The sequence below is a fragment of the Achromobacter sp. 1012554356 genome (genome assembly GCF_059760815.1).
Window position 1 is genome coordinate 52,881 of record NZ_JCBANC010000018.1, and the last position, 51,095, is coordinate 103,975.

A 51,095-nucleotide genomic window follows, 5' to 3' on the forward strand; every position below is an offset into this window, starting at 1 on the left:
CGTCCAAACCCTTGCCGAAACCCTCTGCGGTCGGAAACACGGTCGCCTCCGGGTTGGAGCCTTTGACATAGGCGTAGATGGCCGCTTCCAGCTCGAAAGCCAAGTCGCAGTTGTTCGCCCTCAGGCCCAGGCCGCGAAGCTGCTGCGCCAAGCCTGTCAAGGCGTCGTTGATGACGGCATTCAGCGCCTTGGCCTCTTCATAGCAGCCTTGCGGTGCCTCGTCGGCGCAGCGCTTGAAGTGTTCGAGCGCGGTACGCTGGTTCGTGTTCATAGTGGTGGCCCTTCCAGGTGATTATGCAGATCAAGGGTGTCGGTGGACCCAAACGGCGCGGTCTTCATGCCGCTGGCTTGGCGTTGCGGCGCGGTGAAAAGGGGCATGTGCTTAATCCCTTTGGACGGCGCATACTATTCGGGCAAACCGCCCTCACCCTCGGGGGGCGTGGACCGCTGCGAAGCGCCTGGGGCGTAGTCCAGACTCGGGGGCGCGCGGCGTGTTGACGGGCCACCCTGCGCAAGGTGGTCCTCCCCTTGCTTAAACGTGAAAGCGATAAAGCCGTTGAAGTCGGCTTTGGCGCGCTCCACGGTGCGCTCCATGTGTTCGTCAAATTGCTCGGCCACGAAATTCGTGTTCGCTGCGAAGTTGCGTTGCGCACTCGCGATGTCGGCGAGCAGCTTCGCCTTCTGCTTCTCGCTGAGCTTGAGAGATTCCACGGACTCTTTGAGCGAATTCAAACCCTGCATGCCGCGCTCGATGGTCGCGGCCATTTCAGCAGCAAATTGCTCTGCCCGGCCCTTCGGCGCGGGCAATTGGGGCATGACTTCACCGTTAAACCGCCGCAGGGTGCATTGCGCGCCATTGCCGACGTTCATGGAAGACACGAATGTCGCCCAGTCTGCCTCGGACATGTCCACCTCGACCATGGCGACATCGGAAGGCATTGCCCAGTCGGTGCAGCCGCGACGCGTCAAGGTGCTGCCCGCAATGCGCAGACGAACGAAGCTCGAATGCCGCAAGTCCGACCCGTAGAGCGTCGCTCCGCCGCTAATACGGCTGGCGAAAATCTGCGCGTACGCCGGATGCGATCGCACTTCGCAGTCTTCTCCTGCAACGGTTTCGTGGCTGACCACTGGCTCTTGAACGAGATTCTTCACGGTCGATCCTTGCATCATGGGCCGGGGGGCGAATGCCCCTGGTGAGAATTGGGCTGTTGAATGTGCTCGGGTCTATGCCGTCTAAGTCACTGTTGTTTTGCTTTTTCAACGAAGCCCTATTTTAACTCACATCTGGTTCTCAAAGCCCGCCAAGGAAGCAACGGTTACTCTTTCTGAAAGCCCGGAAATTTCATCGTTCCATCACCGCAATCCTTCCGATCAGAAGATTGCATCAAACAAGAGCACTAACGGGACCAATGAAGCCAAGCCAATGGGTAGCAGCACAGCCAGTCGAAGGTAAAGCCCCAGCTTCGAGAAATGAGGCTGCCCGGCAGGGCGGGAGCGCACACCGAAGCGCTCGGGCTGGCGGGTAGCGCTTTTGGCAGTGCCATCGTAGCGACTGACGAGCGGTGATGGGGTTAAGCGGTCTTGATGCTCGTCAGGCCGACCCTGTTGCTCTTCGACATTCGACTCATTTTCGAAGTGGGCATAGTCGTCGGTGGTTTCTTCATAGTCGTCCGGCACATCGCAACCAGCCGGACAATAGCCCAGAGTGATGCCGTGGCTGCAACACCCATTCGCAGCGTTCCAGCGCAGTGCTTCCGCCCTTTCAGCGGGGGACGAGTATTGTCCACTGAGCTTCGCGAGGCGCAGTGCTCGCAGGCGATGATGCGTAGGAAGCCTCTCGATTGCGCGGTCAACGCCCTCGCTATATCGCCCGGTGAACACGTCGTGCGACAGGCCGCTCCCTTGAAGTGCCTCTTTGCTGAGCCGCTGACAAAAGGCGCGCCACTGCGCTTGGTCCAATGTGGCCGGGGCGGTGCCCGAAGCCTGCCCCTCATGGGGGGTGGGCGGCGGGGGCGCAACGCGTGCTCCCGTCCGCTCAATTTCAAGATTGCTCATCAGCATTTCCAGCACGGTACACGCGCTCATCGATATCGACGAATTCATGCCAATGAATGATCCGAATTTTGCGGTAGTACGTCCCACCTTCGTCGTACACGAGGCCCAGCGCAACCAGTTTGCTCATTACCGCTGCGGTCGAGCGCTGATGGCTACGAACAAGGTCTTCGATGCGCGCACCTTCGCTGAAAGCTGAAACCAGGGCATCCTCTTCCTCTTGCGCCCACGACTGCCCTGATCGGGGAACCAGAGGCGCAACAGCGTCCTGGCGCTGACGCCGCTCCCGCTGCTCAATCTGCCACAGCTTGCTTTCTATAGCTCCGACTGAGCGGCCCCAATGCTGAGCCAACGTCGCGACGCTCTGTCCGTCCGCGACGCCAGCACGAACTGCCTCCAGTTCTTCGGGCGACCACTTTCTCTTTTGCATTGGTTTCCTGCGTATGCTTTGTGCCAAGTCGGGAAGCGTTATACCGGGCCTTCCACGTTGGCTGCGGCGCTCATACCGAGAAGGGGTGCGCCCTTCTGGATCTGCGCCAGCAGTGCCGTTTTGTCCCCGAAAAAACGCTGCATGCGAAGCGCCAATTCTGCCACGCCGAGCAGGGGCATCTGGCTTCCTTACGCGCGTGTGCGCAGTATGTGCGCGTTGAATGGTATTGTGACCCATGTTGGCGCGATTGCGCTTCGGGCTGGGCGATGCGAGCGCTCGCTACTCGTTCTGGCTGGCGGATTGTTCCCTCTTCCAGGCCCGGAAAGGCAGTTGCAGACAAAAGCGATACCAGAATGCGAAGAGAAGCAAATAAAAAACAATGAAAGCGTCGGCAAAGCGACGAGTTTCATCGTCTTGAGCTAAGCCGTACAAAACGCTCGCGCAGAGGCAGCAAAAGCCAATGACAACAGCTAAAGAGCAGATGGCAGGCTTCAGACCCGGGAAGTCCTTGATGGAGGGGTTATTGTTTTTGATAACAGCACGTTCTCGTAGGCAGATTGCTTCCTCTTCCCGGCGTTCAGCTTCCTCTTCCCGGCGGACAGCATAAATTGCTAGCAGCCTCACAAAGTAGTGCATAAAAAACCAAGTAAACGCCGGCGCCAAGACGAGCAAACTAAAAATGAAGATAGCTTCGGCAAATCCACGCCATTCAGCGTCTTCAGGTGAAAAATTAAGAACGCACGCACTGATGAAGGAAAAACCAGTGACAAATGCTATCAACCAGATGTCACGCTTCAGATTCGGGAAGAGTATGAAGAAGAGATTATCGTTTTTCATAAGAGCAGATCTTTTGGTGGAGAAACGGTTAACGATTTCGACAGAGGTACAGGGGCGCGACAAAACAAACGGCAAGCGATCCGTTATTTACGATTCGGTTGCCGATTCGGGCGGGGAAACTCCCAAAAGGGGCGTTCCCTTTTGGATGTGGGCAATCAACGTCGCTTGGTCGCCGAAAAATCGCTCCAAGCGCAATGCAAGCTGAGCAACTCCGAGGATCACGGAGTAGAAGAAATCCGCAGCTTCTGGCGAGTATGGCATTTCTTGCGATTGAAAACTTCCGTCAAATGGACTTCGAACGGTGTCGTCCATTCCCATTCCGACAAAGCTGTTCAGACGCCAGATCGCCGGATCCTCGGTCGCAGTCGCATCGTAGATGGGCTGGTACTCGACCTTGATGGCCTGCCCCCGGGTGGTGGTCACTTTGCGCTGAACGACTGCCCCGACCCTGGTCATATAGCCACCACGGGCGGATTTCGTCGCATGAATGGAGCGTAGCTCTTTGGGCCATGCCCCGTATCCATCCGCTCCAGCGCTTGCCGTGTTGCACGAGTTCGATTCGCTGGGTGAATCGCGCCATATCTGCTCTCCAACACGTCCATTTGCTGCAAGGCGACCGTCAGGAAGCTCCCAAGCCGCAGCCTCCGTCGTGATCGCGTAACGGATGACCAATTCCGCATGGACTTCGGGAGCACTGAACTCACGCAATGCAGCTTCGATGAGGCTTTTCAACGGCGCGAGTTGACCACCTGCGATTCGGAAATTTTTCGGCAACTGCTGCATCGAGACAGAGTGCCATCGAGGCTCCGCGTTGCGAAGCGCCTTTACGTTCGCTACCAGCCATTCCGGCACCATCGTCGTGAAAACGCCCTCGGCATTCACGTCGTAGGGCACGCGCAGGACTTGGCGATCACCGTTCTCATCGGTGTAGTCGTACTGAGCGGAGTCTACGCGCGGCATAAATGGTCCTAGTTCGCTTGTCGTGTTTTGAATAACTCATTATAACCCATGCTAACGAAACCGGCTATGCGTGAGATTCATGAGGCGTATCTCAAAGAACTTGGGGTGGCGCGCACGGTTCCCTAAAACACCCCACCCCGCGTCGAATGCTCTATGCAGACAACCAGCGCATGTGCGAGTGCTGCTCAAGCGGCACGCCGATAAGGTCCACCAGAGAATCGTTGATGAGATTGATGATCGCGATGTTGTTCGCGTTGCCGCTTACAGCCACGCAAGCCGTTCCCGGGATCAAGGCGCAACCACGGGGGTCCGCCACGCCGTAGTCCAGCGTGTTGAGGAAGCGAATCTTCTTTGTTCGCGCGTCCTGCACAAGCAGCGTTTGCGAAGCCGCGAAGGTTGCAACAGTAAGGCCCAAGCTCCAATCCTGGGCGAAGGACTGGCCCCGCCGCATGAGCTGCGGTATCGCGTCCGTCTTGCCCGTAATGCCCTTCTCCACATCCACGTAGTGAAGCGGAATCGGCTGGTGAAAGAAGGCGTTCGGCCCCGTTTCCTCCGCCAGCAGATCAACCTGATACTTGATCGCTTCCCGCATCACGGCGATGCTGACCGGGCCGTCTACGACTGGCTTGAGCGCGTTCATACCCATTGCGACGACCTGCCCGTTGCCTTGGTGCGCAAGATGCGTAATCGCCCCACCTTCGTCGGGCAGCTCATGGAAGGCCACGAACTGAAGATTGTCTTTCTTCAGGAACGACACGCCGGGGGACACGAGGTCGTACATGTGCCCCACCGTGTAAGGGCCTTTCCGGGGTGCCGAGCCGTAGTGGGCGACGGCAAGGTACTCGCCGCACTCAACGATTTCGTGCGGCCCCAGCCCGCCCGTTGTGTGCTTGGAAAGCACGGTGCCTTTGTCGTCTAGGTACAGCAGGAAGCCGTTCTTGTCGGGCGCTGCGGAGTTTTCGGCGGCGACCAAGATGCCTTTGCCGTACGGCAAGGAATGGCCTTTAAATCGAATTCCGTCGAATCGGAGCGTGGCTCTCAGCGAGAGGTCGGGGTTGAAGATTTCCAGGACTTCGCGAACATCATGGCCAATACCGAATAGCACGCCGTCAGGGTTGTTCAACGGCGCTGCGATATCGTGCAGGTTGGTGGATGACGACGCAGTGATCGCTAGCGTCCGCATGGGGTAGGCAACCGAAAGAAGACTGGAGGCAATCGTACTTCCGGTGTATTCGCGCCAGTGCCGATCATGCTTGTACGACAAGACGATCAAACGACCCTTCGGAAGAGCGTCCTTGTCGGTCGCGCCTTTAAAATGCCCGTCGCGCTGGGCGAATCCGGCCTGGGCGGCTCCGGAAGCTGCACCAATGCCCGCAGCCAAAGCTGCCTTGATAAATCCTCTTCGGCTGTCCGTGGACATGAAAAAACCCTCATCAAAATTTTTCAGAGGGTTAGTTTAATACAACGAATTGATATCTCTATTTGATAGCCCTCAGAATTGCTCTAACGCGGGCGGCGGCGTTGCCGCAGACAATTGGCTCGCGCCCAATCCCGCTGGATGCACGATGCGATCCCAATCCTGCTTGTCCACGGGCCAACCTTGGCTGTTGAACTTGCGGATCAACATGAAGACGTGTGTCGGCGAGTACAGCTCTTCCAATCCTTTTCGGTCCGAAGTTTTGTAGATTTCGTAGGATTCAACAAGGCTGCGCCGGGGTACGACGTAATCCTTTCCTTTGACCTCGCGGAGCCAGCGCTCATAGCGAGCGCCACCGATCTTACCGAGGACGGCTGGCCCTATCCGATAGAGAGCATTGTCAAGCTTGAACGAGTGAGGCACACCTCTGTAGAACGCGATGGCTCTCTCTGCTTGCTCATCGTCAAGAAAAAGATCCTCATCGACCTCCGGAAACCCTCGAAGGAATCCAGCGGGGGTCAGGTAGAGCGGATCGGAGAACTTCCGCGAACGAAACTCAAAGCCTTTTTGACAAGGACTATTGGCCAGCAAGGAGCCAAACTCTACGGACACCCGATCCGGAACATAGGTCCGCAGGTCGGTGTCGTCCCCCGCGAGGTACAACAACACGGCGCGATCAAGATGCTCCATGGTGGCGGGTGAAACGAGTTCGTCAAAGATCTCGGCAACCTTATCTCGCCACATTTTAGGAATGAGGTGTGGTTGGGAAGTAGAGTGCCAAGTGGACACATGCTTCACTACTTGCCGGGGATAGCCCTTTGCAGCTCCATTGACACTCAAAAGCAATTGAATTGCACGCTGCTTATGGCGTTCGGCTTGACGATTCAACAGTTCATCCATGGTCATTCTGTCCGTACCGGTCCTGCGTTTAGTGTTGTAGAAACCTCTTCAAAAGAAGAAGGTTCGGCGTCTCTCTCCTGCGCTACCTGCTTGCGTGCAGCGTATCCATTCGCACGGGCCAACGCTGCCCACGTCTCTGCATCTTCAATCCGAATGAAGCGCGTGGACAGGCGGTGGCCGCTGCCATAGTAGACGTTGACAGACGCTGCGAACGCGGCGGCGCTGGCTCGCGCAAGCCGCGTAACATCGACGCGGTAAATCCCTGCGTGCTCATGCGCATATTTGAACGTGACATCAAGGCTCGGGTGGATGGCCACCTCCGCCCCGCGAATGTCCAGCAGGTACACGTCGTCGTGAAGGTATTGCATACTGTCTATCAAGTTAGCCCCAGTCGCGCGGTGGCGCACACCCTTGCGTCCCTTACCTCCGTCAATGAACAGCGCCGTCGTGGTCGAATCCCACTGCGCGAAACTCGAAATGATGGCCCTTGCCGTCATGCGTGACGTACTTGACATCGATGCCGTGTTGTTCGCCTTGCCAGACAGAGAGCGACCCGTGCATCCAGCGCCCGAGGACACGTTTCCAGTCATCGGGGATTGCGGCTTGAACCTGACCCTCTACCACCGGCCCGCCGCCATACGATTTAATGGCAGCAGCGACCACCGTCGTGAATTCCGCGCTCTGCGACAAAAGCATCTGAGCGGTTTCCTCGGCAGTAAGACCGGGAAAAGGCCACTTTTCGAAGCGCGCCACGTCCAGTTTGGGCGCGGGCAAGAACTCGATGGTGCCAAGGATGCCTGCGGGGGAGAAGAGTTCGGTTTGTGTCATTGCGCGACCCGCTTGGTGGCTTGAGCCGCCCCAAGTGGAGACGGGCGATTCAACGGATGTGGGTTAATTGATAGACGTATTATAACCCATATGTAGCGGTGTCCGTAAATTGGGATTCGGGTTTCAGAACGTCGATCCGCGCGCCGCAAGTGGCCCGCCCCACACTATGCCACGTTGGTTTCAAGCTCTTCCCGCCGATCCGAACGCCACGCCCACATTCTGAAACCAAGTCCAAAGACGCCAATTGCGCCCGTAGCGATCACAGTGAAAAGAGACACGTTCACAGGTGTTTCGGCGTCGGGTTCAGCCCATTGCGCTACGAACATCGCTCCTAGCACCAACCCGACGGTTAGAAAGACAATGAGCACGTCGCCTACAAAGCGGCGTGTCGCCCTTGTGATCCTGACTGGTGGACTTTTCACAGGAATCTCCTAGATTGCCAAAATGATTGCGGCTTGAACTTGGGCGTAGCTTGCCCTAGTTCGACGCACAGCGTCGTCGAAACAGATCAAGCGCCGCAGAATAGCGCCCGTCTGAAAGCATGTCTATAACCTGCGCGGGTGGCATGCGCGCATGGTTCTTTTGGCCCGTGTACACCACAGCCGACTGATCGGCCGCAAAAACTCCGTGGGGGATGGCGGCGTCCTGGCCAAGCCACATGCGCAGCCGATAATCGACCACCATGCCATCGCTGAGCACGATCCAGCAGTGCGGGCTGACCACGGCGTTATCGATGCTGCTTTGAACGCTGCCAATCATCCTCTGATGAGGCTGTCCGAGAGATTCAAGCAAAGCTGACAGCACAAAGGTCATGCCGTCGCATTCGAGCGCGCAGGAGTCAAACCGGGCCAGGATTGCTTGTAGCTCTTCATTTCCGATGAGGTTGTTTGTCGGCATCCTCGGACCTAACCTTTATCTGTTGGAAGGCACTGAAATTCCCACTTTCGGGCGCTATATGCCTTGGTTATGTCTAGGCCATTCTTCGAGACGGTGGTGAACTGCTTCTCCCGTTCGAGTTCGCGCTCGTTGAGTAGCACGACCATATTTTGCCCGGTTCGATTGCACGCATCGAGCGAGCGGTAGTCGCCATCCGAAAACATCGCTGGCCCGTGCAACCCGAGGGCTGACATGACAAGCAGCCAAGTCGTGGTAGCCATTCTCTATGGTCCCTTTACAAAGTATCCTATGGAGGCAAGGCAGACGCAGCATGCGGTTTTGTGCCGATTTCCCTTGTGAGGGTTCAATCACGCACTGGTGAGCCGCCGACCGCACCAGCCGCTCAGACGGTGCCGCCCCACACGACCTTGAATTGCGCACGCTGCGCAACTTCCCGCCCCAGATTCGCAGCAATCGCGAGCCGTGCCAACTCGTCGGCCCGTTGGCGATTTTCATGGACCGCGTAAGCGCTGGAAATGTCCCGTCCAGGCTCTTTGAGCACAATTGCTTTGCCGATCAATTCCAGCTCGAAATGCCAGCCCTGTGGCGAGCCACAATCCAGAATGCGAAACGTGTCAGGCGGGAGAGGCCCAAAGCGCGCTTCCTGGTATTCGTCCCAGCTAACCCGCGATGTGTCGTTCGCGTTTGCGGCTGCGGTGTCGGGCGGTGTGTAGTTGTTCTGGGCATCTGCCATGTGGATCACCTGAGAAAGCGCCGGTTTCGGCGGGAATTCTGCTCGCACTCTTAAGCGGCTTTGCGCCGCCGCGTGCTGCACGCCACTCGCCATGGCCTAGCGACGAAGTGTATTACGAGACGAGATTCGCGCACGGCTCGGGGATGCGATAGCTCTCCATCATCAAACGAAGCATGGCCACTGCGGTTTCATACGGCACCTCGCTCAAGGACAGATCGACCGTCTCGCCCTTGGCTCCAAGCGTCGCAATGGTTCGTCGCCCGCGCACCAGCGTGTACACGCGGGGGTCATTAGGATCCTGGCGCGTTGGGTCCGCCCCCAACAACACCATAAGTTGACGCACGCGCTTGCGCTCCTGGGCCTTGGCCGCGACCACGCGCCTGACTTCCGGCTCTAGCTTCGCCAAGTACTCCGGATAGCCGGGAAGAAGCCGACGCGAAATATCTGCTGCTATGGCCTCCGGCGCTCGTTCGAGCGACACCCTGATGGGTGGACAAAGCGGCTCGCAGATAACCGCGCTGCTAGCGGCCTGTTGCCAGCGGGAATCGACTCCCGTGTCCGTGTGAAGGGAAACGCTCAGCTTCCCCATCTGGTTTGCAGTGCCGTACGAAAAGAGCAAACCAGCCCATGCGTGAATAGCCAAGCTGACGACGACCTGCCCACGGGTGGAATTCGCGATGTGATATCTCGTCGGGTCTGCGCCGCGAGGCGGGCGAACGACTTCGCCGCCCAGCGCGGAAGCAACTGCTTCGATAACAGCCACGGGGTCGATGGTGCTCGTCATTTCAATTCTGCCTTGGTGATTTCTTTCGGCCAGTAATACGCGGTGCGGTAATAGAAGGGGCTTAGATCAAGCTCAACGCCGACGCGACATGTCCCACCCTCGATGCGGCTGTAGTGCTCTACATCGCGAACGACGCCATACCCGTGAGGCGTGTTCACGCGCTGGCCGGGTTGCAACGTCACTGCTGCGACGCGCCTGCGTTCACGTTGATCCGCACCGCGATGTGCGTAATTTCGTTCGCACGAGGCACCTGAGGGATCTTCTTGATCTCCGCCGCCGCCCCGCTCGAATAGTCCATACGCGAACCGACGATGCTTTGCGGATCATCGACGCGGATGTGCGTCCAGTAGGATCCGTCCGAACAGCGGCTGACCTCAACGTCGCCACCAGGGAAACTGATCACACCAACTGTCGGCTCGGGATTCGAGCGATCCCCGCGAAAGACGATTTCCACACCGTCTGTTGAATGGACAACCTTTGCACGCGCCATGATCCTCACTTATTGCTTAACCAATAGGCGTATTGTAACCCATGTCATAGCGCGCCCCTCTTTTGGGGGGGCGGCGTTACAGTTTTTCAGCTTAGAACCCGACCGCCATCGATCCGTGCGCGCGCGTCATGCGACGCAGCTAGGCGGCGGCGCTGTCGGCGTCAGCCTGCGCGGAGTGCGATAGAACTGTGTTGATGAGCGCGAGGATATGCGGTCGTTGCGCTGCGGTTTCAAATCCCGACTCCGGGTCGAAAACAACGTGGTCCTTTTCGACATAGCGCAGGCGGTTGTAGATCTGCGCTCGCCGAGCGTCGTACGCTTCATTGTTCGCGTTGCGCTCTGTTTCCGCGAGGGTTTCAGACTTCAGGGTAGCCAGAAATCCAATGAACGCGATCACAACGAGAACGCCGATTATGCCTCCCAAGACAAGTCGATCCGTTGCTCCTTCCTTGTGGGCCGTCGCCATGTAGACGAACAGCACCATGAATCCGACGACGAACGCCACGATCATGATGGGACTATTCGCGTAGAAGCTCTCCTGCCCAGATGACTTAGGCGCGGAAAATTGCGCCGCGCGACGGGTCTGGCTGTTGCTCTCGCCGCTCATGGACCCGGAGAACACCCCGATCCCTCCGGTCCCGACACCAACGCCCCCGCCGCTTCCACTCCACGACCCGTGGCTGGATTCTTTGGCGACGATAGCGGCCAGCGCTACGCCTTCGTTTTTGTCTCGGGGGGGGCGGCTGCGATAAATGCTCATAGAGTTATTATGACCCATATAATTGGCCAGCCGCATGATTCGTGCTGGCTGACTGGTAGTAAGTGCGTTCTTGGCGTTTGTTTAGACCGCAGTCTCGGATGTTCGCGTGGACTCCAGCGTGGTCCAACTAGCCACCACGGCCATGTCGGGTGCCGGGTAGCCCGTTTCTTTCGCAAGCGCCGCCAGATCCGCAGCGGAAAATGCCGAGGCCTCAACGGGCGATAAATGGAAGGAAACACCAGTACGGTCGCGCACAGCCTGTTCAATAATCGGCCTGAGGCGATTGGCCACATCCTGCGTCGTCGGATTCTTCATTTCAGTTCTCGCGAGGAAGTTGTCTACACATCTTTTCGAATAGCGCATAACGAAGCTATAGCGCGAAGGTCCAGCCAGCCAAAATAGCGCCCGCAGCAAGCCAGAGGGCAGCATAAATGCCATATCGTGGCGGCTTCACCTCTTCCAGCAGCTTGGCAACCACCGGATCTGAGGGGGGATTGTCGCGGTAATGCCAGATCGCCCAGGCGCGATACGCGCAGACTAGGCCAGCCATGATGCTCCCGGCTGCCAAAAACAGCGTTGCGTATGGTAGCCACCACAGATTCGAAAGCACGGGCTGAATTTCGGGCATAGCACTTATTGCATTGAAAGGGTCGGACTACGATTTCGAGGCCAAGCTTGGACACTACGTTGATCGCTTGCCTGCTAGTTCGATCTCTTTGCGCTGGCCTCAACGGCTTGCATGGCAGGCCCCAACGAAGTGCTCACGCCTTCCGTGTAGCTGGGCCAGGGCACGAACGGGTCCGAAACAAACGCGCCCCCAATCGCGACGCTGTTCGGACAGCGATAGGTCGCCGATTCCGCACGAATATTGCTGACAAGCACGAAGCGGTTGCAATCGACATCGGTCGGATACCCCAATTGCTTGAGCAACAGCGCATTCACAATGCCAGACTGGTCGTTGTCGCGAAAGAACCAAAGATGATCTATGGCGATAAAGGACAGAAGCAGTCCCGCCATCACGGCGAGTACGCCACTGCGCACTTGAATCCCTCGCAAAACGCGAATGCCGTAGAAGCCCGCGCCCCACACGCCACCGACTAGCAGAAGGGAAACAGGGACAGTCATGGATATGTCGGCAGAAACCCCCCCCGCCTCCATTCGAAACCCGTTATAAAGCGCGTACATCAGCGGAGCGGCAGCCAAAACTGTCGGGACAAAAGCTGCGTTGATGGTGAGCATGTCACGCGGCTTCAATGACTGCCAGTTGCCCGGCTCTTGGAGGACGAGGATCAGGCACCGCCATGCGGCAACCATCAATAGGATGGCAGAGACGAGATACAACATAAGTAGACCGATTGTCGGTTGAGAGAAACGCGAAAAGCGTGTGCCGCAGCATGCGAACAGGGCCACCCATTGGCGGACGGCCCTGAAGTTTACATTTCGCGGTGCAGGGCCTTGGTCCGCGACCTTGCTTCCTGCATGAGCCGTTCATCCACGCGCTCGTCAAGAAAGGCGTTCATCGTGATTGCGTCTTCCATGGAAGCGGCAGTGACGTGCGCACCCATGAAGTCTTCGCCGAGGCGGAGCGCATTCACGACTGCATCCCGCTTTTCAGGATCCTCCGGAAGCCGCAGGACCACGGTCAGAATCGCGACCTCGCGGTCCGGCGCTCTGCCCTTGGAAGTTTCTTCGGTTTGCATCGTAATTATTTCCACGGTTGATGACGGCGTTTGAGGGCGGCGACAGATTCCACCCCGCCCCCGCAAAGAAAGTGAGTTCGCCTCCCCATGCTTCTTGGACCTGCGGCATGTTTGGGGGCGAATCATCCGATGGCTCTTGATGGCCACTTATATTTCACGGCTCTTTTTCCGGCTACTGAAGGGTTGGCTCTTCTGACGTGGCCAATTTCCCGATAGCTCTTCTTCCGGCCGTTCCGCATTCCTTGTGACTCTTGGCGGTCACTCCGTAAATCGTTCGTACGCTCGGCGAAGGTTGTCGAGCGCTTCTTCCAGCGCGTCTTGCAGCTCCAGCTCGCTGGGCGTCTGGATCGCCGCCCCGATCTCGGCGCAGTGCTTTTCGTGGGTTTCGGGCATTTGCTCGAACTGCGCCCCCAACGTCGCCATGAGCGCCTGGTTGATCACCATGGCCTGTGCCAGGTGCTCAATTGCGGCTTGCGCATGGGCTGCCACGGTCCGGCGCATCGCGGCAACATCGTCTGCTGCGACCTGCGCTCCTTGCTTCGGCAGAAGGCGCACAGCGGCTGCGATCTTCGTGCGCCAGTCTTCGCGCTCTTCGAATGCCGCCCGCACTCCCTCGGAAATCGTGGGGTGAACGGCGCGAGCAACGCTGCTGTTCGACATATCGACCCTCATTCACTCATGAACACATTAAACCTATTATAACCCATGCCTAGACGCTTTTTGACCCCTACACGCCCTCGTTACACTTTTTGCGGGGCCTTTGCATGCGGGATTTCCCAGCTCCGCAACCCGCACGACCGCCGCCGCCATCGCGGCGAACCGTCGATACCGCGAAGCGGTTCCAATGCCAGGACCACTCACACGCGCCGTCAATCGTGGGGATCCGGGGGCGAGAACACCATGGCATCCGCCTCGGCAAACGAATCTTCCAAGTCAAAGCGCTCCATCAAATCAGGCAATACCCGCGCATAGCGCATGGCCAAGCAGTCCGGCGTCAGGCGATGCTTCGCCGCGAAGGCGGTGCGATCAAACGCCTGGAGGTAGCGCCGCGCCATGTGCATGGCGGCGCGCCGCTCGGCGTGCGACGGTATTGCGGGCGACGTGTGCATTGATTTGCTCGTTGTCTGGCGTTGCGCGTCAGCCCTTTCGGGGCGACCATGCTGCTGGCATCACACGCCAGCGGCTTTTCAAACTCTAGCGGCACGATGCTTCGGGAAATGTGGGGCACGCCGCTAAACATGCCCCACCCCAGCTACTTCACTCAACGTTCCGGCACCCCTGAGGGCGACGGGCAAATCTTTCGCTAGCGCATATCAGCCTCCGAAAGGTAGAGGTGGCTACACCGGCCCAGGTCCGCCACCAAAAGGCCCGCCACGACCCGATTTCGGGCATTGACGGGGACGAAATGATTACGCGTTGTCCTGATCGACCGGCTCTTGCGACGAGGCATCCTCGCTCTCGGGGGCGCTGTCGCCACCTTCGCCGCCATCGGTCGGCAGCAGATCCTGTTGGCGCTCGTCGCGTTCGCCCTTCGCCTGCTCAGCGGCCTTTTTCTCCTGGCGCTCCTTGGCCTTGGCTTCCTTCTCGGCCATCTTTTCCCGCGCGCTGGTGATTTCGTCGCTCATTTCGATCAGCTTGCGCAGCATGGACAGGGGAACGGGAATCGTGGCGTTCTCGTCCACCTCTTCGGCCTGCGCATCCTCTGCAAGAGCCTTCACCGACTGCACCACGCCCACGTCCAGGTTCTTGACGAACGTCTCGACCGCGCCGACTGCGCTCATGGCAACGGGGGCGGGCATCTTGGGGCCTTGGAGGGTCGCAACCGTCACCTTCTTCTTGCCGAGCGACTGGGCCGTTTCCACGCCCTTTTGCAGCACGCTGATCGCGTCCGAGCCGTGCTGGCGCAGCATGTTCAGCGCCAGGGTTTCGGAAATCTTGCCTTCCACGATCATTTCCACGACGGCGCGGGGGGCGGAGCGCAGATCCAGCGAGTTGCGCACATGACTGTCGCTCACGTTCAGGCGGCGGGCGATATCAGCAATGGACAGCCCACGGTTAATGAGGCGATGATTGACGATGCCTTGCTCGTACAGGGTCAGCGGCGCGCCGTCGTTGCTCAGGACGAGATCGAAGTTCAGATCGGTTTCGTCCGTCCCCTCCGGCACCTTCAACATCGGCACGGACACGATGTTCGCGCCCATGGTGTTGGCCAACCGCGCCGCCAGGATCCGGGTGTGGCCAGCGACCACATAGGCAACGATTTCATCGCCCTGCTTGGTCACGAAGCCGGTGATCGGTTTGTCTTGCTGATAGCCGTTGGCGAGCATCAGCGCCGCGATATGCTCAACGCGCGCCTTGTACTGCGGCGTCATCAAGCGAGGGTTGTAGTTCTCGCGAAAGCGCACCTTGTCCAGGGGAATCGCAACGTGGTCGCGGGCCGTCGCGCCCAGGCTCTTGGTGCCCGATTTGAAAGCGGCCATCACGACGTTCCCGTCGAAGTCCTGTTGCAGCGCGTCGAAGTTTTCGATGCTCTGAGCAGCGGTCATGTTAGCGGTCATGTGCTTCTCCAAAAATTAAGTTGTGGTGCTGGGTGAAGTTGGGCGGCTGATGCAGCGGAAGCGCTGCCTCAACCAGTAACGCTATTATAACTCATGCCTTGCGTAAAAAGTGCGCCACGCCGGCGCGTTACACATTTTTGAGGGCAAACTGCACGCCTTCAATCAGCGGCCATGCTTAGCGCCGCGCCCTGCTGTGATCCCCCGGACGCGAGAGTCTATCTGCCTGACCCTGGTCGCGAGCTGAAATCCAACTGCGGCGTTGCGCGCCGACAAACGGCCCGCAATTATTCGAGGTCGTAATCGCGCTCCAGCGAGTTTTCGCTCAGCGGGCACTCCCGGAGCGTCTGGAGCATGACGTGGCCATCGGCGAGGGCGCGAAATACGCCCCGCAGTTGATCCAGGGTTGCATCGGACTGGAATTCGACTTCCACATCCCCGAGAGGATCGAACACAGTGTTGTCCTGGACGGACGCCAGCAAGCCTGCGGCGACGCACGCCTTCTGGAAGCGTTCCAGGTCTGCCGGTGCCTCGGCTCTGAAAGAGTAGGTTTTCATCGGCGCTCCTTGAGGCAATTCGGGTAATTGTGCCTGAACCGTTAGGCCGATCAGAAAAAGCACATCGCCACAATTTCATCGTCCAGCATGTCAGCCGCCGTGTCGGCGTTCACGCCAACTTCGGCCAGGATGTTCGCGCTGTCGTCTTGCTGACCCGCCGCCACGCTCATCGAGGCGATGCTGTCAAAGGTCTTGCCCATTGCCCTTCTCCTTGATGCGGAGCCGAATGCCTGTCACCAGCGGGAGGCGGTGCATTGCGTGTTCGGCGAATCAATGGAGCTATTTTAACCCAGGCATGACAGGTACAGACGAGCGAAAGCCCGGGGGTTACAAAACCACCGGGTTCGGAAACTCCCCGCGTCGCTATGGACTGGGGGCTTGCTGGAAAATCACCCTGACAAAGCAGAGGGGGGCGGCGTGTTGTCCTGGCGCTCCCCTCCGACCTATCAGGCCTTACGACGATTCAGCGCCGTTGCCACCATCTTCGGGGATGAGGAAGCTTTCACGCGGAGTGCCTGCGGCCTCTGCTGCGGCGAGCCAGCGCGGTGCTCTACCGCGTCCGGTCCAGGTGTCGCCCGTTTCGTTGTTGCGGTACTTGGGGGCGACGGGCCGCTTCTCAGCAGCGGATTTTTTGCCGGAAGTAGCGAGTTTGCGCCCACGAAGGCCACCCTTCGTGCCACCGCCAAACGCAGCCACAATCTCCTGAGGGGTGATCGAGTAGTCCTGCATTTGTTTGATGATGGAGTCGATCCGGGGCTGGCGCTGGCGAGCTTCAAGCGCTTCTTTCTTTTTGCGCAGTTTTTCGATTTCCTTGTCGATCTTGGCCTGAAGGGCGGAATACGACTCGCGTGCCATGCTGGCTCCTTATATAAAGTCCGAATTGGTGGTATGCGTAAATGATAAGGCAATCCTGCGTTGCGTGATTTGCAAAGCAACGGGAATTATTGGTCGAGCAATTCTCTTTTGAGAGGGTAAGGCCGGGGGCGATGCCCCGGGAAGTCATCAGATTTCGAATCTTGCCTCAGGCAATTCCGCCAACAATGCAGCGGCTGGCGGTAGTTTCCTTTATCCCCTGGTATTCCTTGTGATCTTTTACGGTTCCGGTCAGTAGCAGCTTGTCGCCCCGGTTTACGGATTCGCGCAAGCCAGAATTGGTGAACCATTTGATGGTATCGCCTGCCTCGGTGCGAAAGCTAATAAGGACTTTCTCACCGCCAAACGCATCGGTGCCGATGGCTTTGGAGCCGTCGAATACGACGGGCAGATCACGGAACCGTTTTCCCACGGTTCCGACCCATTGGGACTCGTGACCGCTTGAATCTTCACGCTTGCGGATCTCCGCGCCCTGCGCCCGGTCCCAGGCCGCGTAAGCGCTCACCACAAGGGCTTCTCGCTTCGGGTCGAATATCTGGTCCTGGGCGAAGATGATTCGCAGGTTGTGCGTGTACTCGTTGGCGGGTCGCATCGCTTCCCGCACCCAGGCGATGATTTTGACAGCCGTGCATTCGTCCTCTTCCGAGTACGCAGCCCGGATCCTGTCCCACAACAGCCCAGCGGAATCGCCATAGCGATCCGGCTGGGGGCGCTTGCTGAGCGCGAAAGCAACACGGGCGCTCGTCGGGGTCGTGGTGCCGTCGTTCGCCGCCTGGGCTTTGCTGCACCATCCAAAGAGGCGCACAACCACCGCTGTCATGGCCACAATGGAAATGATGCTTTGGGCATACTTGTAGGAGCGGAAGCCGCCCCAGCCCTCGTCGCCCTCACTGCCACCGCCACCCACGTCGGACCAGAATGCAAAGTGCGCGGCGATTTCGCTCGGCGTGTCCGTGCCCAAGAACGCTCGCAGGCACGACCGGCCCACGGCCAATTGCGTGCCAGTGGAATTGTCCTGAACCACGAACAGGTGCTTGCGGGCGCGGCTCACGCGGCAGTGCTCGCAATCCCCGGCCCAGGTCATCCACTTCGCGTCCAGCTCGACACCGGGCAGCTTGTCCACGAGCGTGCCATCAGCAGTGACTTCCAGCTTGGCCAGGAACGAGTGGTCGCCGACCTTGAGCGGGCCTGAAGAAATCTCCAGATCGGTCCACTCCACCGTGTATTCGCGGTCGCGTCCCGTCCAATCCCTGCGGGTCTTGATCTCGTCCCAGTGGCGAGCCACCGTATATCCAATCCCTTGCACGCCGTGGCGCGCCGCTTTGCGCACGAGCTTATCAAGCGCTTCACGCGCGTCGGGCAACCGAGCGCGAAGGACAGTAACGGACTTGGAGTGATTCATGCCGGGGCCTCAAGGTCTGGCGGGTGGCAGGTACGCCACGCGCAATAGGCGTATTATAACCCATGTCTGGAAATGCTCACCGCGATTGTCGCGGCGGTTACACAAAGCGCGTAAAGGCGCAAGCATGCCCCCTTCCCGCCCCAGCACACCCATTTTTACTGCATCAGCTCGCAGAACTCGCCAGCAAGTTCCTCTGCTCCGCGCAGCAACTCATTGATGATGGAATTGTCAGTATTGTCAGCAATGACCTCCCAGCCAGCAACGCCGTAGATCAGGTGGATCGAACCCACGTAGGTAGAGCAACGATCGGGTCGGATGCGACGCACTATGAGCACGTCTTCGTCCGTGGACATGAGCGCCCCCATGATTTGGTTCAGATCACGGGATGCTTGAACGACGACCTCTTCTCCGTCGAAAACGCCCAACACATAAGCCTCGGCCCCTTCGACAGTGACCGCAAGCACGTCCATGACGATGCGGCGAATGACGGCACGCTGAATCAGGATGCCTTCGCGCAGTGCCAACCCGGCAGGCTCGTCGCCCATTCCCATGTGACGCGACCCAAAGAACGCGGCGTCATCCGCAATCGGATACTCGTTGCTGGCGGCAGCGGTGCGAACGGCGGCAAGAAGTTCAGTGGCGGTATTGGTCATGATTCCTCGTTCTTCGGCGCTCAGTGAGTGGCAATAATTATGCGCGATACACCTATTATAACCCATATGAGAACCCGCGCGACGGAATGGGGAACCGCATTACAGATACGGTTTCGCCCCTCCCCCACATCGGAGTCGCCACTTAGCGGCAGCTCGCTTCGGCGTCCAGCACATCAAGGACATTGACTGCGCCCTTTGCATGAACCTTAGACAGCATCGCCGTCCCTTCGCACTGTGGCATGGAAGCAATCACCCGTGTCACCTCATTGACAGGCAAAGGATCCTCAAAGTACTTGCATTTAGCTCCCAACAGCGTGTCCTCACATTCGGTTCGAACTTGGAGGCCCAGCTCGCTAGCTTTCGCTTGAACGGAGGCAACGACTTCCTGGCGACGTTGGAATTCCTGGCGGACGTGCGCCGCAAGAGCGAAAAGGCCCGCCACAAGCCCCACCAGTATCATGATTTCAAGCGCTCTAAGCGCACGACCAAACGGCTGCAAAGCATTTTTTTTCGTAGACACGATCAATTTCTCCAAGGGGCAATATTGTAATTTGGTAGCGCCTCTACAGCGCTCTGTTTCCGGAAGTGTATTGGGTGCGGTCCGGCAGCAGTGCCGATCCCGGATCCATGATTGATCCCGAGAATTCAGGCGCAGGTTACGGCAGCCTTATACGCGGTCGCCTCAATCGTGGCAATTTGGCGACGCAGCGCCCCCAAGCATTCGGCCTTGGCGCGCTCGAACGACTTTTCCGGTTGCTCACCGTTCCGGGGAATGAGGTAGCCGCGAATCTTCTCCATCGCGTTTTCGCGCTCATATCGATTCATGTCCTCCCACCGCACGGCAGAGGCGCGACATGCGTCAGGATGCGGGATCGGCACGGCGGCTGACGGATCGAAAATGACCGGGTGTGTGGGTGCAGGAATGCCGGTCGTCAACGTGCCGATTCCGCCGTCGCCGTCGTCAACCAGCTCCGATACCGAACCATCCGAATTGACTCGACGGTCCCCTGTTTTCTCGAAGCGGCCAACGGGCTGCTCCGCGTCACTATGCGCTGCGACGTTGGCCTCTGCCACCTGGGCGAGCGCCGCTCTCGCGGCTTCCTTGCCCTTGGCGAGGTCAGGAATGTCGAACGGGTCGCTATCAAGCCAATTGCATCCATCGAGCAAGACCAGGGCGGCATGGCATGCAGCGAGCGCGGAAATCGAGGGTTGCGAGTTCGACATGAGGCAGGGTTCCAAGAAAAGACCGTTAGATTAGTTAGAACCTCTATTATAACCCATATTGCGACGAGGGTCCGCGTGTGTCTCGCGCCGGACGACCCGCAGGCACTGGGAGCACTCAGTCCTCAAACGTGGCTTCACCCGGAACATGCACAAAGAGGGAGCACTTCGTTTCCCGCCGCATCAACGCGTTGTTCGCGCTGATAAGGATCTCCTGAGCAACGCCCAACGCCCTCAAGGGATCCGTGAACAAGATCGCTGCACGCGCGGGGTAGAAAGATTTTCCACCAACAATTTTCTCTCCCGCGTCCACTTCGAGCACGAAGGTTCCCGGCATTGCCGCGCTAAGGATTCGCTCAACGGTGCGGGGGTCCACCTCGGGCGCGGCTTCTTGCGCCGCCGCGATCATTTCTTTGCTGGGTCGCATGGATCAGCCCTCACCCACGCTTCGCGGCGCTGCTGGTGGTGTCGATCTGGGGCACCAGTTCGCTCTGCTGCGCCGAATCGCCAGCCGCCTCACGCGACTGCGGATTGTCCTCCGGGTTGGGCGTGGCCAAACCTTCGGTGTCGCCCTTTGGATCGACGACGGGCAGCGGCGTGCCGCTGCTCAGGGATTCGGAAGCAAGCTTTTTGGCCAGCTCGGTTGATGCGTTGAAGCGAAATGGAAACATGGATGCTCCTATTGAGATACTGGGGCGTTATAGCGCTCGGATGCGGTATAGCCCCGCGCACTTGCTTCGAACAATGCGCGGCGCACTGGTGGCTGAATCAGGGCGACACTACGCGGATCGGATTGCACATGTTGACCGCGTTCAGCGCTTATCCAGAACTGCGCGCTGTTCGCTGAGGTCGATAGCTTTCTTCATCCTCGCAGCCTCATCAGCCGCGATCTGCGCGCAGGCTTTTTCCACCTCCACCAGCGTCGCTACGGTAATCATATTTGCCTCGTCGGAAACCGCTTTCAGCTTACCGATTTCGCATTCGTTTGCCGAAGACACCGCTTTTGACAACGCATCAGGCGAGAGCGTTGCGTCGTAGAAGCACTCAGTCGAATGCCAGGACTCGTAGCATGTGCGCCGGAGCGCAACTTCCAGCTTCGCCGCCTTCGTCTCAACTGCGGAAGGGAGTTCCGTTTTCGCGCGCGCTTGACCTGGGTAGATAGCGTAGACCCAAATCATAGCGCCAGCCAAAATCAGGCCCAGCAAACCAGACAGGGTGTCCACCCAATCGTCGGAAAGGTACGCCGCCCATTTCTTAATCAGCATATTGCCTCCGCTGCGTCATTCAAGGAACAAAACGCGGAGATCGAGGACTGCGCTCACGAGTGAAAGCAGACACAAACCCGCGAGAACGAGCATGCCGCACAACGCGACTGGAGGAATGGGTTCACGCCGCCCTTTGTGGAGCGCCGGATTCATGCGCTCAGCAGCGGTCATGGAGTCCGCGCCCACGTTCGCGGAATCGGCTGGAAGGGTTTGGATCGATCTGAATGGCATAAAGGCTTCGTCCTAAATATGACGCACTTACCTATAACGACAGCGCGAGAAGATACATGTCGTCCGGGCAGCATATGACAGCATTATAACCCATGCACGACCAAACGCCGAAGCGTTAGCGCCCCTCCCTTTGCTGTCGGTATTGTCGTAATGCAAGCTCAAAGTCAAAGCGGGGCGCTGGGTGCTGAAAGTCGAAATCCGGGTAGCCCCTGGCCCTGTAATACTGCGCAATGGCTTTGTTGGCACCTCGCAATAGCATGTCGGCCTGCATAAGCTGCTCTCCATACGCTCGAAGCTGCGCGTCCACTTCTTCCGACCTTATTTGATCCTGCTTGCCGCTTGGCACGATTACTCCATGAGGGACACTACTACTCGGTTTTTGACCACAACTGTGAAGCCCGTTCCAGAGGGAAATTTCCCGTCGCCGAACGTCTTTATGCTGGCCGCAACGGATGGGGTAAGGATTGCGGCCTTGATCTCGTCCAAATTGAAACCATAGACACGTTCGCAGTAGCGGAGCATTGCGTGTTCGCTGACCACCACTTCGCGTACCGTCAACGATTCGATGCGCTTCCCGATATCTACAACCTTCTGCTGCGCCATTACGCGGGACGCTTTCACAACTTGAAGGTCGGACCACGCTTGCGAACAATCATCTTTCGCGGTCGCCAAGCGTGCCTGAAGTGATTCAAGCGCCGGATCGTTCTCAGGTAAGGCAGCGACCTGAGCCATCAGTTCTTGGACCACTCTCTTACGCTCAATGTACGTGCCTTGAGCGACCTGCATCTTGTTAACCACCTCATTTAGCTCAGCTCTTGCAGCTTTACGACGAGTTTGAAGTGATTTTAGGGGCGCACTCATGTTCTTTTCACCTTCTTGCGCTGGAATCCGTCTAACGGCTCGACTCTGGCGAGCGGTGTCCATGTTGTTCGTGCTCGGCCCGCGTTGGCAGGCAGTCGGCGAACTCCGGTCGAGCGGCCAGTTGCGCGGCAAACACCTCGAAGGTCAGCCCGATCCGTTTAGCTTCGGCGCAGAACTCCGAGACGGCCATCTTCGACGCTACGGGCGCTTGGGCGGGCGAGCAATCGCCGCCATTACTTTCCGACATTCCGCGCCTCTTTCTCTTCGTAATTCGAGAGCGTCCCTTGCGCCATGTTCAGCAAAAATTTCGCCTGCTCCAGAGCTTCGGAAGGAGCCGAACTTTCGACGCGACTCGCAACAACACCTTCTTGTCGCATTTCATGGGAAAGGGCGAGGTGAACTGATGCGGCCATCAGGTGAGCGGAACGCGTCAGCGCAGCATGGCGAGCAGAACTGTCATACCCCAGTTCAATGGCTGCTTTTTCGGATGCCTTCAACAATTTGTATGCGACGCGGCCCTGCTTCCAAACGTCGCCGCCCGCCGATGGGTCGAACCCAGGCATCTGAGGCAGTTTAGCGGCGTCGCACTTGATGCTGCCGAGACGTTCGCCAAGGGTATCTTCACCTTGCGCGTTTCCAAGCACCTGAGGCGCGATCTGGTGCATCGACCAGAGCCATTCGAAGACCGAGGAATTGTCCATCACTTGGTCCGCGTCCTGCTCAAACCCCTTTCCGCACACAACGCCCCCAATGTGCCGGGTAATGTCCAGTGCGCGAACCACATCCGGATCGCCCGGCGCGAACCGCTCGACCGCACTTTGCACTCCAACCAGGGTGAACTTGCCCGGCTTGGTCTGGGCTAGCGCGGGCGCGCACGCGAGAGCGAAAGCAAGCGCCGCTGCAATCGGCTTGAACATGTGGGCATTCCTCTATGGATTGGACAAGTGATCAACTACGGGTATGTATTATATCTACGCACTTGTTCACTGTCTGGCGCAAAGAACTACCGAACTTCCCAGCACCCCGTCACCACACTTCGCGCGTGCGTATCTGCTTGATCTCGGTTTTCGCCGCACACATAGGCCAGCCAATGGTTACGGGTCGAGACGATGAACTTTCCCGACACCGGCAAACTCTTGAACAGTTTGCCGAGGGTTAGCGTTTCTGCATCCGTGTCCGGCTCCCATTCGATGAGGTTCAGGCCGCACTTGGTTGCAGCGGCAATCCCGAGGTGTTCGTCGATTCCCCGTTCGGCGCACCACCCGAGGTCACGGCACGCGCCAATAGCCTGCTCAAACGGAATGCCGCCCGCCTGACTGATTGCATAGGGTACGCACCCACTCTCGACACACCGCCCGTCGTCTTCGAGCATCGGCCTGTCCCAGTAATACGGCTCATCGTGGTGGTCCCAGGTGTTTCCGCACTCGGTGCATTTCCGATGGCTATCCCGTCGATTCAGCGCGTGCAACACCCGGCCCGTTTCAGGTCTTCCTCGCCCGCTCTTGCAGGTCGGGCACAACGGCCAATGCTTGGGAACGTAGGCGTCCTCGTCGTTCGCATCTACATTTGGGATCAAACTCACGGCATCAATGGGCGTGAGCAGGCCGCGTTTGATCAGCCATTCGACAAAAGCCGACTCGCTAATCCAGCAGTAGTCCTCCTGGTCGGCTTCCGCTTCGGCGTAGCGTTCCTTACGAAACTCGCTGGCAAGCGCCGCAATGTCGAGCGTCGCCGCCCCACGGAAAGGTCCACCAAGAAATCGACCGTCTTGGTCGTGAAGCACGTAGATGGTTTCGTTCGTCGTAGACATAGGTTCGTTCATGTCATCGGGTCAGCCCCGATCAAGGCTTGTGGGCGTGGCAAGGGGTGTTGGATCAGGCGGGTAGCGTCACCACAGACCATCCGCCAGTCTTCTCGTATGCGATGCGCCCTGCTTTGCGCAGAGCTTGAAGGCGACGATCAATGATGCGGTACTCCGGCACCTTTGCGGACGACAGCTTTCGCGCCTCTGCTTCGGCGTCACCGCCCTCAATCGCGCTTGCTCTCGAATGGCCCTCGCGAATGCGTTGGAGAATCGCCTCGTCGAGCGCCTTGTAATCGACCTTGTTCATGCTTTTTTTCCTGTCTGGGTGATACACCGCCCTGTGCGGTGGCGGATCGGTGGCTTATGGGTTCCACTGCCCGGCAGTCCGCTTGCGATACGCGCACTCTCGCAGGGCGCGGCGTCGTAATAATTGCGGCCAAATTGTCCTACATGCCGACCGGAGCGCCTGCGGCGCAACTATGGCTACGGTCCCGATCCCTGCCAGTAGCCTGCGCGGACCACTGAGCCTCTTCAAGCCCTCTCGATAGCACTTTCCAACGCTGGGGGGCGTTGCGGTGGCCGCATCAGGACACCAAATGTCCAGAGCTTGTGTCCATAGCTATTGCCTTATGTCCAGAGGATCCCGCAGCCGCGTCATCGGGCATTGTTCCGATAGCGGCCCGGATTGCGGCAGCCATCTGCTTGTCGTTCAAACAACGGGCCATGGTGCTACCGGGAGGGCATGGATAACCGTTGAAGGCATCCAGGGCGCTAACGACCATGCGATCCGTGATCGGCCTACGCGCGGCGCGCTGCACCGTGCCGTCTTCTGCTGCGGTCAGCGCAACCCACGCACCAGAATTTTTCCGCACGTCTTCAATTGCGTCATCGCTGATGGGTCCGTCATATCCGCCGTCCGAGCGGGGCCGCACCCAGAACAATGGCAGTCGGTGCGCTCTACCGCCTCCCTCCCGCTCAGCCTGCCCATGCAATAGCCCCTCCACCCGTTCCCGGATCTGCTGTTCAAGATCCGCAGCACTAAGGTCTTCAGACCCCGGGACTTCGCAACCAAGCAACGCGGCGACCGCATGCAGCACACGTTCGGCAGCTATCAGGCGCTGCGCCTCAGCCGGATGCCGATAGCCGGAATGCGTGACGTGCGGGCAATCGAGAATGCCATGCTGCTCGAAGCAGGCATCGGAGCAGAACCACTCCCCTTCTTCCGGGTATTCCGCAATGCAATGGGCCGCTTCGCTGGCGGGCTTGCCGCAATTTGCGCACTGGCTTTCGCTCTCTGCCTGCTCCTTCTCTGCGGCGGCTGTCGGCGGCGCACTTAGATCGCGCAGCGCGGGTAAGAGAGCATCGATCAATCGGTGACAGCCAAGGCGCGTCGAAATGGATGCAGCGCCCAAGTGCCGGGAAATGAGGTCATCACGCATTTCCCGCGTGAGTGTCGGCTGCGTCTCTTGAACCTTTCTTTTGCTCATATCAGCCGCCATTTCGCATCAGTGGGTCGAATGCGGCGCGCAGCAGCTTCACCCCGCGCTTTAAAAGCCCACCCTTGCGGTTAATAAGGCCCAGGCCGATCATGACTTCGGTGAGCGTGTGGCCGCAGCTATAGCCAGCGGCCTTCTTCAGGACACCCACTTCAATGAGCTGGCGATGGTCCGCGCCCCCAAAGTCCGTTCCGCTGAAGGCGCTGGCTAGATCGGACTCGCTGACGATATGGATCGTGCTCGCTGCAACGAAACTGGCACGTCCGCCTGCGTCGCTGTGGCTCGCCCCAACCCTAGCAAAAGAAGGGGGTTGGCCGGGGGCGCTGTCGAGTGCGGCACCGAGCTGCATCCCGACCGGAAAGCAGGCCTCCTGGGCGACGAGAGCGCGCTGACCCTCCAACAAAGCGCGCACGTCGCTCTCTTTGTATAGCCGCTCAGCGGCGACCGGTGCCTCTGCGCGATGCTCCGCGTACTTGGTGATCGAAAGCGGGTCGCCATGGGGACGGGGGATGGGCTGGTTCCAGATCCATCCCGCGGCGCGCATGCCAAGCCACTCTGACCCGTCTTCCGTGGCCGATGCCTGGCCCTTGGTCGTATGTTCGCAGTTCTGCTTCATTGGAGATCCTTCGAGGCATGGACGAAGGCGGAAATCTTGCCGTGTCCCTCGTCGCCCGCGAGCGCCACGACACGAGCGCCCCGCTCGCTTGGCACGGCGCGCACCATCGACCGGATACGCCGCGCCGCCGCCTGGGCATAGTTTTTCTCTGTCACCACGGCATCCGACTCCCATTCCATGGCTTCCGCGTCACAGATCTGCGCGGCTTCCTCAAGCGCGGAATTTCGGTCCGTCTCGCGGTCCACGAGCGAGGGATGTTCGAACAGGTCTTTAACGATGTTCCCCCCTTCCTCCCGCAGCGTTTGCGCGACGCGAGGGTGCTCCGTCAAGTAGTGCTTGTTCAGCCCCGCATCGAACACCTTCCAGGCTGTCGGTAGCTCCTTCGCGTCTTTCGATGCGCTGCTTTGGAGAGCCGCGTAGGTCAGTGCGACGGTGTGTTTCGCCGCGTGCTCGCGTTCAAAGCCGTCGTGGCTCTCTATGCCCACGAGGCGTTCCTTCCACACGGCGGTTATGACGTTGCAAAACGGATCCCCGTTCGGATCCAGCCACGCGACCACGCCCCCGGCTGGATGAGCGGCATGTTGGCCCTTGAGGGCGCGAATCGACGAGACGATGCTTTTGAGATCGCACGACAGCCCGTTGCTTCGGAGATTGTTCACGACCACAGCGGCTACTTCCAGACCGTCGCTCAAGCCCGTGTTGTACGCCGTCTCTCGAACCGGGGGCGCGCAGTTGGCCGGGTCAGGATCCTCTCCACCCTGCACAACCTCCTGCCCTTCGATCACTTTGTATTCGAACACGTCGCCGTCTTCGTCCCCTTCCGTGACCAGCAAGCGCAGCGCGGGCAGACGGACGGCGCATTGAATCTCGGCCACGTCATCTTGCATAAGCCCGTGGTTGCCCTGCGCCGCGTCCATCGCGTCCGTCAGGCTCTCGTGGACTTCGGTCGGAAAGCCCGCATCCCAGAACATGTTGGCCCCCGCTTGCTCGGCCTGCGGGGGGCGGCTCAGGTAGTCCAGGATACACATGCACTGCGCACCGCTGATGCTCTTCACGTCGCTCCGAAGGATCCCAGCGCTCTGCCCGGCCTGCACAACGGCCCACATCACCGCATCGCGGTGGTCCTGCGGCTCCGTGGCGGGCTGCGACGCGGCAGGAGCCGTGCAATCGGGGGCGCTGGCCGCAGGCGCGGCATATTTCGGATCCGCCAGCATTTTGGACAGCGCATGCTGTAGGCCTTCCTCCGTGATGCGCTCGCCTTCGCAGTGCTCAATGAGGTAGGCCGGAAAGTTCTCCCAGGCCACGGGTTGCGCATGCCCCGCAACGCGGGCCACATTTTTGTAATGCGCCGGATCCAGATTCGTACTCATGCCCCTTCCTTATTCTGTTCGTTTGATGCGCTTGCTGTCCCAGATCCACCATGCATGTTGCCCTGCTCCGCAGCCTCCTGAAGGCCGTGAAGCACGCTTTCGTGGATGATGCGAAGCGGGATCACTTCGATGGAGTCCTTCACCCAGCCGCCCAGGTCGTGGTCATAGCGATGGACAAAGAGTTCGCGCTCATGCCATGGCTGGTCCGGCTTGCCGTCGAGCTGCGGAATGGTGTAGCTGTCGAAGGGTCCGCCATAGGTCGGGACCACCCCAAGCTCGGGATGCTTCAGCGACACAAAGAACGGTCGTGATGTGATCGGGCATTTGGACGGCGCGAGATCCGGATTCGAACTCCCGGATACGGGGGCGCTGGAAAGCGGCTCCCCCGCACGGAAAACGGGAAACGAACCCGCGACACCTGCATCGCAAGCGTGAGGCACACCGTGCTCATCAACGTAAAGGTGCGCTACGACCTTCCCAATGACAGGTGCGCTCTCGATGGCTGCGATCACAGCGCGCTTCCATCTGTTCAAGTCCGGATGCGTTGCTGTGTCGTATGCGTCGCGAGCAGATCGGACCATATCCGCCGTGACGGTGATAGGGACGCGCAGCCGGGACACCGCTTCAACCACAGCACCGTAGGCCCGTTGCGCAGTGGCTGCGTCATCACCAAAATGCTTCGCAACAATTGCGTTGATTTCCTCGGCGTCCGAGGGCGCGATTTTGTTCTTGTCGTTCATTTCATTCGCCCTTCGTCTCTACTCAGACTGTTGTCTTCACTGCAAGAGCAGCATCAATCACCTTGATGGCCGTGTGAAGCTCGTGCTGTCCAATGTGCTTGCGCACATTCATCAGGACGCCCTTCAGTCGGTCCGTTTCCTTCACGCTGTGTTCCAACCCGGCCTGCCCCGCATGAGGATGACGCTCGGTGCGGTCGCCGCTGGGGCAGGAACGTTGCCCCTCGCTGGCCTGGGGGGCGGAATAGACGCACTCCTTGAGGAAATCGTCGTAGTCACGGCCCTGGTGGTAGTAGTCGATCCAGCGCTGGTACTCGGCTGCCATCGCTGCGTTCCCGTCGCGCTGCTCGTCCCCGGCTACAGCGGTGTTTGCCAGGGATGCGTGAACGCGTCGTAACATCGGGATTGCGAACGAAAGCACGCGGCGCGCGTCGTTGATGGTGGCGGCGCGCTCGCGGGTTTTGGAAAAGAGGCCGTCCGCTGAGGTCTGGGCCTTCCCTTCGCCTATCGGAACAAGCATGTCGATGGCGCGCAAAATCGTATCCGAAAGTTCATCATCGACTTCCATCATGAATCCTTCTGCGCGCCCGGTTGCGCGGACAGGGCCGCGCGAGCTTCATGGATACTCGGCCCGTAGCGGCGCGCCCCGTCGAACATGCGTTGTCTGAGACTGTCGCACGGCATGCCTTGGTACTCCGTGATGAGGCCATGCAGTTCCGCCGCCGCGTGGACTATGCGAGCCATATCCGCCGCCTCGCTGGCCTGGGGCGCGGCATAGCAAGGGTGCCAGTAATCAGAGGCAGGAGTATCCCGCGTAAAGGTGAGATACAACCCCGGCTCATCAAATTCGTGCGGTTCCCGAGCATAATGACGCTCGCCGGGCCAATCGGTGTAATACCCAACTATCTGCGCCCGCCCTGCAACGGGGGCGCTTGCCAAGGCGGCATTGAGTGCATCCAAATGGCGCAGGGCGTTGGTGATCTTGTGGGTGTACCCGCGCGCATGCGACCCGATAGGACCGACCCGGCGCTCAATGGCGGATAGGCTTTCCATCATTCGATGCAAACCCTGCAACGTCGCTTTCACTTCGTCGTAGTGCTCCGTGCTCGCGGCGGTCTGCGCCTCCCCGGCTACAGGAGCGCTTTGCAGAGGTGCGGCAGTGCCAACACGCGCGGCCTGGGCAGATGGGTGCAGACGGTCATATTCTGCCTTAGCGGCTGCGAACGCAGCCTCCCGATTCGGCCATTCCTTGTTGAAGGCTTCACTGCACGCCTTGTAAGTGCTGACTTGGGCGTAGCCATTTCCGTCCGTCAGGAATTGGTCCTCAAAGTCTTCAAACGCCGCCCGCTCATCTTCTGAAGGGACGTGCAGCGTGGACAGCACAGCGCGGACGATGGCGCGCACGTCGGATGCATTTGCCTCGCCATCGGGTTGCAGCCACGGCGCGGCGATTCGATCAATTGCTTCATCTGTCAGCCGGGGTTCCTGCATTGCGGCTTTGGGCGTGTGGGATTGGGTCATATCCTTTCCTTGAGTTTCCCTTGCGGCTAGTTGGCGTATTCCAGGCTCGGGAGGACAGTGCGAGGCGAAATCCGATGGCACGCAGCGTCACCGTTACCCCTGTTGGTTCTCGGTGTGTCACACACACCCTTAACCCGATATACGCAGGGTTTGGCGATGGCGCAATAGCATGCGGTATTAGGCAATCTCTGCCGCTCCTGAGTACGGTCGAGTTCCATCACCCCTCCTGCTGCTGTGAGAATTCATCGTATGCCTGTCGAATCCGCACTACTTCGTCCATGACTCGCTCCCGATAGATCAGTTCCGGGTCGTCTTCCTTTCGCGTGTCCGGCCCATCGGCCCTAGCTATGGCGTCAAGTGCTTTGAAGACCTTCGAGCCGAACGTACTGATAGCCTGACGCAAACCAACCGCCTCGCTGGCCCTGGGCGCGGCATGGTCGAACAGCGGCTTCCACTGGTCGGGCTTCTCGGCGCGCAGCATCTTCCCGAGGCCCGAGTTGTGGCGGTGCGGCCCTTCGTACAGCCCATCGCTGCACGGGCGATACCAGAACAGAGGCTTGGCTACACGGGCGCTTGCCAGAGCGTCGGACAATTCTTTTTCGAGCGCCGCGATCCGCCAATCTTTGCGCCGGAGCATTGCGTCGGCATCGGACACAAAGCACAACGGCTCACCCGGCCCCGGCTGCGTGCTCGCACGCCTGTAGCGACGGGATGGCGAGCCACCGTAGTAAAGCCGGGCCACAACTGGCAACGACTCACCTTCCTTCGCCGCCTGATCTGCGGCAACGCGGGCGCGCTGCTTGGACAGCAGGGTGTAAGCATTGTCGAATCCCACCGAGTAGATGCGCCGGTTTTCCATGGTGTCGAGGCTCGGATTGGCTCCGAAATAGCGGTCTGCGGCTGCGCACCAGTCCTCGGCGTGCTGAAGGGCCGCGTCGTTTTGGTCGGTCATTACTTTGCCTCGGTGGTGTCGGTCGCGGGGGCGGCATCATCGGATCGATGAACCCCTGCCGCAGCAGAGACTTCGGACGCGGCGGACGGGGACGCCGCATACACCGCGTGGACGAAGCCATGATCCGGCTGCGGATCCCGGGTCAGAATGATGCTTTGCTCCAATAGGCGCGGTCGGAAATGGATGCCAGTGGTATACCCCACGACTTGTAGGCCTGCGGGCGCGATCTTCGTCAGCACGTCGTTGAAGATCGCATCACACATCACCGCGACCTCAAATTCCCCGCTTTCGGTCGTGTGCGCCCCTTCGTCGCAGAGGTGATCGACAAGAGGGAAGAAGTCGCCGTCGTCGGTTTGCCGATTCGATAGCCGATGATTGAGCAACACTTCTTTGATCGCGTGATAGAGCACATTAGCCGACCATTGCAACCTCGGTCCCACATCGCGGGCACCCGCCAGATTGACGGCATCGTCCTGCTTCGATATCGCGTTCATTGCGGCCACAGCCAGGATCGCGTCTGCCATTTTGTCGTTGGCGGGGACCAACTCAGGCCATTTTCCGAACCATCGCCGCATGCCTTCAAGCGCACGTCGGATGGCAACGCTCCCACCCACTTCAGGGGCGATTTCCAGGGCTGCGCGGGCAGCGACGACGGCGGGCGCGTCCTGGTGGGGCACGAATCCGCCCTCATCGTCGGCCCACTTCATTCCGCAGCCGTCGCAAATGGTCCAAATTGCTCCGCCGCGATGCGTGCTTTCATGGACGCAGGTGCTGCTATCCACGAAGTCCAGCAAATCGGCCAGCGCCGCCCGCTCGTCGGAGGCAGGGGCGCTGATGAGCGCAGCTCTCGACGCCCGCTCATGCCACGCCCTTGAAGCCCTGCGGGTCGCGTCATTGTTGTAGCCCGTGCCATCGAGCCGATGCGTGCAGTCATACTCGTTGATCTGGCACCACTGCTCAAAGTCCTCCTGCTCATCGACCGCAGGCACGCTGGCCAGCGCTGCGCGCGCCATGTCTCGCCAATAGTTGCGTTCCTCTTCCGGATCATTGCCGTTCGGTGTTTGGGCGGGCGTCCTTGCGGTGTCCCAACCGTCCCAGCTCGACGCTTTGGCCATGGCGCGCGCCATGCGCTCGACGACTAGCGCTTCGCTTTCGCGGGCACACAGCTTCTCAAGCAGGTCGCCTTCGATGGCGCGCCACACGGGCAGGTAGGCCACGCTCGGGCGTCCGTGCTGCGCCCCGATTTGAAGCAGTTCGGTATCGGTCAACTTTGATCGACGTGCAGCCTTCTGTACGCTCATTTGATGATTCCTTACGAAACTCTTGTGGGGGCGCGACGTTTCGACAACCCGCGCAAAGAAAGGGAGCTACCGCATCAGGTTGTTTTCATGCGGCGCGCCCTCTCGGGATTCGGCATGCTACGAGTCGCCTTCCGGGCGTTTCATGTCACGAACGTTGGCGTGAAAAGTCTCGGCCCGGTCGAGGCTCTGGCGCGCTTCCACGAGATCCTTTTCAGCGCGTTCAAAAAGCGCCTTGCGTGCGTCATCCCAGGTCGGGTAGTAAGACGCAAACTCGGTGATCTTGGCCGTGCGCTGCCCACCCTCGTGAAAGAGAAACTTGTCGGTGGATTTCTCAAACGTCTCAGCCTTGATAGACGCAATCCCGCTCCACGGTTTGACCCGGAACCACACTTCGCTCATTTATTTCTCCTGTCCTGGCGAATGATCCGGATTCGCCTCGGTGGGCGCGTCAGGCGTTAACGCCATGCCAAGCGCCAGACCGACGGCCACGTAAATTGCGAGGTCAAGAGCGAACATAAATAGCGGCGCGGCGTCCGCCCACGGGGTTCCAGAAGGACCGCGTTGGGCCTCGCCAAAAACGAACTCGGTCAACTTCGGCAGCTTTCCGGCAAGGAAGAGGCAAGGTGGTGCCAAAAGAACGAAGATACGCAGAAGGACGGGCATAGAAGGCTCAAGGGTGAAAAAGGAAAAGTCTATCAACCTCCGCGCAGATCAAACCGTCGTCTTTGCGTTACTCGATTGGAGCGCGACCAGGGCATCGAGCAGAGCCAAGACCGTTCGCGGCCCTGCTGCGGCGATGTAGCGGGCGTTGGCAGCTTTCTGCTTGCGCGACATGTCCAGGCCTTCAAAGCCCATCCAGTGGATGATCGGTTCTCTGGGGGCGAGCTGCACTTCAAAGGTATTGCTCTGCTCCCTGATGAACGTTTTCCACTCCCCGCCCGTGGCCCGCTCCGCACGCCGCCGCAGCGCAGTCAGATCCAGCCACTCGGGTAGCGCCCCCGCGCCCTGATCCGCACTACCTACGGCAGCGGGCGTGCCGGGCGGGACCGATGCGGCCTGCCGGGACACAACCTCATCGCGAACCGCCTTGGCCAAGTCCAGATCCTGGCCGGGGCTGAAACGCTGGCAGATGCGCAGAAGGTCTTCGTCGGACACTTCCACATTCTTTGCAAGGTTGAGGTTTTCCTGCTGGCTCATTTCGTGCCTTCCTGTGCAATGATCAGCGCCACCCAGCTCACGATGCTCTTGCAGGCGGTACAGTTGACCGGACGTTGAGTCGGTTTCGCGGCGGGCACACCGATCCAGTCGGTTCGCCCGCAAAGCGTGACGTTTCCCGAAAGCCCGTCCGGTTCGTAATGAACATCGCCTTCGAAGTCTTTCACGCGCCCCACGGATTCGTTCGGCTTACCCACGCTGCTCTTCCAATTCGCGCTCATGACGCGACAGGCAATCTTTGCGGCAGAACACGTCGTCGTGCGCGAACAACCAACCCTCGGCAAGCGCCTGCTTGCGCAACTTCGTGCGGTCGCGCTGTCCATCAACATACTCCCCGCAGCCAGTGTCCGCGCAAAAGCGGCACACCAGCTCGGTCCAAATCGGCATCTTCGGCAGCGCCATCGCGCCCTCCTTTTTTAGCGTTTCTGTTTGATCCAACCCGCCAGCGATCGCGCACGTTTGCGCGATGCGCGCGGCGGACGGTGCGGCCACATCGCCGCATCCACGCCTTGCTCGACAAGCGTGTGGTAGGGAGAGCCTGGAACGTCGATCTGGCCGTCTTTCAAAGTGATCGAGGTGTGCCAGCGCCCAAGCTCTTCGCCGTTGTCCGACTCGATTTCGAGGTAAGGCAGGATCCAGCGCCACCGTGCAGCTTGCACCGCCTCTCCGATTGCGGGAGCGGTCACTTGCGGCGCTGCGAAGCGTCCCAAGGCAATGGTGTAGGGGCGCAGCGACGACTCGTATGCGCCCCCATCGCGCTCCGACGCCTCTTTCTGCGACGCAGACACGATCAGGGTCGAATGCTCTTCGTGCATCCACGCCAAGACCGCACCGCCAGCGGCACGGGCGACAGGGGCCGTATACAGCGGCTCGTGCATCAGGCGCAGAAGCTCATTGGCGAAATCCCAATCCACGTCCGCCTGCTCGCATTGCGTGGCGCTTTCGACACCTTCCTTCAGGTATGCGAAAACTTCAGCGCTGAGCTGGATCGGCTTCTGGGCCGTGGCGGACTCGGCCTGATTCGGCGGAAGAGCGCGCTTGTTCCATGCGGCGATATCTTCCGCCGAATCAAGGTTCAACGTCGGCAGTTGCGCCCCCTTGCAACCTTCCGTGCGGCAGCGTGCCTTGGGGTTCTTTCGATCCCACAAGGCGTACAACGGCAAACCGCAGAACGGGCACGGCTCCAGGTGACGGTCAGGCTGCGCGGCGATGGCTTGAGGTTGCATGGTCATCCTAGCGGTATGGGGCGGCGCGATCAGAGCAATCGAACAGCGCCGCATTTGTGTATCTATTTTAACCCATAGCTAAGAGACGCGCCCCCCTGTTTCTTGTGCGCGTTACAAACTCGCGGCGGATTCAGCGCTGAATAAACCCAACGATCAGGGCTGCCCAATCCGCATGTCCAGCAGGCGAGCGACACCGTATGCCCACTGTGCGGCGTAGTCGGTGTGACCACACGCCAGCGCTTCGGCCATCGATACTTGTGCGAGGGTCGGGGCGGTAAGCCCGCGCTGCGCGGCGTAATCCTGTGCGGCTTTCAGGACGGCCTGCTTCTCCGCCTCGATCCAGACTTCCGGCATCCGATTACCGCGCTTGCCTGCTTCGACGATCAATGCGTCGTAGATTGTCCGGGCAGGTTCGACGCGGGGGCGAAATGGGTCGCTCATCGTAACCATGGTCGTTCCTGCGAAGTTCAGAATGCCTGCTTGTGGCTCATGCTGCCTTGCTCGTTTGTGCATTTGCGCCCTGAGCGCCCTGGTCATGCGGACGCGCATACATAATCGCGTAGCGCGCAACCAATCTTCCCGCGTCGTCTTTGACAACCCTGAAGAAGTCCTCGCAAGCCCGCGCGTGGCACTTGCCGCCCTCGTCCCTGTAGACGATGAGCCGCTTGCCGGTTCCTTCTTCCGTCGCCTCGCAGATCGTCGTGAAAAGGCCGCCCTTGTGATAGAGGTAGACGCCCCCGTCCAGCACTTCGGCACCGATCTCACCCCATGCGCGAGTCCACTCCGCCACGGTGTCCAGAGCAATCGTCACGCCCCTGGACGGAAATTCTATAGTGCCGACACGAAAGACCGCCGAATCGTTCCAGCCTTCGCCCCCAGTCCCTTCCGGGCAACCCATCGCATGGAACTCGAACCGGTTCTTTTCGCAGAAAAATTGAATGTCAGCGGCAGTCACGTCAGGCCGCAAAGTAACGGCTTCTTTGCCTGTCTGCTTGTCGTACAGCTTGGTGGTTTGCATATCGTGATACTCCTTTCTGTGTTCGGGTTGCAGCAGTGTGAAGCCGGATTTCGGCGAACATTTGTGCCGACACCGTTGACACTTTAAGGCGGGCTTGGCGTTGCAGCCCCTGGCAGCCTGTACGAATACACCCATTTGGGATACCCCATGCCTGCCATCCCGTTGATGGAAGTCACAACCCGCGTCAAGCGGCTCTTCTTCCACATGTCCCCCAGGTCACGCCCGAGCTGGGTGCATTTGTGAGCGCCATATGGCATCGGGACGAATTTTGCGTTCGTTGCAGCGAGGTAGGCATCCACAAAGCCCTGATTGAGCACATCGGCCCAAGCCTTGCCGAACGTCGGATCTTCGTTCTGTCGCAACCACTTTTCGATCCACGCGAATCTTTGTTCGGGTTCCATAGATTTCCCGTTGTACCTACTCGATGCGGCGACGAGAGACGTTGATGCGTGCGACGCTCCCGGCCTCATAGCGACGCCGAGGGTTCACCCCACCACAGCGTCTTCGTCCAAGTGCTCTTTGCAGATGAAGTTTGCATTGCCATCGCAGGGTGAGTGAGTCGGCCCAGCCAGATAGGCTTCCCCCTTGCGGAATGACGTGTGTCTGCCGTTCTTCATGCAGAAGTAGCATCCGACCTCTTGGCCGTCGTCCAGCTCGAACACGGTGTTTTCCGAATCGTTGGTCATCATTTCCCCTGTTGATGCTCCCTGCTGGAGCGCACCGCGTGAATGTTCAATCGCCCTTTCGAGCGGCCCGATCAGATAAGGTGCTCCATCCCGGCCAGAGCGACACATCAACGTGTCCGACTGAGCCGAGTTGGCCCTTGCTCCATTCGTGCAGGGCGGAGATCTCGCTTGCCGTCATCTTCGCCACCATGCCTCCGAACGTCGGCGTGACGGCCTCACGGGCGGCGATATCCGGACGCACTGAGGCCAAGGCCGCTGCCACATGGCGGCGGACCGCCTGTGCGGAGTAACTGGCCCGGTCATCCAGCTTCGGCAGAGCGTCGATTTCCGCCCCCGGAACCACAAGATCCCGGATCATTTCGGCGATGAATGCGCCGTGGCTGTTCATGTCTTCAGCCAGGGCGGCAGCGCGCTCCAGACCAGCGTTGAAAAAGGCCATGTCGCCGACAATGCTCGCGCCCGGTGCGCTTGTCTGGAACTCGCTCGGTGCCGTCGAAACGGGAATGCCAGCGCGCTCGCATTCCGCCAGCGTCGTCACGAACTCGAAGCTGTCCTCATCAGGACTCGTGATTTGCACGCCCAAGGCCAAATGCGCCACCAGGGGCGCGGATTCTTCAACGCCCGGGTTGCCACGACCGGACGTGACTTCCTGCCCGCTCATCACGACGTGCAATTCGCCCGGCGTCGTGAGCTTTCGACGGTCGTCTTTGAAGTTGCCCTTGAGCATAGCGGTCCAAACTTTCATACCCCATTCCTTTGGTCAGTGGCTTGGCTGCGTCGTCGGTCGTAATTATTCCGAGACAGTTCGCCACAGTTTAAGCGCCGCCCGTCAGGCGGCGACCGTCGCAGCGCCCGCTGATCGAGCGATGACTTTATTATAACTCATCCCGTGCAAGCGGCGTAAATCTGCGACCGCCCGGACGGAGCGCCCACACTGCGAGCACCAGCCAATCGCAGCGAAAGTCAGTGCGCAACGCAGGGCATCAAGTCCCTTCCCTGCCCTTCGTGTCAAACAAGGGCGCAAAAGCGGAATACCAGCTTTGCCAGTCCCAAACTTGCCACGCCAGCCACCCGGCAGCCCCAGCCAGGATGACGACTTTGCGAAGCCTTGGAACGTCCCAAAAGTACGAAAACACGTAAGTGAAGGCGCAGGCCGATAGCCAGTAATGCCCGAAGTTGGATACCAACATTGCCTCCCTGGATTCAACGCGATTCGCGGAGCCTAGCCGATCTCTGTCCCGCTTGCGATAAGGTGAGCGATTCGCGGAGTAGCGGCCACCCATTCGTCCTCCATCCGCTCAAGCGCCTCGGCGATGGTGTAATCCAATTCTTGCAACCAGTCGAAGCGGTTCAAGACCACGGCCACGGCGACCTTTTCGCCTGTGGACATGACGCCCCAGGCCGCATCGCCGCCTCGATGCGCGTGCAGCGCTTTGTTGTACAGATGGCGAGGACTACCCGTGAACCACTGGGTAGCAGTCTCCCAAGGCTGAGCAGTGAAGCGATTCATGGCTTTCCTTCGGCTATGTGAAGGGGTTGAGTGTATTTCAAGCGGTCCAATTTGGCTGGCGGAAATAATCGGTTTGAGGACCAGCACCCATGCTGGCCAGACACCAGCAAGGCTTCACCCGCCAACAGCCCGAGATTGCCGCATAGAGCCGCAGCACGAGCTACCAGACCCCAGCAAAGAAAGGGGGCGGGACCAACCGCCCCCGGGGGGGCGCATCAGGATTGAGGCGCAGGATGCCGGACGCCTTCTTGATGCAGCCAGAAGCTCTCTGCTGGGCAGACGCAGATGCCGCACGGGTCGCCATACCCTGCTTGGACGCTTCGGATGTACGCGAACTCTGCGTCCCTGGTAAAGAATGTCGCTGCGGGAAATGCCCTGCTGCGGCTCGGGTACACGGTAGAGGCTGATCGGGACAGATTAGGGAGTGCCATCACCACTTCTTAAAAAGCGGGGCGCTCAAGCCGCTGTCTCGGGTGGCTGAGCGGTATCATGGATGAAGCGCGTGACAACCAGATCGGACCTGCCCGCCCGGTTGGCTAGATTCCAAAGCCCAGGATCCGAGAAGCACCCCAACTCATCGTGAAGCATCACACGCGGCACAACCGGCCACGCCACCAGCCGCTTGTACGCCTTACTTCCGACCGCATCGCGAAGCGCGGACTCATCGCAGCGCAAAACGGTGTACCCGCCACCATCCCAGCCAGCGCGCAACGCCGCGACGCGATCCAGCGCTTCACGCAAGGCCCGCCCCCGATATCCCGCAGCGGAAAGCCGCTTTCTCATCTGGGTTTGGGAGAGATCTGATTTGCCGCCTGTCGTGCGCTTTTTCATCTTTGAAACCTTCTTCTAAGTAGTGACTCTACGCGGAGCCATTTCATTGCGGTAAGGGCAATTCCTTGTATTCAACGGCGACAGGCGGGGAACCTTTACCCCGCCGTTCAAGCATTGCTTGATGCGAAGCCATGGAAGCCGGAATACGCTGGATTGACCGTGAACCCGCGACGTTGGGCTTCCTCTACGGCGGCGCGAATGCCCTGCGCAAGGCTCAGAAGTATCGCCGGGTCGGAAACAGGTTCGTCCCAGGTGAAGCGGTAGAAATCGCCCTGCTCCATCGTGACCGCGAACGGATACATCGTCGCCACCGCCACGACCGCCTCGGACTCAATGACCAACGTGTCGCAGAACTTCACGTCGGCGGCTCCCCCGCGTTCTGCCCAGGTGTGGTGAACCGTGGCCTTTTCACAGGCCAGCGCGCTGTCAGTGAAGTGGTGAATGGTCATTTGCGGTCAGCCCCCGCTCTCGTCCTCGGCATTGTTGATGGCGCGCTGCGTCAGAATGGTGCCGCGCATTGCGCCCCAGATTTGTTCCTTGGCCGAATTCCAGCCAAAGGCAAAGTCCTCTTGGCGCTGACCATCCGGGTCATACCCGATCACCTTGGACGGGCCAACGGAAACGGCGGCTTCGAGGTCGCGGATGGTCGGCAGCGCGACGTTGTTCAGGTGAGCGTTGGCAATCGCTACCGCTTCGAGCTGGACCTCGGTCGGAGCCGCTTCTTCACCCTCGGACGCGGCTTGATTGGGGGAGGATTCCGCACTGACGTTAAACCGAGCGCGCAGCGCGGCCAGATCCTCGCGCCATTTGGCGGTGATCTCGCCGATTTCCTCTCGCAGTGAATCGCCCGTCAACCCGGTGAAGGAAGCTGCGGCTTCAACGGCCTCCAGCGCAACGAAGCCGATTCGGCTGCGCTCACGGTAATACAGTTCGTCCTTCGTCATGGTCGCTCCATTCAGCGCAACGAAGCCGATTCGGCTGCGCTCACGGTCATTCAGTTGGTCTGTCGTCATGGTCGTTCCATCCGGTCAACCCCGGCAGCCGGGGAAAGGTTGTCAACGGAGAGCGTCACGTTCTTGGATGTCCGACTTGATCTCGGCAACCCAGTCGAGCGATTCTAGTAGGTGCTACCGCACCTCTGCCGCCATCTTCTTCAAAAGCACAATCACTTCTTCTGGCGCGAGAGAAGGGGCCATCCGGCTCAAAGGATCCTTGGGCGTGTCGGATGCGGGGTCGATCCACACGTTGAACCGCTCCTTTCCCGACCAAGTACCGAGTGGGCACCGTTCAACCGTGGCGCGCCGACCATCCGCGAAATGGACAATCATTTGCCCGGCCTTCGCCTCAATCCGGCTCACACCAGGGATTTCCGCGCAGGCTCCCACGACTCCGGCAGCGGTATCCGGTTTCGGCTCAGGCAAGCTGACGCTGGCAGGGTCGTTGGGGGCGCACATGGAAGATTTCCTCGTGGGTGATTCGGGGGTGAAGACGGCGCAGTCAGTCGCGCAAGCCCTTCACCACAAGACCTTATTGTAACCCAGGCGTGTGAGGTTTTGCCCGGCATCGGCGTCGCGTAACAGTTTTGAGCGGCGCGGCCTAGTTGGAAAGCCGCCCCCCGCCCATGCGCGCCCCGCGACTTCAGGACAGCCCGGCTGCCTCGTTAGCCGATCAGGCGGAGCAGGCCTCGTCCGTGGCCTCCTAGCGGCGGACAGCGCTCATGCTAAGGCCAAAGCTTCTTGCATCGCCGTCGCGTAATAGGCGACTCCCGCCGAGCGCCGCGTCAGCACATCGATCCCGACAATGCTCATTTGCGCGGGGCTGGCGTCTCGCGATTCGAAGTAGAACAGAAGCTGAAGAAGGCTGCACTTGACCATCATGGGATCTACGTCCTCAAGTCGCAGGCTCGCAGCCTTGATGCCCTCCGGCCCTTGGGCTTCGTATAGGCCTTCCAGCCATTGAAGGGCGACCCCGCCCGTGCCGCAGCACGGCTCATAGAAGGTGCGGCTTTCAGCCTGACCCACCAAGCGAACGATGAGCTGGCCAATCTCAGGGGGCGTGGGGAAGAAGCTCGTGCCCTTCTGATCGAACCGAAATTCGCTCAGCAAGGCTCCCAGCACATCCGCAGTAGGCTCCGAGCGCAGCGCCTGGGCAAGCACGTCAGACAGCGCCATTGCGATGCCGTCAAGGTCTTGCGGCAATGCCGCGTTCGGCGGATACATGCCGGTTTGCCGGAATGCCCAGGTGTCGATGAACAGGTGCAGGAAGTCGCGTGTTCCGATCCGATAGCGCGTCTGCTCCACCAGGGCCAATGCCTTGCGCAACAGGGCTGTGGTTTTGGAATTCAATTTATCGTCGCCTCTGCCAGTGAACGCGGTGCATTGCGCCCGAGGGAAATGCCTCGCTGGTGAGGGCGCGCCTCACCAGAAAGATCAAGGCTTCAGGTATGTACTGGAGCGGGTACGGGGAGTCGAACCCCGGTCGTCAGCGTGGAAGGCTGCTGCTCTACCATTGAGCTACACCCGCGAATCTTCAATCGCCCAGCGCAGGGCGCGCCCCCGGGAATTGCACGGCCTGCCCTTCCCTATAGCCCGGAAAGATCACACCGCGCCCATCCGGCAGGCTATCGGGCCACTAGGCCTTTTCCTCATCGTCCTCAATCGCGCGCTGGGTGTTCAACGTGCCCCGCATGGCATTCCAGACGTGTCCCATGGCCGACACCCAGCCGGAAGCGAAATCGTCCTTTCGCTGCTGCTCGCCGACGCCGTATAGAAGCGAGGGACCGGCGCGCAGTGCGCGCATCAGATGCCTGATCGTGGGCAGCACGGCGTTGTTCAGGTGGGCATTGGCGCTCGCAACCGCCTCTCGCTGAACCTCCGAGACTTCGGCAAGTTCCGCTCTTCGCGCCCGCAGGCCGTAGGCATCGGCAAAGGCAGCCAAATCGGGGTAGTTCTCACTCTGCGTGCGGAGCGTTTGATCACGCCACGTCAGAACGATTTCGCCCCCCGGCAACTCTTCGATGGTCAACGCTGTATTCGCGCTGCCTGTCGGCAAGGCGACCGCCATGCGCGCAATCCGACCGCCGAGGGCGTGAAAGGCGGTCATGCTTTGCAAAACCGCTTCCGCACGCAGCATGTCGAGAATCTTGGGCTTGTTCATGTTCATTGGCTCAGGTGCTGGCCCGGCATTCCGGGCCTGTGATCAGGTGATGCGGCTGACTCGAAAGTCTTCCGTGCGATGGTCGCCAGCGTACCGTCGTTTGAACTCTTTGCGGGCCGCGTGTGCGGATGACGCGCAAAGTGTCATGAAGTATTCGTAATGAAAACCGGTGCTCACGTAGACTGCGAACTCTATGTCGTTCAATTCGCTTCTCATGCTGCCCTGGCGAACCGGGGGGCGGCGGTCAGGCCGGGCCGACGCAGTATTGGCTGGGACGGCTGGCGACTCGTCGCAGATCGCGACGGCACAGCGCTTCCAATTTGCGCGCGGCATCGTCTGCCCCGACCAGCTTGCTGATGCGCTGCGAGCACTTCCAGGTCCGCGCGAGAACGCGGCGCATCTTGCGGTGATCCGTCGTGCTGCCATCTTTGTTGGTGAACTTCATGCTTGTCCTTGGCTCTGCCCGGCGAACCGGGGGCGTGTAAGTAAACGGCGTCCGCTCGACGCCACCACCGCTTAAGCGGCAAGCGCCTCCAACTGCGAGCGCGTCCAGCCTTCCTGTGCCATCCGCTGTTTGCAGAGAGATACCGTCTCAGCGGACCGCTCGCGCACATCTGCGGGAAGCGTTTTGTCCGCGCATCGGCCCTCGGCCTCGACCAGAATTTGCAGCAACATCGCAAGGGTCATGTCTAGCTCTCCAATAGATACCCTATTATAACCCATGTTGGAAGATTTGTAGGAGGCTGCGCCCCCGGAGAACACCTATTAGTTCATCACGACCGTTCCGGCCCCGCAAATCCCTCGAACCTTCACAAAGCAAGGGGGCGACGGATCACCCGTTGCCGTGCTTGCACCCTCGCCCGCCCTGAAAAGCAGAAACCACGCCACTGCATGCACAGCGCGCTGGACCCACGTCACGCCGTGATCAGGCGGAGCGGCCACAGCACGCTTCTGATTGGCTATGGACGCACCCTGACTTCCAAGTGATTGGTGCCGGAAATCTCATGATCGCGAACTTCCAAGTACGCCTGCGCACGCACTAAGTCGCCAAGCTTCGTGTAGCCATAATTTCGCGGATCGAACGAGCTATGCGTCTGCACGATGTACCCGCCGACACGCCCCAAGCGGGACCAGCCGCTATCTCTCTCCGTTTCCCGTATGGCGGTACACAGAAGCTCTTTCAAGGGCGGAAGGTCAGGCACGCCGGACACCACACCCGACTGCCCGTTCGGTGCGGACTTCTTCAGCACTTCGAAGTAGATGAACTTGTCGCAAGCCGCGATAAATGGCGCGGGCGTCTTGCGCTCTCCGAGGCCGTACACGACCAACCCGGATTCCCGTAGACGAGTGGCTAGACGAGTGAAGTCGCTGTCACTCGACACAATGCAGAACCCATCCACATTGCCTGCGTACAGCAAGTCCATCGCGTCAATGATGAAGGCGGAATCCGTCGAATTCTTGCCTTGGGTATAGGCAAACTGCTGGATCGGCTGGATAGCATGGCGATGAAGCTCGACCTTCCAGCTACCAAGCTGCGGCGTCGTCCAATCACCATAGGCTCGTTTGACGGTGACGAGGCCGTACTTGGCCACCTCATCCAGCAACTGCTTTGCCATCGCTGCGGACGCATTATCTGCATCGATCAAGACCGCAAGGCGTGGGGTATCTGCACTCGACATTTGTATCGCAACTCCAGTGGACCAGCCATGAATCGGAACAAGCGCTAACGCCACCAGGGAACTCGGCAGCCGTGCCATTTTGTATCTAAATACGTCTATTTTCAAGACAGGGCGTTTGCCCCCGGCCAGAGCTGCCTATGCGCTCGCCTACTGAGAAGGACTACCTGCCGCACAGGCGATGCTGGGCGCACACGCGCAGATCGCGCCCTGTTAAATGGCCCCGCGCGTTGAGGCATAGATAGTTATGCCCTGGCGATCCACATCTTGCAGTGAGCGACCGGCTATCCGGTGAGGGGGCGCTTGCCGACCTTGCAATCCCGGCATCTTGAGCGCCGCACGGGCGAGTCTGGCCACAAGCTGCGCCCCGCCCGGCAAGGCTCACCATGCATGAATTAGGCGATTCGCTTGGCGTCCATGTTGTAAGCGGAACCCTTCACCTTCCGCGCAACGGCGATTGCCGTGTTGAAGCTGTGCCACGTCGTAAGGGCCACACCATCCCACACATGGAATTGCCCCACGCCGCGAGTATTGGCGTGTTCGATTGCAACCTTCAATTCTTGCGTCAGCATGATGCCTGCTCCAATGGTCCCGGCTATCCGGGGCGTAGCTGTTAGATAGCGATCTGCCCAGCGCTGATCTGCGCATCGACAAAGGCCTCGACGGTATCCGGCGTGAGCGCCAGGATTTGCGCGGCCAGATCGTGCCCTGCGGGTACGCGCAAGTGGCAGAGGTTGTTCATACCGACCGCAGCGCCCCCGCCAGCAGTGTGAGCGACATAGTACTCGCCAGTGTCGAAAACGAAGGTCGTGATGCGGTGGATGTTCATGGCGATGCGCTCCAATGCTGATGTGTCGATCCGGGCGGGTGGTTATGCTTCGGGCGCGGCCTGCTCGATCAAACGGCGCACCACGAAAGGGTCATCGCTGGACGCCACAGGCGTAGCCGCCTCTTCACCCGTGCGGATGTCCTTGGTGTGGAAAGTCATCTTGGTGCCCTTCTCGCGCACATCGATACGGATGACTTCCAAGAAGTCGATCAAGTCTCCCACGCCCACCCCAGATGCAGGCGTTTGAACGTACTTGCGGCCCAGACCCTTGGCCACGACCTGGGCGGCTAGGATGCTCTTGCCCAGCTCGTTGCGGATCTCGTCGTTGTCGGCCCCAAGCTGGTGAAGCTCGCCACACTTCTCCGTGACGGCGAAGGGCCACGTATGCGCCACGCCCACGACGCCCTCGGATTCGATCACCAGCACATCGCCCTTCTTGACGGCGGGATCAGATTGGGTCGCGTCATAGGCCTGGCCGGAACTTTGGAAATTGTGGACGGCGAGCCGATCATTCGCGGCGGTCCCGGTGCGGCGGGTCGCTTCGTTGTCTTCGGGCTGCGCAAGCGCCGCTTCCACGGCATCGCAGACATCATTGATGCTGTCCGGATTGCGGCAGTACCCCAGCCAGACCCATTCGAGCGCCCCGCATTCGGTCGCGGTGGTCAGCGCCGCGCTGAGGGCTTTGAGCGCTTGAGTGTGTTCGGGTGTCATGTCGATCCTGCGGGCGGGTGTGGTCACGGTGGGGGCGGGCGTGGGCGACGGACTAGCGCAGCGCGAAACGCGGCTTCATGTCCGAATAGACACGCTCGAACCAGTCCAAGGAATCCAAGTCGTGCGATTTCAGGTCGGCTGCACGCCACGTAGGCGAATTCAAAATGCGACGCCCCGACTCCACGTTGCGCCACTCCACGGTGCCGTTCTCGATGGACAGGACATTCTCAATTTCCGTGCCAGTGATGGCACTGGTGTAGAAGGCGGCTACCTGCATGGCATTCCTCATCCAAAACATTATTTTAACCCATATATGCCCGTTGCGCTTCGGGTGCGCGCCTGCGTAACAGTTTCGATGCGATTTAGCCAAGCTGGCGCTGCCGCCCCCACCGAATCCCCATGCGCAGTGAATGGCGCGGTTCGCCCCCGCAGTCCGTGAGCAGCGCCCGCCCCCGGGCGACAGGCTGACCCTCACAAAGAAAGGCTGGGCAGGCTCCCTAGGTGGCGGCACCGCTGTGCGCCAGCGCGCCCTGTGCAAGAGTCACGCGGCTGTGCTGTCGCGCTCCGGGTGTCCCGACCATCCACGGTCGTTGTCCTGCGTGTGGTCACTGAACGGGCAGGTTTGGTCCTGGCAGAGGCCGTCCGCCAGCAGCTCGCCGTCGCAGCGCTGGCACGCGGCACGCGTTTCGGTGGCCTTGCTGGTCGTGGGTTCATGGTGTGCATTCATGGGCTATTCCTCGGTGTGGATGTGCGACAGCGACCGCCTCGACCCGCCTGCGGACGAAGGTTGATGCTGTCTGGTGAGCGAGCTATGTCTCCGGCCCGCCCTCTTCGATGGGCTCTTCCGAATCAGCATAGATAGTTATGCCATGCCGATCCGTTTCTCTCCCTGGCGACTGCGTACTAAGTGGGCGGGATTTGGGCGGCAACCCGGCCTTCCCTGCGCGGCTAGATGCGCGCCCCCGGCTACAGCTCGTTGCTGCGATCACAGGCCTGTACGCGCGCTTCGACCAGGACGAGCCGGGCGCAGGCGTCAGGCAGCGTGCGCAGCCGGGTCCGCGAGCGGTTCACCGATCAGGTCGCACGGCTCAATGGTGTCGTCGTAGTAGGACCATCCGCCATTCCAGGTGGCGACATACCATTTCGTGCCATCGCCCGGGACGCGCCTGTCCAGCTTCACCAGCGAGCCGTCAACGTGCCGCAGGACCATTTCGGCCTCCAGCTCGTTGCGGCGTTCGTACCAGTCGTGATTCATCGTCGTTCCTTCGGGGTAAAGCGTGGTTCAGTCGCGTTCGAATTCCCCGCGAGCCGCAGGTTCGGGCAGCAGGCTGGGTTGCTAGGCGGCGGGCTTGCGGTTGTTCACCAGGAACAACACGCCGGGTTCATCCGAGCGGAAGACAGCCAGCCATTGCTGCGCCGATTCTTCCGTCACTTCGCGTTCGGCCTGCCAGAAATTGCCGCGCGCGTGGCTGTGTCGCTTGCTCCACAGGGTGAGTTTCTTGGCCATGTTCATTGCTCCGGGTCGTGCTGCCCCGACGAAACGGGGCGGGTTGTTAGGCGGTAAGCGCGGCCAGCAATTCGTCGTCCGTCATGTCCGAAACGGGCGTTTCGGGCGGCATTCCCAGGCGGGCGCGTTCGTCTGCGATTTCCTTTTCGATTTGCTTGATCCAGACGGCGCGCATGTCTTTTTCCGACTGCTTGACGGCTCGCGACAGGCGCGATGACTCGTTCGCAAGTCGGACATTCAGGGCGGACAGGTGCGAAGTGTCTTGCATGTCGTTTGCTCCGATAGCCCCGGCCCGCCAGGGCTGGGATGGTCAGTGTTGAACTTCTTCGAAGTCAAAGCCGCCTGCTACCGCTTGCTCGTAGGTGTAGCCTGCGTTGTTCAGGGCGGATTCGTAGCGGTCTTCGAAGATGCCGAAAGCAACGTCGGATTCTTGGTCGGGCACCGACAGACCGGATTCCTCTGCGCTCTTGCGGCATTGCGCAATGCACTCATCGGAGACAAACACGGTCGCGACAACAGGGCGAACGCCATCGGCCTTGTTGATACTGCCCAGGATTTTGTAAGAGATCGCCATGTCGTTGATTCCGGTGCAGCCCCGGCGAACCAGAGCGGGTGTGATTACTCGGCGGCGGCTTCGAGGTTGCTGATCGCGTCATCAAAGCTAGACTGGATATCGTCAAGCGCGCTGATAGCGTCATCCATTTGCGACACCGCTTGCTCAGCGGCCTGACCCTTTTCGCCTTGCTGGAAGCTTTCGGGCATGTTGTCGAAATATTCCTGCTCTTCGTCTTTGAGGGCTTCGGCGTCGTCCCTGATCGACTCGGCGAGCGACTTGAGTTCTTCCATACGGGCGACGATGGCGGCAAGTTGTTGACGGCGAGCTTTATTCATCGTGTGTTCTCCGGTGGCCCCGCAGAAGCCGGGCGCGGTTGATCAGGCAGCTTCCAGCGCGCGCCAGGAACGCGTGGCCATCCAGCTCGTGCGGGTCTTGCCGTCGCGCTCCCAGGTGTAGTAGGCACGCGCCCCCTCGGTGTGCTTGAAGGTCAGGACGTTGCCGCTTTGATCCTTGCGCTGCTCGCCCTTGACCAGCGGCGCGGGGGCTTCAGCGCGCTCGACCTCTTGCAGCGGCTGGCCATGAACGCGGTCGGCCAATGCTTGCAGATCATTGGCGGTGCGCTCGCCCAGCTCGGCGCGGCGCTTCGTTTCCCAAACAGCGCTTTCGAGCGCGCTGATCTGGTGGTGCTCGGGCGCTTGTGCGTAAGGCACCATTTCATCCACATAGCCGCGCTTTTTCTCGTCAAGGACGCGTCGGCCAGAGCGCGCGGTGTCGGGAAATGCTTTGCCGCTTTCCAGCGCGACCGCATGAGCGCGCAGATCCACGACTTGCTTGCGGATGGAGCGGATGAGCGAATCCGTGACGGTGCGCTCCACTTCCAGGGGCGCGTAGACGTGGCCACCACAAACGCCACTGAACCAGCCACCCTTGCCGCGTTCCTTCACCTCGTAGCCGTGCTTGCTCATGCGGCCATCCACAACAGCCTGGATGCGTCCGCAGCATTGGCAATGGCCGCGAAGCTGGATTTTCTTGGTGGTGGTCATGTCTGGGTGGCTCCGTTGGCGCAGCTTGCCGGGCGGCGGCGGTCTGCCGCGAAATCAATCAACAGACATTATTTTAACCCATATCGCCGGGTATTACCGTGCCCTTCCCGCCCGTAACAGTTTCGATGCGCGCGGGCCGCCCTGGCTGCGCCGCCCCCGGCCTGCATCTACATGGCCACTGACGCGCACGCCCATCGATGGCGGCGGCGCGGTCCGGCCCGGCTCGCTCTTGGCGCGCCGCCCCCGGGCGCGAATGCGGACCGTGCCCAGGTGCAAGCTACGGCCCAGCATTCGATCCTGGCTGCCCGACCGCCCTTGCCGACCGGCTTTCCCGAGCGTCCTTCTCGCCCGAGCGGCGCGGCGGCCCAAGACATAGATAGTTATGCCATGCCGAGCCGTTTCTTGCCTTGGGCGACCGACATTCTGATGGGGGACCATTTGGCGCTTCGGCATCCTGGCGCTTCGGCATCCAGCGCAGTGGCCAACCTGAAGACGGCCAGATGCTCTGTGGGCATCGCCGGGGCGCTGGGCAAGCGTGTCTCATGCTGTCACAGCATATGGCGCTGGGAGCTGCCCTATCGCGCCTAGCGCCCCTGCCGCGCCATCTGCGTCAGATCGGCAACGATTTGCTCCGCCGTGCGCGACCGAACGAGCACCGCAAACACAGGCTTTGCCGCGCCAGCGACAGGCGGCGTCAGCAGGTTGAACAAGTCCCGCCCCAGCATTCGCGAGATTGGACAGCGCTGGACCGTGGCAGTCCGGCCATTCGTGAAGTCTACGGTCATGCTGTCGTCGTCGGCCTGGATGCGCGCCACACCCGGGATATCGGCCCAGCCCTGCCCCGGCTCACTGAAGGCCTGCCCCAGCGCCCCCGCGTCTGTGCTGCTGGGCGTGGTGCCGGGATTCGGATTGAAATCGCCCGCCACGTCCTGACCGCTCACAGGTCGAAGCACGACAGCTCGCCTTGCAGGCGTTCGGCGGCGCGCTTCATCTTGCGCCAGTGTTTCGCGAGGTTCATCGCGGCGGCGACGGCTTCGGCGTCTTCCTTGCGGGAGAACAAAGCCGATCCGTCCAGGCCACCGATGAAATACCCGCCCCCGTTGTCGAACGCTTCGGCGGTGTAGTCCGTGCTGCTGTCCAGCGCGTCCAGGGCGTCACGAGAGACTTTTTTCTTTGCCATGGTGCCTTCCTCCGGCTCAAGCAAACTGCGCCGCTTCGCTCGCGGCCATGTCGCCCTGGTACTGATCGAAGCCGCGAAGCCAGTCGGCGGCGCGGGCCTTGTCGCGTGCCTGTCCGAGGGCGGCGGCGTCATAGCCCGCCTGAAAGCTTGTGGACTGGCGGTTAAGCCAGAGCTGGTGTTCGCTCATAGTTGCTTCGCTCCGATGGTCCCGGCGAGCCGGGCGGGAAATGGATGCGTCCTGGGCGGCGAAGAGGTGGCCACCCAGCCGCTTGCTGATCAGTCGTCCTGGCGCGGGGTGGCGATGCCGAACTCGTCGGCCAGCGCATTGCTGGCGCGCGTGGCGGCGTCGTTCGCTTCCCGCACTCGCTCCTGCGAGTAGCCGTCTTTCTGGGCACCGTGATAGCGCAAGGACTGCTGCGCTTGGTGCCAGTTCCCGAACAATTGCTGGATCCGCTGGGCGTGTTCCTCGGTGATCTTCTTTGCCATGGTCATTGACTCCGTTTGAGAGCTTGCAATTGGTGGGCGGCGTCGGCTGTACAGCCTACAGCGCCACCCGCGCTAGTCGGCGCTGGTAAGCATGAAGGTGTCGCCGTCAGGCTCCAGCGTCATGCCCGTCTCGGCATCCCCCATCCCGGTCGCCCAGGCGATCAGATCGCGCTTCTCGGCAAAGATGTAGGGCATCTGCTCGCCCGCGTTCATCGGGATTGCGATCTTCCCTTTGGCGGCGCGCATCGCACGCGCAAGGTCAAATCCGGTCATGGCCATCGGCTCCAAGACGCCCCGGCGATGCCTGGGCGCGGTCATTATCGCGGTCGCGATCCCGGGTGCGGCAATCGGGATCAGAACAGTCATTATAACTCATGCGGCGCGCGCTGGCCTGCCCATGCACGCCGCGCAACACTCTTTCCCCGCTCGCAAAGCGCCGCCAAAGCGATCCAGCGACACGGCCTAGCATCGTCCGCGTGCCCGCGATGCCGCATCCAGGCGCGCGCTCCCCCTCTTCTTTGTCAGGGTTGCCTTTCCGGCCATCACGCCGCCACCTCTTCCCCCACGGCAGTCCACGAAAGCGCCCCGGCAGCGCAAGGCGATCAGACCCATCGCGCCCTTCCCGTCGAGCGCGTCGTCCGCCCGGCAGAGCGCCCCTCAAAAAATTTGGCCCGACCCATTCGACAAATCATTTCCCTTGTAAGGGAAAAAGGCCTCGATCAGGCAACACCTTGTTGAGAACGCTGAATACCTTACGCCAGGATAGACAACGACCGAATCAGCGGTAAAGGCTAGATAGCCACGCAGACGTACCACGCCTGGAGATCTCGACCATCACAAAGAGCGAGGGGGCCAGGAGGGGGCAGCCTAGTCTCAAAACGCAGAAGGCAGACACAGGCCGGATACAGCAAATCAACCCGAGGCACGTCCGCGCGCTTCTCGGAAGGCAGAGCACCCGTTGCCTCAGAACCCGGCATGAGCACCAATGGGTCCAACCAGTCCAGAGGCGACACGATCACTGAGCGCAGGCACGCACACACCCATGCGGCTTGCCTCAGCGTCAGTCAGACAGGCGGCGACATTGCCCCCATAGCGATTGCCATATGCAGGAGAGTGGCATGCTGACCCATAGGCCGAATCCCCGACACAGGGGAGAGCGACAGGAAAGCATGCATGGCCTGCTCCACCTGAAGCGAAGCGTCAGTAGTGTCAAAAATGGGCAGCAATGATTACGAGGCAAAAGAGAGCGAGAGCGTATCCCT

Annotated in this window: 83 protein-coding genes and 1 tRNA gene (1 of these 84 only partly in view); all 84 read right to left on the reverse strand. The window is 60.1% G+C overall.

Going from position 1 to position 51,095, the window contains the following annotated elements; all coding sequences use genetic code 11:
• Positions 1-271: the 5' portion of a hypothetical protein gene (locus tag AC6LJW_RS11610; RefSeq protein WP_498087331.1), read on the reverse strand. It extends 266 nt beyond the left edge of the window; only the first 271 of its 537 coding nucleotides appear in the window; its start codon is at positions 269-271; the stop codon falls past the left edge of the window.
• Positions 272-405: 134 nt separating this feature from the next.
• Entirely contained in the window at positions 406-1,152 is a 747-nt protein-coding gene (locus AC6LJW_RS11615) for a hypothetical protein (RefSeq protein ID WP_498087332.1), read from the reverse strand.
• A gap of 219 nt (positions 1,153-1,371) precedes the next feature.
• Positions 1,372-2,055 carry a hypothetical protein gene (locus tag AC6LJW_RS11620; protein ID WP_498087333.1) on the reverse strand — a complete coding sequence of 228 codons (684 nt, stop codon included), beginning with the start codon at positions 2,053-2,055 and terminating at the stop codon, positions 1,372-1,374.
• Positions 2,042-2,482 (reverse strand): hypothetical protein, encoded by a 441-nt coding sequence (locus tag AC6LJW_RS11625; RefSeq protein ID WP_498087334.1) that lies wholly within the window; start codon positions 2,480-2,482, stop codon positions 2,042-2,044. The genes AC6LJW_RS11620 and AC6LJW_RS11625 overlap by 14 nt, the downstream gene beginning before the upstream one ends.
• Before the next feature lie 38 nt (positions 2,483-2,520).
• Positions 2,521-2,661 carry a hypothetical protein gene (locus AC6LJW_RS11630; RefSeq protein WP_498087335.1) on the reverse strand — a complete coding sequence of 47 codons (141 nt, stop codon included), beginning with the start codon at positions 2,659-2,661 and terminating at the stop codon, positions 2,521-2,523.
• Positions 2,662-2,761: 100 nt separating this feature from the next.
• Positions 2,762-3,319 (reverse strand): hypothetical protein, encoded by a 558-nt coding sequence (locus AC6LJW_RS11635; protein WP_498087336.1) that lies wholly within the window; start codon positions 3,317-3,319, stop codon positions 2,762-2,764.
• An 87-nt stretch (positions 3,320-3,406) separates the two neighbouring features.
• Complete coding sequence (locus tag AC6LJW_RS11640; protein ID WP_498087337.1) at positions 3,407-4,279, reverse strand: hypothetical protein; 873 nt, start codon at positions 4,277-4,279, stop codon at positions 3,407-3,409.
• Positions 4,280-4,430: 151 nt separating this feature from the next.
• Complete coding sequence (locus tag AC6LJW_RS11645) at positions 4,431-5,699, reverse strand: hypothetical protein (RefSeq protein WP_498087338.1); 1,269 nt, start codon at positions 5,697-5,699, stop codon at positions 4,431-4,433.
• Between the two features lie 72 nt (positions 5,700-5,771).
• The gene (locus tag AC6LJW_RS11650) at positions 5,772-6,596 is read right to left on the reverse strand and encodes a hypothetical protein (RefSeq protein WP_498087339.1); all 825 of its coding nucleotides are present in this window, start codon (positions 6,594-6,596) and stop codon (positions 5,772-5,774) included.
• A gap of 2 nt (positions 6,597-6,598) precedes the next feature.
• Positions 6,599-6,964, reverse strand: coding sequence for a hypothetical protein (locus AC6LJW_RS11655; RefSeq protein WP_498087340.1), 366 nt, complete (start codon positions 6,962-6,964; stop codon positions 6,599-6,601).
• Positions 6,965-7,025: 61 nt separating this feature from the next.
• A complete protein-coding gene (locus AC6LJW_RS11660) occupies positions 7,026-7,424 on the reverse strand; it encodes a hypothetical protein (RefSeq protein ID WP_498087341.1) in 399 nt (132 codons plus the stop codon).
• Between the two features lie 477 nt (positions 7,425-7,901).
• Entirely contained in the window at positions 7,902-8,321 is a 420-nt protein-coding gene (locus AC6LJW_RS11665; RefSeq protein WP_498087342.1) for a hypothetical protein, read from the reverse strand.
• 382 nt (positions 8,322-8,703) lie between these two features.
• On the reverse strand, positions 8,704-9,054 hold the full coding sequence (locus tag AC6LJW_RS11670; protein WP_498087343.1) for a hypothetical protein: 351 nt from the start codon (positions 9,052-9,054) through the stop codon (positions 8,704-8,706).
• 112 nt (positions 9,055-9,166) lie between these two features.
• Complete coding sequence (locus tag AC6LJW_RS11675) at positions 9,167-9,838, reverse strand: hypothetical protein (RefSeq protein WP_498087344.1); 672 nt, start codon at positions 9,836-9,838, stop codon at positions 9,167-9,169.
• A complete protein-coding gene (locus tag AC6LJW_RS11680; RefSeq protein WP_498087345.1) occupies positions 9,835-10,020 on the reverse strand; it encodes a hypothetical protein in 186 nt (61 codons plus the stop codon). The genes AC6LJW_RS11675 and AC6LJW_RS11680 overlap by 4 nt, the downstream gene beginning before the upstream one ends.
• Entirely contained in the window at positions 10,017-10,328 is a 312-nt protein-coding gene (locus AC6LJW_RS11685) for a hypothetical protein (protein ID WP_498087346.1), read from the reverse strand. Before AC6LJW_RS11685 ends, AC6LJW_RS11680 begins: the two co-directional genes overlap by 4 nt.
• Positions 10,329-10,467: 139 nt before the next feature.
• Positions 10,468-11,088 (reverse strand): hypothetical protein, encoded by a 621-nt coding sequence (locus AC6LJW_RS11690; protein WP_498087347.1) that lies wholly within the window; start codon positions 11,086-11,088, stop codon positions 10,468-10,470.
• Between the two features lie 81 nt (positions 11,089-11,169).
• Positions 11,170-11,403 carry a hypothetical protein gene (locus AC6LJW_RS11695; RefSeq protein ID WP_498087348.1) on the reverse strand — a complete coding sequence of 78 codons (234 nt, stop codon included), beginning with the start codon at positions 11,401-11,403 and terminating at the stop codon, positions 11,170-11,172.
• A 55-nt stretch (positions 11,404-11,458) separates the two neighbouring features.
• Positions 11,459-11,716 (reverse strand): hypothetical protein, encoded by a 258-nt coding sequence (locus AC6LJW_RS11700; protein ID WP_498087349.1) that lies wholly within the window; start codon positions 11,714-11,716, stop codon positions 11,459-11,461.
• 74 nt (positions 11,717-11,790) lie between these two features.
• Positions 11,791-12,432: a hypothetical protein gene (locus tag AC6LJW_RS11705; RefSeq protein ID WP_498087350.1), complete on the reverse strand. Its 642-nt coding sequence runs from the start codon at positions 12,430-12,432 to the stop codon at positions 11,791-11,793.
• 89 nt (positions 12,433-12,521) lie between these two features.
• Complete coding sequence (locus AC6LJW_RS11710; protein WP_498087351.1) at positions 12,522-12,788, reverse strand: hypothetical protein; 267 nt, start codon at positions 12,786-12,788, stop codon at positions 12,522-12,524.
• A 258-nt stretch (positions 12,789-13,046) separates the two neighbouring features.
• Entirely contained in the window at positions 13,047-13,448 is a 402-nt protein-coding gene (locus AC6LJW_RS11715; protein WP_498087352.1) for a hypothetical protein, read from the reverse strand.
• A gap of 209 nt (positions 13,449-13,657) precedes the next feature.
• Positions 13,658-13,897 (reverse strand): hypothetical protein, encoded by a 240-nt coding sequence (locus AC6LJW_RS11720; protein WP_498087353.1) that lies wholly within the window; start codon positions 13,895-13,897, stop codon positions 13,658-13,660.
• Positions 13,898-14,197: 300 nt separating this feature from the next.
• Positions 14,198-15,346: a ParB/RepB/Spo0J family partition protein gene (locus AC6LJW_RS11725; RefSeq protein WP_498087354.1), complete on the reverse strand. Its 1,149-nt coding sequence runs from the start codon at positions 15,344-15,346 to the stop codon at positions 14,198-14,200.
• Positions 15,347-15,630: 284 nt separating this feature from the next.
• Positions 15,631-15,900 carry a hypothetical protein gene (locus AC6LJW_RS11730; protein WP_498087355.1) on the reverse strand — a complete coding sequence of 90 codons (270 nt, stop codon included), beginning with the start codon at positions 15,898-15,900 and terminating at the stop codon, positions 15,631-15,633.
• A 50-nt stretch (positions 15,901-15,950) separates the two neighbouring features.
• Positions 15,951-16,100 carry a hypothetical protein gene (locus AC6LJW_RS11735; RefSeq protein ID WP_498087356.1) on the reverse strand — a complete coding sequence of 50 codons (150 nt, stop codon included), beginning with the start codon at positions 16,098-16,100 and terminating at the stop codon, positions 15,951-15,953.
• A gap of 253 nt (positions 16,101-16,353) precedes the next feature.
• A complete protein-coding gene (locus tag AC6LJW_RS11740; RefSeq protein ID WP_498087357.1) occupies positions 16,354-16,755 on the reverse strand; it encodes an H-NS histone family protein in 402 nt (133 codons plus the stop codon).
• 166 nt (positions 16,756-16,921) lie between these two features.
• Complete coding sequence (locus AC6LJW_RS11745) at positions 16,922-18,175, reverse strand: hypothetical protein (RefSeq protein WP_498087358.1); 1,254 nt, start codon at positions 18,173-18,175, stop codon at positions 16,922-16,924.
• A gap of 155 nt (positions 18,176-18,330) precedes the next feature.
• On the reverse strand, positions 18,331-18,828 hold the full coding sequence (locus AC6LJW_RS11750; RefSeq protein WP_498087359.1) for a hypothetical protein: 498 nt from the start codon (positions 18,826-18,828) through the stop codon (positions 18,331-18,333).
• Positions 18,829-18,970: 142 nt separating this feature from the next.
• Positions 18,971-19,348: a hypothetical protein gene (locus tag AC6LJW_RS11755; protein WP_498087360.1), complete on the reverse strand. Its 378-nt coding sequence runs from the start codon at positions 19,346-19,348 to the stop codon at positions 18,971-18,973.
• A 125-nt stretch (positions 19,349-19,473) separates the two neighbouring features.
• Positions 19,474-20,052 carry a hypothetical protein gene (locus AC6LJW_RS11760; protein ID WP_498087361.1) on the reverse strand — a complete coding sequence of 193 codons (579 nt, stop codon included), beginning with the start codon at positions 20,050-20,052 and terminating at the stop codon, positions 19,474-19,476.
• Positions 20,053-20,167: 115 nt separating this feature from the next.
• Positions 20,168-20,476, reverse strand: coding sequence for a hypothetical protein (locus tag AC6LJW_RS11765; RefSeq protein WP_498087363.1), 309 nt, complete (start codon positions 20,474-20,476; stop codon positions 20,168-20,170).
• Between the two features lie 10 nt (positions 20,477-20,486).
• Positions 20,487-20,720: a hypothetical protein gene (locus tag AC6LJW_RS11770; protein ID WP_498087365.1), complete on the reverse strand. Its 234-nt coding sequence runs from the start codon at positions 20,718-20,720 to the stop codon at positions 20,487-20,489.
• A gap of 141 nt (positions 20,721-20,861) precedes the next feature.
• Entirely contained in the window at positions 20,862-21,314 is a 453-nt protein-coding gene (locus AC6LJW_RS11775) for a hypothetical protein (protein ID WP_498087366.1), read from the reverse strand.
• A 579-nt stretch (positions 21,315-21,893) separates the two neighbouring features.
• A complete protein-coding gene (locus AC6LJW_RS11780; protein ID WP_498087367.1) occupies positions 21,894-22,406 on the reverse strand; it encodes a hypothetical protein in 513 nt (170 codons plus the stop codon).
• 233 nt (positions 22,407-22,639) lie between these two features.
• Positions 22,640-23,323 (reverse strand): hypothetical protein, encoded by a 684-nt coding sequence (locus AC6LJW_RS11785; protein ID WP_498087368.1) that lies wholly within the window; start codon positions 23,321-23,323, stop codon positions 22,640-22,642.
• Positions 23,324-23,409: 86 nt separating this feature from the next.
• A complete protein-coding gene (locus AC6LJW_RS11790; RefSeq protein WP_498087370.1) occupies positions 23,410-24,216 on the reverse strand; it encodes a hypothetical protein in 807 nt (268 codons plus the stop codon).
• Between the two features lie 64 nt (positions 24,217-24,280).
• Complete coding sequence (locus tag AC6LJW_RS11795) at positions 24,281-24,517, reverse strand: hypothetical protein (protein WP_498087372.1); 237 nt, start codon at positions 24,515-24,517, stop codon at positions 24,281-24,283.
• 277 nt (positions 24,518-24,794) lie between these two features.
• Positions 24,795-25,697, reverse strand: coding sequence for a hypothetical protein (locus AC6LJW_RS11800; RefSeq protein WP_498087374.1), 903 nt, complete (start codon positions 25,695-25,697; stop codon positions 24,795-24,797).
• A gap of 1 nt (position 25,698) precedes the next feature.
• A complete protein-coding gene (locus tag AC6LJW_RS11805) occupies positions 25,699-26,322 on the reverse strand; it encodes a hypothetical protein (RefSeq protein WP_498087375.1) in 624 nt (207 codons plus the stop codon).
• Positions 26,319-27,692: a hypothetical protein gene (locus AC6LJW_RS11810; RefSeq protein ID WP_498087376.1), complete on the reverse strand. Its 1,374-nt coding sequence runs from the start codon at positions 27,690-27,692 to the stop codon at positions 26,319-26,321. Before AC6LJW_RS11810 ends, AC6LJW_RS11805 begins: the two co-directional genes overlap by 4 nt.
• Positions 27,689-28,432 (reverse strand): hypothetical protein, encoded by a 744-nt coding sequence (locus AC6LJW_RS11815; protein WP_498087377.1) that lies wholly within the window; start codon positions 28,430-28,432, stop codon positions 27,689-27,691. Before AC6LJW_RS11815 ends, AC6LJW_RS11810 begins: the two co-directional genes overlap by 4 nt.
• A 22-nt stretch (positions 28,433-28,454) precedes the next feature.
• Entirely contained in the window at positions 28,455-29,000 is a 546-nt protein-coding gene (locus AC6LJW_RS11820; RefSeq protein ID WP_498087378.1) for a hypothetical protein, read from the reverse strand.
• Complete coding sequence (locus AC6LJW_RS11825) at positions 28,997-29,950, reverse strand: hypothetical protein (RefSeq protein ID WP_498087379.1); 954 nt, start codon at positions 29,948-29,950, stop codon at positions 28,997-28,999. Before AC6LJW_RS11825 ends, AC6LJW_RS11820 begins: the two co-directional genes overlap by 4 nt.
• Before the next feature lie 217 nt (positions 29,951-30,167).
• On the reverse strand, positions 30,168-30,902 hold the full coding sequence (locus AC6LJW_RS11830; protein ID WP_498087380.1) for a hypothetical protein: 735 nt from the start codon (positions 30,900-30,902) through the stop codon (positions 30,168-30,170).
• The gene (locus tag AC6LJW_RS11835) at positions 30,902-32,203 is read right to left on the reverse strand and encodes a hypothetical protein (RefSeq protein WP_498087381.1); all 1,302 of its coding nucleotides are present in this window, start codon (positions 32,201-32,203) and stop codon (positions 30,902-30,904) included. Before AC6LJW_RS11835 ends, AC6LJW_RS11830 begins: the two co-directional genes overlap by 1 nt.
• Before the next feature lie 117 nt (positions 32,204-32,320).
• Positions 32,321-32,602 (reverse strand): hypothetical protein, encoded by a 282-nt coding sequence (locus tag AC6LJW_RS11840; RefSeq protein WP_498087382.1) that lies wholly within the window; start codon positions 32,600-32,602, stop codon positions 32,321-32,323.
• Positions 32,603-32,866, reverse strand: a complete 264-nt coding sequence (locus tag AC6LJW_RS11845) for a hypothetical protein (protein ID WP_498087383.1) — start codon at positions 32,864-32,866, stop codon at positions 32,603-32,605.
• A 48-nt stretch (positions 32,867-32,914) separates the two neighbouring features.
• The gene (locus AC6LJW_RS11850) at positions 32,915-33,400 is read right to left on the reverse strand and encodes an ead/Ea22-like family protein (protein WP_498087384.1); all 486 of its coding nucleotides are present in this window, start codon (positions 33,398-33,400) and stop codon (positions 32,915-32,917) included.
• Positions 33,397-33,615, reverse strand: coding sequence for a hypothetical protein (locus tag AC6LJW_RS11855; protein ID WP_498087385.1), 219 nt, complete (start codon positions 33,613-33,615; stop codon positions 33,397-33,399). Before AC6LJW_RS11855 ends, AC6LJW_RS11850 begins: the two co-directional genes overlap by 4 nt.
• Positions 33,608-33,820 (reverse strand): hypothetical protein, encoded by a 213-nt coding sequence (locus AC6LJW_RS11860; protein WP_498087386.1) that lies wholly within the window; start codon positions 33,818-33,820, stop codon positions 33,608-33,610. The genes AC6LJW_RS11855 and AC6LJW_RS11860 overlap by 8 nt, the downstream gene beginning before the upstream one ends.
• A gap of 14 nt (positions 33,821-33,834) precedes the next feature.
• Positions 33,835-34,644 carry a hypothetical protein gene (locus AC6LJW_RS11865; RefSeq protein ID WP_498087388.1) on the reverse strand — a complete coding sequence of 270 codons (810 nt, stop codon included), beginning with the start codon at positions 34,642-34,644 and terminating at the stop codon, positions 33,835-33,837.
• A gap of 153 nt (positions 34,645-34,797) precedes the next feature.
• Complete coding sequence (locus tag AC6LJW_RS11870; RefSeq protein ID WP_498087389.1) at positions 34,798-35,094, reverse strand: hypothetical protein; 297 nt, start codon at positions 35,092-35,094, stop codon at positions 34,798-34,800.
• 37 nt (positions 35,095-35,131) lie between these two features.
• Complete coding sequence (locus tag AC6LJW_RS11875) at positions 35,132-35,662, reverse strand: hypothetical protein (protein WP_498087390.1); 531 nt, start codon at positions 35,660-35,662, stop codon at positions 35,132-35,134.
• A gap of 83 nt (positions 35,663-35,745) precedes the next feature.
• A complete protein-coding gene (locus tag AC6LJW_RS11880) occupies positions 35,746-36,063 on the reverse strand; it encodes a hypothetical protein (protein ID WP_498087391.1) in 318 nt (105 codons plus the stop codon).
• An 84-nt stretch (positions 36,064-36,147) separates the two neighbouring features.
• A complete protein-coding gene (locus tag AC6LJW_RS11885) occupies positions 36,148-36,351 on the reverse strand; it encodes a hypothetical protein (protein WP_498087392.1) in 204 nt (67 codons plus the stop codon).
• A 43-nt stretch (positions 36,352-36,394) separates the two neighbouring features.
• Complete coding sequence (locus AC6LJW_RS11890; RefSeq protein ID WP_498087393.1) at positions 36,395-37,093, reverse strand: hypothetical protein; 699 nt, start codon at positions 37,091-37,093, stop codon at positions 36,395-36,397.
• 477 nt (positions 37,094-37,570) lie between these two features.
• Positions 37,571-37,858, reverse strand: coding sequence for a hypothetical protein (locus tag AC6LJW_RS11895; RefSeq protein ID WP_498087394.1), 288 nt, complete (start codon positions 37,856-37,858; stop codon positions 37,571-37,573).
• A gap of 456 nt (positions 37,859-38,314) precedes the next feature.
• Positions 38,315-38,689 (reverse strand): hypothetical protein, encoded by a 375-nt coding sequence (locus AC6LJW_RS11900; protein WP_498087396.1) that lies wholly within the window; start codon positions 38,687-38,689, stop codon positions 38,315-38,317.
• 107 nt (positions 38,690-38,796) lie between these two features.
• Positions 38,797-39,138 carry a hypothetical protein gene (locus tag AC6LJW_RS11905; RefSeq protein WP_498087398.1) on the reverse strand — a complete coding sequence of 114 codons (342 nt, stop codon included), beginning with the start codon at positions 39,136-39,138 and terminating at the stop codon, positions 38,797-38,799.
• A gap of 6 nt (positions 39,139-39,144) precedes the next feature.
• Positions 39,145-39,702 carry a hypothetical protein gene (locus AC6LJW_RS11910; RefSeq protein WP_498087400.1) on the reverse strand — a complete coding sequence of 186 codons (558 nt, stop codon included), beginning with the start codon at positions 39,700-39,702 and terminating at the stop codon, positions 39,145-39,147.
• A gap of 114 nt (positions 39,703-39,816) precedes the next feature.
• On the reverse strand, positions 39,817-40,143 hold the full coding sequence (locus AC6LJW_RS11915; RefSeq protein WP_498087402.1) for a hypothetical protein: 327 nt from the start codon (positions 40,141-40,143) through the stop codon (positions 39,817-39,819).
• Between the two features lie 261 nt (positions 40,144-40,404).
• Positions 40,405-41,034, reverse strand: a complete 630-nt coding sequence (locus tag AC6LJW_RS11920) for an N-6 DNA methylase (RefSeq protein ID WP_498087404.1) — start codon at positions 41,032-41,034, stop codon at positions 40,405-40,407.
• Between the two features lie 104 nt (positions 41,035-41,138).
• Positions 41,139-41,212 (reverse strand) — tRNA-Gly (locus AC6LJW_RS11925).
• A 108-nt stretch (positions 41,213-41,320) separates the two neighbouring features.
• Entirely contained in the window at positions 41,321-41,845 is a 525-nt protein-coding gene (locus tag AC6LJW_RS11930; protein WP_498087405.1) for a hypothetical protein, read from the reverse strand.
• A 244-nt stretch (positions 41,846-42,089) separates the two neighbouring features.
• Positions 42,090-42,290 carry a hypothetical protein gene (locus AC6LJW_RS11935; RefSeq protein WP_498087407.1) on the reverse strand — a complete coding sequence of 67 codons (201 nt, stop codon included), beginning with the start codon at positions 42,288-42,290 and terminating at the stop codon, positions 42,090-42,092.
• Positions 42,291-42,361: 71 nt separating this feature from the next.
• Positions 42,362-42,532, reverse strand: a complete 171-nt coding sequence (locus AC6LJW_RS11940) for a hypothetical protein (RefSeq protein ID WP_498087409.1) — start codon at positions 42,530-42,532, stop codon at positions 42,362-42,364.
• A gap of 272 nt (positions 42,533-42,804) precedes the next feature.
• A complete protein-coding gene (locus tag AC6LJW_RS11945) occupies positions 42,805-43,524 on the reverse strand; it encodes an NYN domain-containing protein (protein WP_498087411.1) in 720 nt (239 codons plus the stop codon).
• Positions 43,525-43,916: 392 nt separating this feature from the next.
• On the reverse strand, positions 43,917-44,093 hold the full coding sequence (locus AC6LJW_RS11950; protein ID WP_498087412.1) for a hypothetical protein: 177 nt from the start codon (positions 44,091-44,093) through the stop codon (positions 43,917-43,919).
• Between the two features lie 41 nt (positions 44,094-44,134).
• Positions 44,135-44,350, reverse strand: coding sequence for a hypothetical protein (locus tag AC6LJW_RS11955; protein ID WP_498087413.1), 216 nt, complete (start codon positions 44,348-44,350; stop codon positions 44,135-44,137).
• A gap of 42 nt (positions 44,351-44,392) precedes the next feature.
• On the reverse strand, positions 44,393-45,088 hold the full coding sequence (locus AC6LJW_RS11960) for a hypothetical protein (RefSeq protein WP_498087414.1): 696 nt from the start codon (positions 45,086-45,088) through the stop codon (positions 44,393-44,395).
• A gap of 25 nt (positions 45,089-45,113) precedes the next feature.
• On the reverse strand, positions 45,114-45,338 hold the full coding sequence (locus AC6LJW_RS11965) for a hypothetical protein (protein WP_498087415.1): 225 nt from the start codon (positions 45,336-45,338) through the stop codon (positions 45,114-45,116).
• A gap of 264 nt (positions 45,339-45,602) precedes the next feature.
• Positions 45,603-45,788 (reverse strand): hypothetical protein, encoded by a 186-nt coding sequence (locus AC6LJW_RS11970; RefSeq protein WP_498087416.1) that lies wholly within the window; start codon positions 45,786-45,788, stop codon positions 45,603-45,605.
• A gap of 306 nt (positions 45,789-46,094) precedes the next feature.
• Complete coding sequence (locus tag AC6LJW_RS11975; RefSeq protein WP_498087417.1) at positions 46,095-46,316, reverse strand: hypothetical protein; 222 nt, start codon at positions 46,314-46,316, stop codon at positions 46,095-46,097.
• Between the two features lie 81 nt (positions 46,317-46,397).
• Complete coding sequence (locus AC6LJW_RS11980) at positions 46,398-46,568, reverse strand: hypothetical protein (RefSeq protein ID WP_498087418.1); 171 nt, start codon at positions 46,566-46,568, stop codon at positions 46,398-46,400.
• A gap of 46 nt (positions 46,569-46,614) precedes the next feature.
• Complete coding sequence (locus AC6LJW_RS11985; protein WP_498087419.1) at positions 46,615-46,836, reverse strand: hypothetical protein; 222 nt, start codon at positions 46,834-46,836, stop codon at positions 46,615-46,617.
• Positions 46,837-46,878: 42 nt separating this feature from the next.
• The gene (locus AC6LJW_RS11990) at positions 46,879-47,142 is read right to left on the reverse strand and encodes a hypothetical protein (protein ID WP_498087420.1); all 264 of its coding nucleotides are present in this window, start codon (positions 47,140-47,142) and stop codon (positions 46,879-46,881) included.
• A 44-nt stretch (positions 47,143-47,186) separates the two neighbouring features.
• Positions 47,187-47,459 (reverse strand): hypothetical protein, encoded by a 273-nt coding sequence (locus AC6LJW_RS11995; RefSeq protein WP_498087421.1) that lies wholly within the window; start codon positions 47,457-47,459, stop codon positions 47,187-47,189.
• 42 nt (positions 47,460-47,501) lie between these two features.
• A complete protein-coding gene (locus AC6LJW_RS12000; RefSeq protein ID WP_498087422.1) occupies positions 47,502-48,167 on the reverse strand; it encodes a hypothetical protein in 666 nt (221 codons plus the stop codon).
• 584 nt (positions 48,168-48,751) lie between these two features.
• Positions 48,752-49,120, reverse strand: a complete 369-nt coding sequence (locus tag AC6LJW_RS12005; protein WP_498087423.1) for a hypothetical protein — start codon at positions 49,118-49,120, stop codon at positions 48,752-48,754.
• Positions 49,105-49,347, reverse strand: coding sequence for a hypothetical protein (locus AC6LJW_RS12010; protein WP_498087424.1), 243 nt, complete (start codon positions 49,345-49,347; stop codon positions 49,105-49,107). Before AC6LJW_RS12010 ends, AC6LJW_RS12005 begins: the two co-directional genes overlap by 16 nt.
• Before the next feature lie 16 nt (positions 49,348-49,363).
• Positions 49,364-49,534, reverse strand: a complete 171-nt coding sequence (locus AC6LJW_RS12015) for a hypothetical protein (protein WP_498087425.1) — start codon at positions 49,532-49,534, stop codon at positions 49,364-49,366.
• An 89-nt stretch (positions 49,535-49,623) separates the two neighbouring features.
• Positions 49,624-49,833, reverse strand: a complete 210-nt coding sequence (locus tag AC6LJW_RS12020; RefSeq protein WP_498087426.1) for a hypothetical protein — start codon at positions 49,831-49,833, stop codon at positions 49,624-49,626.
• A gap of 72 nt (positions 49,834-49,905) precedes the next feature.
• Positions 49,906-50,199 carry a hypothetical protein gene (locus AC6LJW_RS12025; RefSeq protein ID WP_498087427.1) on the reverse strand — a complete coding sequence of 98 codons (294 nt, stop codon included), beginning with the start codon at positions 50,197-50,199 and terminating at the stop codon, positions 49,906-49,908.
• Between the last annotated feature and the right edge of the window lie 896 nt (positions 50,200-51,095).

Bases quoted from the DNA above. Each gene is read 5' to 3' on its own strand.
- AC6LJW_RS11620 (WP_498087333.1), bottom strand. From the start codon at position 2,055: ATGAGCAATCTTGAAATTGAGCGGACGGGAGCACGCGTTGCGCCCCCG.
- AC6LJW_RS11625 (WP_498087334.1), bottom strand. From the start codon at position 2,482: ATGCAAAAGAGAAAGTGGTCGCCCGAAGAACTGGAGGCAGTTCGTGCT.
- AC6LJW_RS11630 (WP_498087335.1), bottom strand. From the start codon at position 2,661: ATGCCCCTGCTCGGCGTGGCAGAATTGGCGCTTCGCATGCAGCGTTTT.
- AC6LJW_RS11635 (WP_498087336.1), bottom strand. From the start codon at position 3,319: ATGAAAAACGATAATCTCTTCTTCATACTCTTCCCGAATCTGAAGCGT.
- AC6LJW_RS11640 (WP_498087337.1), bottom strand. From the start codon at position 4,279: ATGCCGCGCGTAGACTCCGCTCAGTACGACTACACCGATGAGAACGGT.
- AC6LJW_RS11645 (WP_498087338.1), bottom strand. From the start codon at position 5,699: ATGTCCACGGACAGCCGAAGAGGATTTATCAAGGCAGCTTTGGCTGCG.
- AC6LJW_RS11650 (WP_498087339.1), bottom strand. From the start codon at position 6,596: ATGGATGAACTGTTGAATCGTCAAGCCGAACGCCATAAGCAGCGTGCA.
- AC6LJW_RS11655 (WP_498087340.1), bottom strand. From the start codon at position 6,964: ATGCAATACCTTCACGACGACGTGTACCTGCTGGACATTCGCGGGGCG.
- AC6LJW_RS11660 (WP_498087341.1), bottom strand. From the start codon at position 7,424: ATGACACAAACCGAACTCTTCTCCCCCGCAGGCATCCTTGGCACCATC.
- AC6LJW_RS11665 (WP_498087342.1), bottom strand. From the start codon at position 8,321: ATGCCGACAAACAACCTCATCGGAAATGAAGAGCTACAAGCAATCCTG.
- AC6LJW_RS11670 (WP_498087343.1), bottom strand. From the start codon at position 9,054: ATGGCAGATGCCCAGAACAACTACACACCGCCCGACACCGCAGCCGCA.
- AC6LJW_RS11675 (WP_498087344.1), bottom strand. From the start codon at position 9,838: ATGACGAGCACCATCGACCCCGTGGCTGTTATCGAAGCAGTTGCTTCC.
- AC6LJW_RS11685 (WP_498087346.1), bottom strand. From the start codon at position 10,328: ATGGCGCGTGCAAAGGTTGTCCATTCAACAGACGGTGTGGAAATCGTC.
- AC6LJW_RS11690 (WP_498087347.1), bottom strand. From the start codon at position 11,088: ATGAGCATTTATCGCAGCCGCCCCCCCCGAGACAAAAACGAAGGCGTA.
- AC6LJW_RS11695 (WP_498087348.1), bottom strand. From the start codon at position 11,403: ATGAAGAATCCGACGACGCAGGATGTGGCCAATCGCCTCAGGCCGATT.
- AC6LJW_RS11700 (WP_498087349.1), bottom strand. From the start codon at position 11,716: ATGCCCGAAATTCAGCCCGTGCTTTCGAATCTGTGGTGGCTACCATAC.
- AC6LJW_RS11705 (WP_498087350.1), bottom strand. From the start codon at position 12,432: ATGTTGTATCTCGTCTCTGCCATCCTATTGATGGTTGCCGCATGGCGG.
- AC6LJW_RS11710 (WP_498087351.1), bottom strand. From the start codon at position 12,788: ATGCAAACCGAAGAAACTTCCAAGGGCAGAGCGCCGGACCGCGAGGTC.
- AC6LJW_RS11715 (WP_498087352.1), bottom strand. From the start codon at position 13,448: ATGTCGAACAGCAGCGTTGCTCGCGCCGTTCACCCCACGATTTCCGAG.
- AC6LJW_RS11720 (WP_498087353.1), bottom strand. From the start codon at position 13,897: ATGCACACGTCGCCCGCAATACCGTCGCACGCCGAGCGGCGCGCCGCC.
- AC6LJW_RS11725 (WP_498087354.1), bottom strand. From the start codon at position 15,346: ATGACCGCTAACATGACCGCTGCTCAGAGCATCGAAAACTTCGACGCG.
- AC6LJW_RS11730 (WP_498087355.1), bottom strand. From the start codon at position 15,900: ATGAAAACCTACTCTTTCAGAGCCGAGGCACCGGCAGACCTGGAACGC.
- AC6LJW_RS11735 (WP_498087356.1), bottom strand. From the start codon at position 16,100: ATGGGCAAGACCTTTGACAGCATCGCCTCGATGAGCGTGGCGGCGGGT.
- AC6LJW_RS11740 (WP_498087357.1), bottom strand. From the start codon at position 16,755: ATGGCACGCGAGTCGTATTCCGCCCTTCAGGCCAAGATCGACAAGGAA.
- AC6LJW_RS11745 (WP_498087358.1), bottom strand. From the start codon at position 18,175: ATGAATCACTCCAAGTCCGTTACTGTCCTTCGCGCTCGGTTGCCCGAC.
- AC6LJW_RS11750 (WP_498087359.1), bottom strand. From the start codon at position 18,828: ATGACCAATACCGCCACTGAACTTCTTGCCGCCGTTCGCACCGCTGCC.
- AC6LJW_RS11760 (WP_498087361.1), bottom strand. From the start codon at position 20,052: ATGTCGAACTCGCAACCCTCGATTTCCGCGCTCGCTGCATGCCATGCC.
- AC6LJW_RS11765 (WP_498087363.1), bottom strand. From the start codon at position 20,476: ATGCGACCCAGCAAAGAAATGATCGCGGCGGCGCAAGAAGCCGCGCCC.
- AC6LJW_RS11770 (WP_498087365.1), bottom strand. From the start codon at position 20,720: ATGTTTCCATTTCGCTTCAACGCATCAACCGAGCTGGCCAAAAAGCTT.
- AC6LJW_RS11775 (WP_498087366.1), bottom strand. From the start codon at position 21,314: ATGCTGATTAAGAAATGGGCGGCGTACCTTTCCGACGATTGGGTGGAC.
- AC6LJW_RS11780 (WP_498087367.1), bottom strand. From the start codon at position 22,406: ATGAGTGCGCCCCTAAAATCACTTCAAACTCGTCGTAAAGCTGCAAGA.
- AC6LJW_RS11785 (WP_498087368.1), bottom strand. From the start codon at position 23,323: ATGTTCAAGCCGATTGCAGCGGCGCTTGCTTTCGCTCTCGCGTGCGCG.
- AC6LJW_RS11790 (WP_498087370.1), bottom strand. From the start codon at position 24,216: ATGTCTACGACGAACGAAACCATCTACGTGCTTCACGACCAAGACGGT.
- AC6LJW_RS11795 (WP_498087372.1), bottom strand. From the start codon at position 24,517: ATGAACAAGGTCGATTACAAGGCGCTCGACGAGGCGATTCTCCAACGC.
- AC6LJW_RS11800 (WP_498087374.1), bottom strand. From the start codon at position 25,697: ATGAGCAAAAGAAAGGTTCAAGAGACGCAGCCGACACTCACGCGGGAA.
- AC6LJW_RS11805 (WP_498087375.1), bottom strand. From the start codon at position 26,322: ATGAAGCAGAACTGCGAACATACGACCAAGGGCCAGGCATCGGCCACG.
- AC6LJW_RS11810 (WP_498087376.1), bottom strand. From the start codon at position 27,692: ATGAGTACGAATCTGGATCCGGCGCATTACAAAAATGTGGCCCGCGTT.
- AC6LJW_RS11815 (WP_498087377.1), bottom strand. From the start codon at position 28,432: ATGAACGACAAGAACAAAATCGCGCCCTCGGACGCCGAGGAAATCAAC.
- AC6LJW_RS11820 (WP_498087378.1), bottom strand. From the start codon at position 29,000: ATGATGGAAGTCGATGATGAACTTTCGGATACGATTTTGCGCGCCATC.
- AC6LJW_RS11825 (WP_498087379.1), bottom strand. From the start codon at position 29,950: ATGACCCAATCCCACACGCCCAAAGCCGCAATGCAGGAACCCCGGCTG.
- AC6LJW_RS11830 (WP_498087380.1), bottom strand. From the start codon at position 30,902: ATGACCGACCAAAACGACGCGGCCCTTCAGCACGCCGAGGACTGGTGC.
- AC6LJW_RS11835 (WP_498087381.1), bottom strand. From the start codon at position 32,203: ATGAGCGTACAGAAGGCTGCACGTCGATCAAAGTTGACCGATACCGAA.
- AC6LJW_RS11840 (WP_498087382.1), bottom strand. From the start codon at position 32,602: ATGAGCGAAGTGTGGTTCCGGGTCAAACCGTGGAGCGGGATTGCGTCT.
- AC6LJW_RS11845 (WP_498087383.1), bottom strand. From the start codon at position 32,866: ATGCCCGTCCTTCTGCGTATCTTCGTTCTTTTGGCACCACCTTGCCTC.
- AC6LJW_RS11850 (WP_498087384.1), bottom strand. From the start codon at position 33,400: ATGAGCCAGCAGGAAAACCTCAACCTTGCAAAGAATGTGGAAGTGTCC.
- AC6LJW_RS11860 (WP_498087386.1), bottom strand. From the start codon at position 33,820: ATGGCGCTGCCGAAGATGCCGATTTGGACCGAGCTGGTGTGCCGCTTT.
- AC6LJW_RS11865 (WP_498087388.1), bottom strand. From the start codon at position 34,644: ATGCAACCTCAAGCCATCGCCGCGCAGCCTGACCGTCACCTGGAGCCG.
- AC6LJW_RS11870 (WP_498087389.1), bottom strand. From the start codon at position 35,094: ATGGTTACGATGAGCGACCCATTTCGCCCCCGCGTCGAACCTGCCCGG.
- AC6LJW_RS11875 (WP_498087390.1), bottom strand. From the start codon at position 35,662: ATGCAAACCACCAAGCTGTACGACAAGCAGACAGGCAAAGAAGCCGTT.
- AC6LJW_RS11880 (WP_498087391.1), bottom strand. From the start codon at position 36,063: ATGGAACCCGAACAAAGATTCGCGTGGATCGAAAAGTGGTTGCGACAG.
- AC6LJW_RS11885 (WP_498087392.1), bottom strand. From the start codon at position 36,351: ATGATGACCAACGATTCGGAAAACACCGTGTTCGAGCTGGACGACGGC.
- AC6LJW_RS11890 (WP_498087393.1), bottom strand. From the start codon at position 37,093: ATGAAAGTTTGGACCGCTATGCTCAAGGGCAACTTCAAAGACGACCGT.
- AC6LJW_RS11895 (WP_498087394.1), bottom strand. From the start codon at position 37,858: ATGAATCGCTTCACTGCTCAGCCTTGGGAGACTGCTACCCAGTGGTTC.
- AC6LJW_RS11900 (WP_498087396.1), bottom strand. From the start codon at position 38,689: ATGAAAAAGCGCACGACAGGCGGCAAATCAGATCTCTCCCAAACCCAG.
- AC6LJW_RS11905 (WP_498087398.1), bottom strand. From the start codon at position 39,138: ATGACCATTCACCACTTCACTGACAGCGCGCTGGCCTGTGAAAAGGCC.
- AC6LJW_RS11910 (WP_498087400.1), bottom strand. From the start codon at position 39,702: ATGACGACAGACCAACTGAATGACCGTGAGCGCAGCCGAATCGGCTTC.
- AC6LJW_RS11915 (WP_498087402.1), bottom strand. From the start codon at position 40,143: ATGTGCGCCCCCAACGACCCTGCCAGCGTCAGCTTGCCTGAGCCGAAA.
- AC6LJW_RS11930 (WP_498087405.1), bottom strand. From the start codon at position 41,845: ATGAACAAGCCCAAGATTCTCGACATGCTGCGTGCGGAAGCGGTTTTG.
- AC6LJW_RS11935 (WP_498087407.1), bottom strand. From the start codon at position 42,290: ATGAAGTTCACCAACAAAGATGGCAGCACGACGGATCACCGCAAGATG.
- AC6LJW_RS11940 (WP_498087409.1), bottom strand. From the start codon at position 42,532: ATGACCCTTGCGATGTTGCTGCAAATTCTGGTCGAGGCCGAGGGCCGA.
- AC6LJW_RS11945 (WP_498087411.1), bottom strand. From the start codon at position 43,524: ATGTCGAGTGCAGATACCCCACGCCTTGCGGTCTTGATCGATGCAGAT.
- AC6LJW_RS11950 (WP_498087412.1), bottom strand. From the start codon at position 44,093: ATGCTGACGCAAGAATTGAAGGTTGCAATCGAACACGCCAATACTCGC.
- AC6LJW_RS11955 (WP_498087413.1), bottom strand. From the start codon at position 44,350: ATGAACATCCACCGCATCACGACCTTCGTTTTCGACACTGGCGAGTAC.
- AC6LJW_RS11965 (WP_498087415.1), bottom strand. From the start codon at position 45,338: ATGCAGGTAGCCGCCTTCTACACCAGTGCCATCACTGGCACGGAAATT.
- AC6LJW_RS11970 (WP_498087416.1), bottom strand. From the start codon at position 45,788: ATGAATGCACACCATGAACCCACGACCAGCAAGGCCACCGAAACGCGT.
- AC6LJW_RS11975 (WP_498087417.1), bottom strand. From the start codon at position 46,316: ATGAATCACGACTGGTACGAACGCCGCAACGAGCTGGAGGCCGAAATG.
- AC6LJW_RS11980 (WP_498087418.1), bottom strand. From the start codon at position 46,568: ATGGCCAAGAAACTCACCCTGTGGAGCAAGCGACACAGCCACGCGCGC.
- AC6LJW_RS11985 (WP_498087419.1), bottom strand. From the start codon at position 46,836: ATGCAAGACACTTCGCACCTGTCCGCCCTGAATGTCCGACTTGCGAAC.
- AC6LJW_RS11990 (WP_498087420.1), bottom strand. From the start codon at position 47,142: ATGGCGATCTCTTACAAAATCCTGGGCAGTATCAACAAGGCCGATGGC.
- AC6LJW_RS11995 (WP_498087421.1), bottom strand. From the start codon at position 47,459: ATGAATAAAGCTCGCCGTCAACAACTTGCCGCCATCGTCGCCCGTATG.
- AC6LJW_RS12000 (WP_498087422.1), bottom strand. From the start codon at position 48,167: ATGACCACCACCAAGAAAATCCAGCTTCGCGGCCATTGCCAATGCTGC.
- AC6LJW_RS12010 (WP_498087424.1), bottom strand. From the start codon at position 49,347: ATGGCAAAGAAAAAAGTCTCTCGTGACGCCCTGGACGCGCTGGACAGC.
- AC6LJW_RS12015 (WP_498087425.1), bottom strand. From the start codon at position 49,534: ATGAGCGAACACCAGCTCTGGCTTAACCGCCAGTCCACAAGCTTTCAG.
- AC6LJW_RS12020 (WP_498087426.1), bottom strand. From the start codon at position 49,833: ATGGCAAAGAAGATCACCGAGGAACACGCCCAGCGGATCCAGCAATTG.
- AC6LJW_RS12025 (WP_498087427.1), bottom strand. From the start codon at position 50,199: ATGACTGTTCTGATCCCGATTGCCGCACCCGGGATCGCGACCGCGATA.